Source organism: Onishia taeanensis (assembly GCF_003268885.1).
Lineage (GTDB): Bacteria > Pseudomonadota > Gammaproteobacteria > Pseudomonadales > Halomonadaceae > Onishia > Onishia taeanensis_A.
Map to the genome: position 1 here is coordinate 469,841 of NZ_QLSX01000001.1, position 55,221 is coordinate 525,061.

The window sequence follows — 55,221 nt, forward strand, 5'->3', positions numbered from 1 at the left end:
TGGCTCCCCGAACAGGACTCGAACCTGTGACCCAATGATTAACAGTCATTTGCTCTACCAACTGAGCTATCGGGGAATGACCGGAACACGCGACGTAGTATAAGGATTGGCAGCGCAAGGTCAAGGCCGGTCTGTAAATTCGCACCATAACCTATGGCGAATCAATTACCTGACGCCACAAACAAGCCGGAATCAGTGATGAACCTGATTGAGACCCCACAAACAAAACAGGCCCACACCATGGGTGTGGGCCTGCTGTCTTGATTCTTGGTGGCTACGCCCTGATTCGAACAGGGGACCCCATCATTATGAGTGATGTGCTCTAACCAGCTGAGCTACGTAGCCACACCGCTACCGAAGGCTTAGCGCTCGGCAACGGGGGCGTATTATGCATACCCCCGTTACGCTTGGCAAGCCTAAAGATGAGAGCGGGCCGGTTTAAATATCCAGCGCCTGCTTCACCGCGGCCAGACCGGGCTCACCGTCGACGGTGGTAACGCCCTCGAGCCAGCCATCAAGGACTGCCGGATTGGCCTGCAGGTAGGCGCGTGCAGCCTCGCGCGGCTTTTCCCCGTCATCCATGATGGTGCCCATCAGCTGGTTTTCCATCTCAAGGGTAAAGGTCAGGTTGTTGAGAAGCGTCCCGACATTGCCGCATTCCTGCGCATAGTTGGCGCGGGTATTGGTATAAACGGTTGCACCACCCAGGTTGGGGCCGAAGTAGTCATCGGCGCCTTCAAGGTAGGCAATATCGAAGTTGGTGTTCATCGGGTGCGGTTCCCAGCCCAGGAACACCATCCAGTCTTCGCGGCTGGAGCGCGACTTCAGCTCAGCCAGCATGCCCGCTTCACTGGAATCGATCAGCTCCCAGTCACCCAGGCCAAAGGCTTCGTCATCGATCATGTCCTGGATCAACATGTTGCCGTCGTTGCCGGCTTCGATGCCGTAGATCTCGCTATCGAACTGTTCGGCATGATCGGCCAGATCCGCCACACTGGTAACGCCAGCGTCGTAGACATACTGCGGCACCGCCAGGGTGTACTTGGCACCCTCGAGGTTGGCGTTCAGACGATCCACCGAGCCCTGCTCGACGTAGGGGTCACTGATCGACGCCATTGACGGCATCCAATTGCCCAGGAACACATCAAAGTCGCCGTTTTTCATGCCGGAGTAGGCGATCGGCACTGAGACCGTATCAACCCGGGTATCGTATCCCAGTGCATCGAGCACCTCGGAGGTCAGGGCGGTCGTCGCGGTGATGTCGGTCCAGCCAACCTCAGCGAAACGCACGTTCTGGCAGGATTCCGGTGCAGCCGCCTGGCTCTGTGTCGCCGCCAGGGTCAGCGCGCCGGCGCTCAGGGCCATCAGGGACATCTTGAGAGTCGGGATCGTCTTGGACATAGGGATCGAACCTCTTATTGGTCTAAAAAAAAGGAATGACTGAGCGACGAAGCAGGGACGTGCGCGACATCGCCTGCTACATGGCCAGACACCCCCGGATCATAGGCCGAGTTGGCCGACATCTTTTTATTGATTGAACGTTCAATAAAAAAGATGCATACTTAACACCATAGAGCATTTGCCCTCCCCTGCCCACCCGGTATGCGGCGGGGCCAAACAGAAGAGGAGTCACCACGGTGCCGAAAGTTGGAATGGAACCCATCCGCCGCCGTCAGCTGATTCAGGCCACCATGGAGGCCATTGACGAAGCCGGCCTGGCCGATGCCACAGTGGTACGCATCGCCCGCCTGGCAGGTGTCTCGGCAGGCATCATCAGCCACTATTTCGGCGGCAAGGATGGGCTGCTGGAAGCCACCATGCGCCAGATCCTGAAAGACCTGGGGGATGCGGTTCATCAGCGCCGCCAGGGGCTTCCCAAACATGCCCCGCGAGCGCACATGCGCGCCATCATTGACGGCAACTTCGACCGCAGCCAGGTCAGCCAGTCGGTGATGAAGACCTGGCTGGCCTTTTGGGCCAGTAGCATGCACCGCACCTCTCTGCATCGACTGCAGCATGTCAACGATAGACGGCTATATTCCAATCTCTGCCATCAGTTCAGGCAGTGCCTGCCAAAGCAGCAGGCCCGTGAGGCCGCTGGCGGGCTGGCCGCCATGATCGATGGCCTCTGGCTGCGCGGCGCTCTGGCGCCCGAAGGCCTCGATGTAGATCGTGCCCGCAAGCTTGCCTACGACTACCTGGACGAGAAACTTGCCCACGGCGCAGAGCACAGTTCGCTGCGCAGGGCCTAACGCACATTCTAAGGAGGTTCTCATGACGACACTTCCCACTCAGCAACTCTATATCAACGGAAAGCTGACCGACGCCACCTCCGGCGAGACCTTCACCGTCACCAACCCGGTCGATGGCTCGCTGCTCGCCACTATCCAGCAAGCCTCTCAGGCCGACGTGGATGCTGCCGTGGCCGCCGCCCGCGAAGGGCAGAAGATCTGGGGTGCCATGAGCGGCATGGAGCGCTCGCGCATCATGCTCAAGGCCGTGGCGCTCTTGAGAGAGCGTAACGACGAGCTGGCCGAACTCGAGACACGCAACACCGGCAAGCCGATCAGCGAAACCGCAGCGGTCGATATCGTCACCGGTGCCGACGCCCTCGAGTACTTTGCCGGCCTGGCACCCGCCATCGAAGGCACGCAGATCCCGCTGCGCGAAGATTCTTTCGTCTACACCCGTCGCGAACCGCTGGGCGTGATCGGCTCGATCGGCGCCTGGAACTACCCGATCCAGATCGCTTGCTGGAAGGCCGCTCCGGCGCTGGCCGCCGGCAACGCCGTGGTCTTCAAGCCCAGCGAAGTGACGCCGCTGACCACCATGAAACTTGCCGAGATCTTTACCGAAGCCGGCCTACCCGCTGGTGTCTTCAACGTGGTGCAGGGCGATGGCCGCGTCGGCCAGATGCTGACCGCCCACCAGGGCATCGACAAGGTGTCCTTTACCGGTGAAGTCGCTACCGGCAAGAAAGTCATGTCCGCCTCGGCAAGCTCGAGCCTCAAGGACGTGACCATGGAACTCGGCGGCAAGTCCCCGCTGATCGTCTTCGAAGACGCCGACCTTGATCGCGCTGCCGATGCGGCGATGATGGCCAACTTCTATTCCAGCGGCCAGATCTGCACCAACGGCACTCGGGTGTTCGTGCATGCAAGCATCAAGGAAGCGTTCGAAGCCAAGCTCATCGAGCGCGTTGCCCGCATCAAGGCTGGCGACCCGATGGACCCGGCGGTCAACTTCGGCCCGCTGGTCAGCTTCGAACATCAGGAGAAAGTCCTGTCCTACATCGCACTGGGCAAGGAAGAAGGCGCTCGCGTGCTGATCGGCGGCGAAGCCTGGGACCAGGGCGACGCCAATGGAGTCGAGTGGGCGAAAGGCGCCTGGGCGGCCCCGACCGTGTTCACCGATTGCACCGACGAGATGCGCATCGTGCGTGAGGAAATCTTCGGCCCGGTGATGTCCGTGCTGGCCTTCGACGATGAGGACGAAGTGATCCGCCGCGCCAACGATACCGAGTACGGCTTGGCCGCAGGCGTCTTCACCGAGAACCTGAACCGTGCGCACCGCAGCATCCATCGCCTTGAGGCTGGCATCTGCTGGATCAACACCTGGGGTGACTCCCCCGCCGAGATGCCGGTGGGCGGCTACAAGCAGTCCGGCGTAGGCCGTGAGAACGGCATTTCGACCCTGGATCACTACACCCAGATCAAGTCCGTGCAGATCGAGATGGCTCCCTTCGAATCGGTGTTCTGATACGCCTCTGACGTAATCCCGGAAACGGCACCACTACCGCCTGCCATGCCCCGATGGGGCATGGCACGGCATCTTGCGTCTCATCACCGTGACGCCTCCGTTTGCGCACATCACCCAAGCGTTACGTTCACCACCCCCATTCACTGAATCAGGAGGGCTTGTCGATGACACAGCCTCAAGAGTTCGATTACATCATCGTTGGCGCTGGCTCAGCCGGCAATGTGCTCGCCACCCGACTGACCGAGGACGCTGACGTCTCGGTGCTGCTGCTCGAAGCCGGTGGCAAGGATCATCGCTTCGACTTCCGCACTCAGATGCCGGCGGCTCTCGCTTACCCGCTTCAGGGTAAGCGCTACAACTGGGCCTTTGAGACCGACCCCGAGCCGCACATGGACAACCGTCGCATGGAATGCGGTCGTGGCAAGGGCCTCGGCGGCTCCTCACTGATCAACGGCATGTGCTACATCCGCGGCAACGCCCTTGACTATGATAACTGGGCCAAGGGTGCCGGCCTCCAGGACTGGACCTACGCCGACTGCCTGCCTTACTTCCGCAAGGCCGAGACCCGTGATATCGGCCCCAACGACTACCACGGCGGTGACGGCCCGGTCGCAGTGGCCACCCCGAAGAAAGGCAATAATCCGCTCTATCACGCCTTCATCGATGCCGGTGTCGAGGCCGGCTATCCGCGTACCGAGGACGTCAACGGCTACCAGCAGGAAGGCTTCGGCCCGATGGACCGTTTCGTAACCCCCAAGGGGCGTCGAGCTTCCACCGCCCGCGGTTACCTGGACACCGCCAAACAGCGTTCCAACCTGACCATCGTCACCCGGGCCACCACCGATCGTATTCTCTTCGAGGGCAAGCGTGCGGTGGGCGTCAGCTACCAGCACAAGGACCAGACCATTGAGGTTCGCGCCCACCGCGAGGTTCTGGTGTGCTCCGGTGCCATCGCATCGCCGCAGCTGCTGCAGCGCTCCGGCGTCGGCAATGCCGAACTGCTCAAGCAGTTCGATATCCCCGTGGTTCATGACCTCAAGGGCGTGGGCGAAAACCTCCAGGACCATCTGGAGATGTACATCCAGTACGAGTGCAAGAAGCCGATCTCCCTGTACCCGGCGCTGAAGTGGTACAACCAGCCGAAGATCGGCCTGGAGTGGATGCTCAACGGCACCGGCATTGGCGCCAGCAACCAGTTCGAGGCGGCCGGCTTCATCCGTTCAAGCGATGACGAGAAGTGGCCGAACCTGCAGTACCACTTCCTGCCTATTGCCATCAACTATAACGGCACCAGCGCCATTCAGGCCCACGGTTTCCAGGCGCATGTCGGCTCAATGCGTTCGGAAAGCCGCGGTCGCGTGCAGTTGACCTCTCGCGACCCCAAAGCCGCGCCGAGCATCCTGTTCAACTACATGTCCACCGACAAGGACTGGCAGGAGTTCCGTGACGCCATCCGCCTGACTCGCGAGATCATCGCCCAGCCTGCCATGGACGAGTTCCGTGGTCGCGAGCTAGCCCCGGGCCCGGACGTGCAGTCTGATACCGAGCTTGACGCCTTCGTGCGCGAACATGCCGAGACCGCCTACCACCCCTGCGGCACCTGCCGCATGGGCGAGGGCGAGGACGCCGTGGTCGATGGCGCCGGCCGCGTGCATGGCCTCAAGGGTCTGCGAGTGGTAGACGCTTCGCTGTTCCCGCTGATCCCCACCGGCAACCTCAACGCGCCGACGATCATGCTGGCCGAGAAGATGGCCGACAAGATCCGTGGTCGTGCGCCCCTGGCTCGCTCAGAAGCACCCTACTACGTCGCTGAAGATACACCGGCCCAGGCAGCGCCCAAATATCGCCTGAAATAACGCAAAAGCGCTACCCCTCAAGCTGATCGTCTTGCATACGACTACGAGCCCCGGAAGGTAACACCTGACGGGGCTTTGACATTTTCTCCATTTTAACCAGTTTCCACCTCACTTCCCGCCACAAAGCATGCTGCCAAGGGCATCATATCTTCGCAGCACCCTAGATCTAGACCTGATTAGTTTACTAATACTTTCCGCATTATATTTATCGCATTTTCTTGGATTAGAAAAACCACATCACCTGGAAATTGACGCTTCAATAAGCGAGTGCCAGTATGAGTCCGAGCGTAAACAAAAGTAACAGATCGTAAGCGCTTACCACATCGTCGACCCAATGGATGGAATTACGACGATATCTCATCGATTTACAGCAAGGGTGATAATAATGAAGAAACTTCTCCTCTCCGCAAGCATTATGGCCATCATGTCCACTCCAGTCCTGGCGGATAGCAACGAAGTCTATATGGACCAACTGGGCAGTTATAACCAGTTCAGCTCCGACCAAAGCGGAGACGGAAATACCATCGGCTCTTCCAGTAATGCGGCTACTCAGAAAGGCCATAGCAACTACGCAGATCTGGATCAAGATGGAACTCGTAACGGTATCGACCGCTTCCTTCAGAAGGGTAATTATAACCGGGCAGACATCGATCAAGTTGGCTATGGCAACGACTCAAACACTTACCAATATGGCGACGGCAACGAAACAAATGTCGCCCAATATATTTATGACAACGAATCCGACACCGTCCAAGTTGGTGATGGAAACATGATCGATGCCATTCAGTTCGGCATTCAAAACGATATTGATGCAGAACAACGCGGCAACGGCAATACGATCAGTGCCAGTCAGATTGGCGCTAAAAATGATCTTGATGCAGAACAACGTGGCAGCGGAAACATGCTGACTTCATCACAGTTTGGTACCTACAACCGTATCACCTCACACCAGCACGGTAATAACAACCTGGCCCAGCTGAGCCAGCAAGGCCACGCAAACCACGCAAATGTGGTTCAGCACTAATCAAGCGAAGCAACGTTTAAGCGCTTCCGGGCATCCAGTGGGATGCCCGGGTTTGTCTCAAGGGGCAATAAATGATGAATCCCGGCAAAGAATGGAACATCAAGAGCGCGGGGATAATACCAACGGCGCTTATCGCTGGCCTCATCACTCTCGGCATGGTTCCCACCGTCATGGCTCAGCAAGTCTTTACACAGCTCAATTGTAGAGTCGTCATCGAGCGTGACGGCGAAACCGTAAGGGCAACAAGCGTCATCGAGGCTAACAAGCCAACCCGTGCCGACTATGTCCTTAGGGCACTAAAAATTGATGCCGCCGGCTCCGGAACAAGTGAACAATCCGGTTCCATTTCACTGCTACCCGGTGAGTCCGCTACTACTGCACAGACAATTCACCGACTGGCTAAAACAGGTTGGCTCGAATTTCATTTACGCGTCACTGAGCGGTTGACAGGGACCTCATGTGAGGCCAAGGAAATCGTTAGCCCAATGTAGCATCAGGCAATAGAGCCACCTGCTAACGTATCAACTAAAAAGGTAAATGCCATGCAATCAATACTCTCCTATTATCTCACTGCACTGGTATTTACCTTTTTACCAGCACTTGCATCAGCAAGCGACAGCAGCGCTTTCATTACCCAAGTGACAACAAGTGATGCACCGGCACAGGACAATGATCGTCAAGTCGCTAATTTTTCAACACCTGGAACTGGCCAGCTCGACTCCTTGAACATTGACCGTTTAGCGTTATCGAAAGTATCAGAACAAAACACGCATGGTACTCTTTCTATCGCTAATCAGCAGGGAAGAGATAATCGTCTTTCAGTCGTCGCCATGGGAAGGGCAAATATCACCCTTCAGCAGCAGCAAGGAGTAGGCAACACCTCGGACATAGCGCTTGCAGGGCAACGCAATGCCATTTCCGTTGATCAACGTGGCAATTACCTAGATTCAGATATTCAGGTGGTAGGAAGTAATAAAGTCATCTTCCACTTTCAGCGAGGCACCGGTCAGAGTGGCCAGCAACAGCCGCTACTTTATACGGGTAACCAGCGAGAAGCACAGGTCATCCTCGACACCCCAAAAGGGCGCCTGACAAAGTCACTAGCCAACTGACAATCATCCTGAGAGGGATATACATAAATGAAGAATACCACACCATTCGCGATCTCAGTCCTTACTATGATAGCGGCCACCACTCTGTTTTCTCCCATTAGTGCTTCCGCAGGTGATCTTACTTATCGTCCCATCAATCCTTCGTTTGGCGGCGACCCCTTCAATAGCTCTCATCTACTTCAAATGGCTGACATACAAAATCAGTACAAGGATGATGGCAGTAATCTTGACTCACTTTTCGCGGAGGAAACGGCTGCGGATCAGTTTGTGTCTTCAATGCAAAACACCATGATTTCCGGCGCATCTTCACAGCTAAAAGCAGCAATCTTTGACGATGGTGCTCCACCTTCCGGCACCTTCAGATTGAATGGCGCCACGGTGACATATGAAACAGTCAATAATCGTGTTTATGTAAAAGTGTCGGATGGCATCACCACCAATTCCTTTGACATTCCTAAGCCCAATACTAACTAATCATCATTCTCGCGCAGGGAATATCATGAAAACGCTAACTCAAGCCCTATGCATACTGGCAAGCATTATACTGTCCGGGTGTGTATCGACCCCTGGCCCGATGTCAGAGCCCGCATCCTACGTCAGTGAAACCAGCACCTCTTCACTGCTCAAGAACCTGCCAGCGGCGGCCAGGCCAGTCGACATTGCGGTGTATGAATTTTCTGACCTTACGGGACAATACAAACCTAATGAAGGCTTTGCGGAATACTCCCGTGCAGTGACGCAAGGCGCCGATGCCATCCTTGTCGATGTGCTCGCCGATGCCGGGCAGGGCCAGTGGTTTAATGTTGTCGAACGACGGGGACTCCCCAACCTGCTACGCGAGCGCCAGGTCATACAAGCCACTCGCCAGCAGTTCAATGGCCAGGCGGCTGCTCCCTTGCCTCCTCTGACCTTCGCTGGCGTTATTATCGAGGGTGGCATTATTGCCTATGAAACCAATTTATCGACTGGCGGTGCGGGCGCACGATACCTGGGCATAGGGGTCAACTCCGAATACCGCACCGACCTGGTCACCATCAACCTACGCTTGGTGAGCGTGCAGACGGGGCGCATCCTCAACAGCATTACCACCACCAAGAAGATTTACTCTGTTCTGGTTCAGGGGTCGGTCTTCAAGTACATCGCGGCCGATGAAATCCTCGAACTCGAAGCCGGATATACCCGAAACGATCCACCGCAACTTGCCGTACGTGAGGCCATCGAACTGGCGGTCTATACCGCCATCATTGAGGGAGCAGAGCGTGACACCTGGGGGTTCGCGGATACTCAGCAGGGACGAGATGCCATCGACACCTTCCAACAGCGTGTGGCCGGGTTGCCGCCCTCCTCCCATGATCAGGCTTCACAGGATATCTAGGCGCTGCTACTCACTTGATCTCGCCACCCATGAACGTACAAAGCAGGTGGTTCTGTCTGACTTCAAACAAAAAGCCCCGCATCTGCGGGGCTTTTTGGTACTTCGGCACGAACACCTCACCAGATATCGCCTGTCGCCTCAGGGGCTGGTCGCCGGCCGACCAATGGGCTAGGCTACAAGAATTCAAACGCTCGTTAGAATGCTGTCACTTATCGTAACGGAGCTTCCCCCATGATCCACCTCCTACTGATCGTTCTGGCCCTGGCGGGCCTCATCGCAGTAATGCGGCGCGAAGCCGGGGCCTTCGCGGCCCTTGGCGTACTCGCCGTGCTTGGCGTCGCTGGGCTCGTTCTCGGCTCACCTCTGCTTGGCCTGGTGCTTCTCATCTCAGCCGCTGGCGTGGCGGTATGCGGCCTGCCGGTGCTGCGCCGCCGCTGGCTGTCGCCGCGACTCTTCGCCATGTTCAAGCGGGTCGCCCCCAAAGTATCGGCCACCGAGCGTACGGCCCTTGAGGCTGGCAGCGTCGGCTGGGACGGCGAGCTGTTTTCCGGCAAGCCGGACTGGCAGACCCTGCTGGATACCACCGACGACGGCCTGACAGACAAGGAGCAGGCCTTCCTCGATCATCAGTGCTCGGTGGCGGCCGGCATGTGCAACGCCTGGGACATCGCGCGAGAACGCGCCGACCTGCCTCCGGAGCTTTGGGCCTATCTGAAGCAGGAAGGCTTCTTCGGCATGATCATCCCAGAGGCTTACGGCGGCCTGGGCTTCTCAGCCAAGGCACAGTCGCTCGTGTTACAGAAGCTTGCGGTCAACGAGACCCTGATGGTCACCGTGGGCGTGCCCAACTCACTGGGACCGGGCGAGCTGCTGCTCAAATACGGCACAGACGCCCAGAAGGATCACTACCTGCCGCGCCTCGCCGACGGCCGCGAGATTCCCTGCTTTGGGCTCACCGGCCCGCGGGCCGGCTCAGATGCCACCGCGTTGCCGGACACCGGCGTAGTCTGCAAACAGGTCGTCGACGGCAAGGAAGTGCTGGGCCTCAGGCTCAACTTCGAGAAGCGCTGGATCACGCTTGCACCCATTGCCACTGTGGTCGGACTGGCGTTTCGCATGTTCGACCCGGATCACCTGCTGGGTGATGACGAGGACCTGGGCATCACCTGCGCGCTGATTCCCCGCGACACCGACGGCATGGAGATCGGCCGCCGCCATCACCCCATCGGCAGCCCCTTCATGAATGGCCCGATCAAGGGCAAGGATGTGTTCGTGCCGCTGGACACCATCATCGGGGGCTCGGAAATGGCCGGCCAAGGCTGGCGGATGCTGGTCGAGTGCCTGTCGGTGGGGCGCTGCATCACCCTGCCCTCCGGCGCCACCGGCACCGCGCGCTACGCGCTGGGCTGGAGCGGCGGCTTTGCCCGCATTCGTCGCCAGTTCAACGTCCCAGTGGCGGAAATGGAAGGCATTCAGGAACCGCTGGCCCGCATCGCTTCGATGGCCTATATCGCTCAGGCCACGGTGCGCCAGACCGCCAACATGATCGACCACGGCCACAAGCCGGCGGTACCCTCGGCGATCCTCAAGAGCCAGCTCACCGAGTTCCAGCGCAGCCTGCTCGGCGACGCCATGGACATCCACGGCGGCAAGGCGGTCACGCTTGGACCGAGCAACTATATTGGCATCGGCTACTCTGCCAACCCGGTGGCGATCACCGTGGAAGGCGCCAACATCATGACCCGCAACCTGATGATTTTCGGCCAGGGGGCGATTCGCTGTCATCCCTATGTGCTCGAGGAACTGGCCGCCAAGGACGCCGACGACCTCAAGGCCTTCGACCAGGCCTTCTTCGCCCATACCGGCCTGATCCTGGGTAACGCCGCTCGTGCCCTGACCCAGGGGCTTGGCATCGGCCGCCCGGCGGAGCCCTTCGATGCCGTCGCCGCGCCTTATGCTCAGGATATTGCCAGGCTCTCGGCGGGCTTCGGCCTCGCCGCAGATGCGGCAATGGCGAGCCTCGGCGCCAGCCTCAAGCTGCGCGAGATGCTCTCGGCAAGGCTTGGCGATGTCCTGTCGAACCTCTATCTGGCCTCGATGGTGCTCAAGTCCTGGCACGAAGGCGATAAGGTCGAAGGCGAGGACGAACTCTTGCACTACAGCTGTCGCTTCCTGCTGCAGCGCGCCGAACAGGCCTTCGTCGAGTTGTTCGACAACCTGCCGAACCGCGCTCTGGCCCGGGTACTTAAGCCCATCGTGATGCCGCTGGGGCGGCGTTGGGCACGCCCGGCCGATACGCTGACTCGCGGTATCGCCAAGAACGTCTCACAAGACTCGGCGCTGCGCACCATGCTGCTCGCCCATACCTGGGATACTCAGGAAAAAGGCCAGCAGGACAACCCCCTGGCCCGCTACAACGCCTTGCTTGTTGAGCAGGAGCGTGCTGAGCCGATTTATCGCACCCTCAACAAGGCCTACGCCAAGGGCGAGTTGCCTTCTGACGCGCTACACCCCGAACAGCGCATCGAAGCGGCCCTGGCCGCCGGCCTGATCAGCGACGATGACGCCCACTTTATGCGTCTGCATGAAGCCGAGGTGCTTGCGATGCTCAGCGTCGACGACTTCGCCTTCGACGCTTTTGCCAGCGCCAAGGAAAACGTCACCTGGCATAACGCGGCCTAAGGCCGCTCCATCCACCCTGACCACCTGACGGTCAGACCCCATCGCCCCGCTCAGGATTTCCTCTGAGCGGGGCGATTTCATTGGCTGTCATACCATCATCATCATTCGCACATGAAACTGTCAGACGACTGTCATGGAGCCAGGATATGTTGTCGCCTATGTTCGAATGATCATCAAAAACGCCGGAGCGTATTTCATTCGAGCATCGCCTCGCCATCGCCGACCGCGGTCTGCGCCATGGCGCTACCGACTTCCAAGGAGCTCGACATGCGTTATCTGCCCGCCTGCCTCTCGCATCGTTCCCCCTCTAGCCCCTCTCCCCGCCGGCTGCTCGGCCTGGTCGTAGCTACCGCGCTGACCACCACCTCCGCCAGTGCCATGGCTGCCACCGAAATCGAATGGTGGCATGCCATGGGCGGCACCCTTGGCAACAAGGTCAATGAGATCGCCGACGACTTCAATCAAAGCCAGAGTGATTACGTGATCAAGCCGGTGTTCAAGGGCAACTACACCGAGACCATGACCTCCGCCATCGCCGCCTTCCGCGCCGGTAAGGGCCCGGATATCGTACAAATCTTCGAAGTCGGCACCGCGACCATGATGGGTGCCAAGGGTGCGATCGTGCCGGTGCATCAGCTGATGGCCGACTACGCCCCCGAGCAAGGTGCCGCCTTCGATCCCGACGCCTACCTGTCGGCGGTCACCGGCTACTACACCGACCGCGATGGCCAGATGCTGTCACTGCCCTTCAACTCCTCCACGCCGGTCACCTATTTCAACAAGGACGTACTGGCCAAGGCCGGCGTCGATAGCGTGCCGACCACCTGGCAGGAAATGGATGACGCCCTCAAGAAGGTCGTCGACTCAGGCGCCGCCGAGTGCGGCCTTACCACCACCTGGCCGTCCTGGGTAATGCTTGAGAACTATTCGGCGCGCAACGACATCCCCTTCGCCAGCAAAGCCAATGGCTTCGCGGGCGTGGATGCTCGCCTTGAGTTCAACCAGACCGCCGTGGTCGACCAGATACAGCGCCTTGATGACTGGCAGGCCGACAACCGCTTCGTCTATGGCGGCCGTTACGATGACGCCGCGCCCAAGTTCTACTCCGGCGAGTGCGCCATGATGATGGGCTCCTCGGCGAGCTACGCCGGCGTCAAGGAAAGCGCCAAGGGCTTCGAATTCGGCGTCGCCCCGCTGCCCTACGATGCCGATGTCATCGACACCCCGCAGAACTCCATTATCGGTGGCGCCTCACTGTGGGTGCTGACCGGCCAGGAGGACGATGAATACCGCGGCGTGGCCAAGTTCTTCCAGTACCTGTCGAGCCCCGAGGTCCAGGCCGACTGGCACCAGTTCACCGGCTACCTGCCGATCACCACGGCAGCCGCCGAACTGACCCGCGAGCAGGGCTTCTACGCCGAGCACCCGGGCACCGACGTTGCCATCACCCAGATGACCTCCGCCACCCCCACCGAGAACTCGAAGGGGCTGAGACTGGGCAACATGGTGCAGATCCGTGACGTGATCAACGAGGAACTCGAGCAGATCTTCTCGGGTGACAAGAGCGCCCAGCAGGGGCTCGATGAGGCCGTCGAGCGCGGCAACGCCCTGCTAGAAAAGTTCGCCCGCCGTCAGGGCTGAACTAAGCCTAGCCGTCCTGCCGCCGGATGACGTCCGGCGGCAGTGCCTGGTCCAACCAGGCAGATGTCATCAAGCCCTTTTACGTTTGGCCATGCCGATCAAGGTCCATGGCCTCAGCACCGTCAGACATCCCGCAAGGGAGTTGCCCGCCTATTATCGGCATGCTCCACAGAGGCGACTGCCGGTGTGTCACGCACTACCGAGAGATCCCGCATGGCACATTTCCAACGTCACCCCGTGACGCCCTGGCTGCTGATGTCGCCACAGCTCGCCATCATCGCCGTGTTCTTCTTCTGGCCGGCCTTCCAGGCCGTCAGCCAGGCTTTCTATATCGAGGATGCCTTCGGGCTTTCCCGTGAATTCGCCGGCCTCAGCAATTTCCTCGCCGTGTTCGGCGACCCCGAATATCTCTCCACTCTCGGGACGACACTGGTGTTCTCGAGCGCAGTGGCCATCGGCGCCATGGCCATCGCCCTGGGGCTTGCCGTGCTCGCCGACCGGGTGATCAAGGGCGCCAGTGCCTACAAGACGCTGCTGATCTGGCCCTATGCGGTCGCCCCGGCCGTCGCCGGTGTGCTGTGGCTTTTCCTGTTCGATCCCACCCTGGGGCTGATGCCGGCCGTGCTCAAGACGCTGGGCATCGACTGGAACCATCAACTCAACGGCGGCCAGGCCATGGCACTGGTGGTGATGGCCTCGATATGGAAGCAGATGAGCTACAACTTCGTGTTCTTCCTCGCCGGCCTGCAGGCGATTCCCAAGAGCCTCCTCGAGGCCGCGGCCATGGACCGCGCCGGGCCGGTGCGACGCTTCTGGACCATCACATTTCCGCTGCTGTCACCGACCAGCTTTTTCCTGATGGTGATGAACGTGGTCTACGCCTTCTTCGAGACCTTCGGCACCATCGATGCCACCACCTCCGGCGGCCCTGGGGGCTCCACCCGGACCCTGGTCTACAAGGTCTACCAGGATGGCTTCATCGGCCAGGACCTCGGGTCGAGCGCTGCCCAGTCGGTGGTACTGATGGTAATCGTCGGCGTCCTGACGCTGATCCAGTTCAAGTATGTCGAGAAGAAGGTGCAGTACTGATGCGTTACAACCGTCCCGGACTGAACATCGCCAGCCATGCGTTGCTGATCGTCGGCTGCGCCCTGTTCTTCCTGCCCGTATGGATGGCCTTCACCGCCAGCACGCACGAGATGGGGGACCTCTATTCGAGCGTCGCCCCGTTATGGGTCGGTGATGCCGGGCTCTCCAACTATGCGCATCTGCTCGACAATCCGGTGTCGAGCCTTGGCGCCAACGTGACCACGCTGCTGTTCAATTCGATGGTGATGGCGCTCGGCATCGCCCTTGGCAAGATCGCCATCTCAGTACTGGCCGCCTATGCCATCGTGTTCTTCGAGTTCCGCTTCCGGAAACTCTGCTTCTGGATGATCTTCATCACCCTGATGCTGCCGGTGGAGGTGCGCATCCTGCCCACCTTCAAAGTAGTGGCCGACCTGAACCTGCTGGACAGCTATGCAGGCCTGATTCTGCCGCTGATCGCCAGCGCCACCGCCACCTTCCTGCTGCGCCAGTTCTACCTGACGATTCCCGCCGAGCTGGTGGAGGCCGCCCGCATCGACGGCGCCGGACCGTGGCGCTTTTTGCGTGACATTCTGCTGCCGCTGTCAAAGACCAATCTCGTCGCGTTGTTCGTGATCATGTTCATCTACGGCTGGAACCAGTACCTGTGGCCGCTGCTGATCACCACCGACGCCGACTACCTGACCATCGTGGTCAGCCTCAAGCGCATGCTGACCACCGGCGACGGCCTGGTGCCCTGGCAGGACGTCACCGCCGCGACCCTGCTGGCGATGGGGCCACCGATCCTGGTGATCCTGGTCATGCAGCGCTTCTTCATCAAGGGCCTGGTCGACACCGAGAAATAGTCGCCCCGATGCCCTGGCCGCCCGCTCCAGCGCGGCACCCACGAACCCCGTCATCTGGAAAAATCTTCGTCATGGCAACCCTCACCCTGACCCAGCTGAAAAAGCACTATCCCAACGGCTTTCAGGCGCTACACGGCATCGATCTCGCCTTCAACGACGGCGAGCTGGTGGTGATCGTCGGCCCGTCGGGCTGCGGCAAGTCGACCCTGCTGCGCACCCTGGCCGGGTTGGAAGACATCTCCAGCGGCGATCTCGAGATCAATGGACGGCGCGTCAACGATCTGGAGCCGGCAGAACGCGACATCGCCATGGTGTTCCAGAACTACGCTCTCTATCCGCACATGAGCGTGTTCAACAACATGGCCTACGGACTCAAGAACCGTGGCACCCCCAAGGACGAGATCCGCCGCCGGGTGGCAGAGACCGCCGAGCTGCTCGACCTCAGCACCCTGCTCGACCGCCGCCCAAAGCAGCTCTCCGGTGGCCAGCGCCAGCGGGTCGCCATGGGCCGGGCCATCGTCCGAGAACCACAGGTCTTCCTGTTCGACGAGCCGCTCTCTAACCTCGACGCCAAACTGCGCGTGCAGATGCGTCTGGAGATCCGCCGCCTCCAGAAGCGCCTCAAGGTCACCTCGGTCTATGTGACCCACGACCAGACAGAGGCCATGACCCTGGCCGACCGGCTGGTGGTCATGAACGGCGGTCGCGTCGAGCAGTGCGGGACGCCGATGGAACTCTACGACCGCCCGGCCACCACCTTCGTGGCCGGCTTCATCGGCTCTCCGGCGATGAACTTTCTGACCGCCCAGCCCAAGGACGGCGATCTGATGCTGCCCTCTGGCGCCCGCCTCTCCCATGAGAAAGCGCGCTCGCTGGCAAGCGACGCTCCCCTGACCCTGGGCATCCGCCCCGAGCACCTGGTCCCGCTGGAAGCCGGACAACGCATGCCCGCCGGCACCGCCGAGCTCGAGGCCCGCGTCGAGCTGGTCGAACCGCTGGGGGCCGACACCCTCGCCTATTGCCGTCTCGAGGGTCAGGAGGCCCCGCTGGTGGTGCGTCTGGATGGCGAGCATGCCGTTGCCGATGACGACCGCCTGCGCCTGGCCATCACCGCCGACCGGGCGCACCTCTTCGACGGCGACGGTCAGCGTCTGTCCTGAACCGGAACTTGAACGAAACCTAAGTCAGAGCTTGAGCCACCACATGAACATGACCTCGCCACCTGTCGCCTCCAAGAGCCCTCTCGACCTGCCGCAAGCCATCGCCCATCGCGGCCTGTCGAATGCCGCTCCCGAAAACACTCTGGCGGCGATCCGCGCCGCCCATGCCGCCGGCATCACCTGGGTCGAGGTGGATGTGCAGTTGCTAGGCGATGGCACGCCGGTGCTGTGGCACGACGCCACCGTCGAACGCTGCTCCGACGGCCTGGGGCCCCTCACCGCCCTGACACTTGATGAGGCCCGCCGCCTGGACGTCGGCCGCTGGTTCGAATATCGATTCAGCGGCGAGCGCATGGCGACACTGGAAGAAGCCCTGGTACTGCTTGACGAGTTCGAGATGGGTCTCAACCTCGAGCTCAAGCTAAGTCCCGGCCAGGCGGCAGGCCCTCTCATCGAGGCGGCGCTGCCGCCCGCCATCGCCACCCTGCACCCCGAACGCCTGCTGGTATCCTCCTTCAGCCCAGAGGCACTCAGACTGGCCCGGGAGCGCCATCCCGCGCTTGCCCTGGGCATCCTATATGACGCCATTCCCCCAGAGTGGCAGGCGCTGGCCAACGAGCTCTCGGCCGCCAGCCTGCATGCCGACTGGCGCAAGCTGACCCCAGAGCGCGCCGCCGAGGTAATCGCCAGCCGCCGTCATCTGCTCTGCTATACCCCCAACGATGCCACGAGTTTCGCCTCGCGCTGGGCCTGGGGCATCAGTGCCGTAATCAGCGATACGCCGACATCGTTCTATGCAGCGCTCAATGATGCGCCGACGATGGACGAGCCCGGGCAAGACAGCGACCATCATGCTGTCAATCATTCCCATGAAGAGGCACAGCCATGACGGCGACAGCCGCCGAGAACCTGACCGAGCGCCAGGCGCGCATCCTCGAGCGCTTGAGCCAGGCGCAGCGGCTTGATGTGGAGCCCCTGGCGGAGGACTTCGGTGTCACGCCCCAGACCATCCGCCGCGATCTCAGCGTGCTTTGCGAACGTGGCCTGGCACGGCGTCGCCATGGCGGCATCGAGCGCCCGGCGGGCGGCCATAACCTGGGCCTCGACGAACGCTTCGGCCTGGCCCCCGGCGCCAAGCGCGCCATCGCCGCACGAGTGGTCGAGGAGATTCCCGACGGCGTCTCTCTTGCGCTGGGCATCGGCAGCAGCGTGGTGGCGGTCGCCGAATCGCTGATCGTGCGGCGCGATCTTCGTGTTATCACCAACAACCTGCAGGTGGCCCAGGTACTGGCCAACCATCCGAGCGCCGACGTTCAGCTCGCCGAAGGGCATCTTCGGCCACGCGACCTGGACGTGGTGGGCAGCGCCACCGTGGCCTTCTTCGCCCGCCACCATGTGGATATCGCCGTGCTCGGCTGCGGTGGCCTGGATGCCATGGGCCTGCTCGATTTCGACCCCGAAGAAGCCGCCGTCAGCCGGGCCCTGCTCGCCCATGCCCGCCAGCGGGTACTGGCCGCGGATGCCAGCAAGTGGGGGCGCGCCGCCATGTGTCGTATCGCCCCCCTGGCTGACATCGACCGCCTGGTCACCGATCACCTGCCGGCGTCTGCCGAATATCGGGACGCCCTGGCCGCTGCCCCGCTAACCTGTGATACCGCCCTTTGAGGATGCACCCGACCGCCATGCAAGCCTTCACCGACTGCCCCGCCGACACCCTTGCCGGTATCCGTTACCTGCTCACCGACATCGACGACACCCTGACCGAAGACGGCCGCCTGGCCGCCAGCACCCTGGCAGCGCTGGAGCACCTGACAGATGCCGGCATCCAGGTGATTCCGGTCACCGGCGGCTGTGCCGGCTGGTGCGATCATATTGCCCGCAGCTGGCCCGTGGCCGCGGTGATCGGCGAGAACGGCGCCTTCGCCTTCCGCCGCGACGGCAAGCGCCTGTTGACCACCTGGTGGGACGACGCCGAGCGGCTGCGCGCCCAGCAGCGGGAGGTGCTGGCCGTCACAGAGCGCCTGCTCGCCGCCCACCCGCAGGCCGCCCTGGCTCAGGACCAGCCCTACCGCCTGGCCGATGTCGCCGTCGATCATGCTCAGGCCGTGGGTCCCCTGGCGCCGGAAACCATCGACGCCCTGTTGCATGGTTTCCAGGCCGCCGACATTCAGGCACGCGCCAGCTCGATCCATATCAATGCCTGGCAGAGCGACTTCGACAAGGCCCGCATGGCGAACCGGTTACTGGCCGAGACTTTCGGGCTCAGCGAGGCAGACCAACAGCGCGAGGTCATGTACATCGGCGATGCCCCCAATGATGCCCCCATGTTCGCCACCTTCGCCCATACGGTGGGGGTCGCCAACCTGCTGCCCCACCGCGAGCGGCTCAATCACGAACCGGCCTGGCTGACCGAGCGCTCCCATGGCCGAGGGGTCGCGGATATCGTCAGCACCCTGCTAGCGTCACGCGAGCCGACAACCCGCCCTATAGCGGCCAGACCCATAGAATCAGGGGAATCGCAGTGACGATCACCACCAGCGACAGCGGCAGGCCAAGCTTCCAGTAGTCGCTGAACCGATAACCGCCAGGCCCCATCACCAGGGTGTTGGACTGGTGGCCGATGGGGGTCAGGAAGGCGCAGGAGGCACTCACCGCCACCACCATCAGGAAGGGATCCAGCGACACACCGAAGCCCTTGGCGAGGCTGGCGGCAATGGGCGCCATCAGCAGGGCCGCTGCGGCGTTGTTGATGACATTGGAGAGCAGCATGCTCAGGGCGAAGAGGCCCGTCAGGGTCGCCACCACTGGCCAGTCGCGACCCATCGCCAACATCTGGTCGGCGATCAGCGCGGCGCCGCCGCTGGTGTCCAGGGCCTGCCCCACCGGCAGCATCGCCCCCAGCAGCACGATCACCGGCCCATCGATGGCCTGGTAGGCCTCGCGTAATGGCAGCACCCCTGCGAGCAAGGAAGCCAGCGCCGCCGTCGACAGCGCCACCGCTGCGGGCATCCAGTCGAGCAGCATGGCGACGATGGCCAGTGCGAAGATCGCCAGCGACAGCACCAGCAGTCGCGGCTGGCCGAGGGTCAGATTGCGACTGGCCAGAGGCAGGCAACCGAGAATCGCCAGGCTCTCGCCAAGCCCGCCCTCATCGCCCTGCAACAGCAGCACGTCGCCGGCGCGAAAGCGGATATCGCGCAGGCGCTGCTTGAGGCGCGCGCCGTCCCGGGCCACCGCCACCAGGTGCAAGCCATGCTGGTTGAGCAGTCGCAGCTGCACCACGGTGCGATGGATCATCATCGAGTCGTTGCGCACCACCGCCTCGACCAGCTGCAGGCCCTCGGGGTCCAGTCGACGTGGCGGTTTTTGCTCTCCATCGGCATCGGCATCGGCTACACCGGCCTCCGCCCCGTCGCCGGCATCCTCACTAGCGGCGACGTTTGCCGATACCTCTTTACCCGATACCTCTTTACTCGAAGCGTCACTACCATCATCGCCAGCCTCATCGGCAGTTCCATCGGGCTCGGCACCAAGCCGCAGGCCGGCCTTATCCTCGAGCAGCTTCATCTCGTCGGGGCCAGCCTCGATCAAAAGGATATCACCCACCTCGAGCTTTCCCATGAAGGCATGGCCGGCGCGACGTGTCTCGTCGCGAACCACCGCCAACACCGGCACCGGCTCTTCAAGCGCTGCCTGCAGCTCACGCAGGCTCCAACCCAAGGCCTTGCTGTCTTCATCAACCCGCATCTCGATCAGGTAGTGGGCGGTATCGAAGAGTTCGTCCGCGGAGGCTTGGCCCTCTCGGCGCGGGGTTAGCCGCCACCCCAGCAACACGATGAAGAAAAGCCCCGCCAACGCCACGCCCACACCGACCGGAGAGAAGGCGAACATACCGAAGGCCTCGCCGGTCTGGGCGGCGCGGTAGCTGGAGATGATGATGTTGGGTGGGGTACCAATCAGGGTGGTGAGGCCTCCGAGCAGCGAGCCGAAGGCCAGCGGCATCAGTAGCAGCGACGGCGAGCGAGCATGCTCACGGGCCATGCGCATCGCCACCGGCAGCATCAGGGCCAGGGCACCAACATTATTCATCAACGCTGAGAGCACCAGCACCGTGCCGGTGAGCACCAGCACCTGCCATACCAGCTGCTCGCCGACTTTCAGCGTCTGCTCGGCGATCACATCAACAAGCCCAGACCGCTCGAAGCCTCGGCTCAGCACCAGCACCGCCGCCACGGTGATCACCGCCGGATGACCAAAGCCCAGGAAGGCCTCACTGGCCGGCACCAGGCCAGTCAGGGTCGTCGCCAGCAGGGCCGACAACGCCACCAGATCATAGCGGAAGCGCCCCCAGGCGAAGGCCGCCAGGGTCAGGCCAAGAATCAGGAATATCTGGGTGCTGTCGGTCATGCATCTCACCTCCCTGTGGCAGCACCCCGAGCGCAGGTACCCCGTTAAGCACACCAGCAAGCGGCCGAAAACGCCAGCTCAAACGACGACGCCCGCCATATCGATGGCGGGCGTCGTCGTGTCAGCCGGTCCGTTTTCCTGTCAGCGGGTCATCAGCAAGTCAGGGCACCAGAATGGTCGAGCCGGTGGTATGACGGCCGGCCAGGGCCTGCTGTGCCTTGGCCGCGTCGGCCAGCGCGAATCGCTGGGCGATATCGACCTTGATCTTGCCGCTTTCCAGCATCGCGAACAGCTCCTCGCTCATGGCCTCCAGCCGCTCGCGGGTATCGGCATAGCCGTTGAGGCTCGGGCGGGTGACGAACAGCGACCCCTTCTGATTGAGGATGCCGATGTTGACGCCTTCCACCGGACCCGAGGCGTTGCCGAAGCTGACCATCAAGCCGCGCTTCTTGAGGCAATCAAGCGACATCTCCCAGGTGTCCTTGCCCACCGAGTCGTAGACCACATCGCACATCGCACCATTGGTAAGTTCGCGGACGCGTTCGACCACATTCTCTTGGGTATAATCGATAGTGGCCCAGGCGCCGTTTTTCTCGGCAAGCGCGGCCTTCTCCGGGGAGCTGACGGTACCGATCAACCGAACGCCCAGGGCCTTGGCCCACTGGCAGGCGATCGAGCCGACGCCGCCGGCGGCGGCATGGAAGAGGATGGTCTCGCCGCCCTGGAGCGGATAGGTCTGGCGCAGCAGGTACTGGACCGTGAGGCCCTTGAGCATCGAAGCCGCGGCGGTCTCGACGTCTACGCCCCCAGGCAGGCTGACGACCTTTTCGGCGGGCAGCGTATGAAGCTCACCATAGGCGCCCAGGGGCCCTTGGGCATAAGCCACCCGGTCACCAACCTTGAGGTGTGTCACTCCTTCGCCGACGGCATCGACCACGCCAGCCCCCTCGGTACCCAGGCCCGAGGGCAGCCCCGGCACCGGGTAAAGCCCGGTGCGCACATAGATATCGATGAAGTTGAGACCTACCGCCTGATTGCGAACCCGGACCTCTCCCGGCGCGGGATCTGCGGGGGTGAAGTCGACGAATTCGAGAACCTCGGGGCCGCCGGTGCTGGCGAGCTGAATGCGCTTGGCCATGAAAAACCTTCCTTGTGCTGGAGTATGCATGAACAGAGTAAGGGAACTGCGTCTATCCAAGCGCCCTCAGCCGAGGGGGTCAAGCCCGCCATTGGCAGCAACCGCCGGCACTGGGGCGGCTGCCACCTTGCCTGTCATAACAAGAGGGCATGACAAGAAGGCGTAACAGATGGCGGCTTACAGCGTGGCCGGAAAGGACTCCAGCCCGCGTACGAAACGTGACTTGTAGCCCTCGAAGACCTCCTTGTCCTGCTTGAAGGAGGCCACCACCGAGCCTTCATCGAAGGCGAGCGTGCGCGTCATGTCATCAAGCCCCTCGGCCGGATGCTGGGCGCCGAGCCCGATGCGCCGCCCCTGCTCGCCGTCAAACCAGCGCGTGATGCCGGCTTCGCGGAACATGGCTTCCTGCTTGGGATCGGTCGCCACCACTTTCAGCGGCGCCTTGAGAGCGAGTTCCTGCACCAGGCGCTGGACGGGGTTCGCCACGCTGCCCTCCTCGAGGGCGGTGAGCAGCGACACTTCCATGCCCTGGCCCGCCTCATCCAGCACCAACAGCGCCAAGGCCGCCGGCCGCGACTGATTGTCGACCAGCGCAAAAATGCGCGCGGCCTCCTGTTTGACCAGCACGCCCAGAGTGCCGGCAAAGGTCGCAAGCGGCGCCAATCCTGCCTGGTGACCGTAGACCTCGGCACACAACCGAGCGAGGCAGGCCTCGCGCTGCTGGACGTTCTTGACGTGCACGACTCTCATCGACTTACCTCTATCGCAGCGCCCGCGGACGCGGGCCTTCGTGTAAAAAAGCCGCAGCCTAGCACAGTCAGACGTCGCTGGCCCCGTCCCGCACTTTTGCACCTGGATGAAGGGCTAACCGAATCATCGGCACTGCGCCGCGCGACCCATATCGTTTAGTCTGAAAGCCGCCCCTTCACGCTCAGGAGCCACCGTCATGTCGGCCTCTTCCATCGACGCGTCAGAGACTTCGCCACTCTCTTCTCCAGTCTCTTCGCCACGTTCCTCGGCGGTCTCGTCATCCCCGACACAGGCGCCACCGCGGCTGATCGCCCATCGCGGCCTTTCAGCGAGCGCACCAGAAAACACCCTTGCCGCGGTGCGCGCCGCTCATGAGGCAGGCAGTGCCTGGGTAGAGCTCGACGTCCAGCTGCTCGCCGATGGGACTCCGGTCATCTGGCATGACGCGTCTGTCAACCGCTGCTCGAATGGCCGCGGCCGGCTGGCGAAACTCTGCCTTGCCGAGGCTCGGCGGCTAGACGTAGGCGCATGGTTTGACGCGGCCTTTGCCGGCGAGCGCATGGCGACCCTCGACGAGATGCTCGCGCTGATCAAAACGCTTGGCATGGGCCTCAATCTGGAACTCAAGCTCGCCCGTGGCCACGACCCGGCGGCGCTGGCCGAGGCGGTGGTGCCCAAGGCGATGGCGATGCTGCCCGCCGCGCGACTGATCGTATCGTCCTTCTCGGGCCCGTCCCTCAACGCCGCCCGGGCCCTCGAGCCAGACCCCGCGCGACTCAGACTCGGCCGGCTCTACGACAAGATACCCAAGGGCTGGGAGGCAGATGCCATCAGGCTCGAGGCGTTCAGCGTGCACAGCGACTGGACACGCCTCACCGAGTCTCGAGCTCGAGCGATCAAGGCCGCCGGCTATCGGCTGATCTGCTATACCGCCAACGACCCGCTGACCTTCGCCCCGCTTTGGCAGTGGGGCGTCGATGCGGCGATCAGTGACGATCCGCGGCGCTTCGCCGGCCGGCTGCCCGATGATGTCTAGCTGTCTAGCTGCCTAATTGAAGCGCGACCTGGCTGGATTTGGCTCAACCATCGTCAAGAATTGATCTGAATCAAGCCACGGCGACATCGGCATCAAGACCGCTGGCCAGGCGCCGATGAAGGTTCATGACTTCCCCCGAATCGGAGATGTGCATGAACCCGTCGACGCTGATCGGCATACTGGCAAGCATCGGCCTGCTCGGCACCGTATTGCTGTTTACCGCCGAATCGCCCCAGAGTTTCATCAACCTGCCGGGGCTCGCCATCGTCGTCACCGGCACACTGGCCGCCACCTTCATCAGCTATCCGCTCAGGGAAGTGTTGCGCGTGGTGCGCCTGGTAGGCCTGGTCTTTCGTCGCGAGAACACCTACGTTCACGGCGACATTCAGGAGCTCGTGGCGATCTCGCGGCTGTGGTTCAAGGGCGATGTGCGTGCCGTGGAGCAGTCCCTGGACAAGGCCAGTAATCCCTTCCTGCGCACCGGCGTACAGCTGGTGATCGCCAATACCAAGGAAGAGGAGATTCTCGAGCTGCTGCGCTGGCGCATCGCCCGCCTCAAGGCCAGAGAGTTCGCCGAGGCACAGATATTTCGCACCATGGCCACCTATGCTCCCGCCTTCGGCATGATCGGTACCCTGGTCGGCCTGGTGAACATGCTCGAGGTCATGGAGGCCGGCGATATCGGAGTGATCGGGCCACGCATGGCGATTGCCCTGCTGACCACCTTCTACGGCATTCTGCTGGCCAACCTGGTCTTCAAGCCCATCGCCGTGAAACTCGAAAGGCGCACCGAGGAACGGCTGATCGCGATGAACATGGTGCTCGAAGGCATCTCGCTGATCTGCCGGCGCCGGCTGCCTTCCTTCATCGAGGAGACCCTCAACTCCTTCATGGCCAACTACCGCGACGAAATCCGTGATGTGCCGCCAGGGATCGACGTCACGAGCACGAGCCCGGACACTCGGGGCCCCGAAGGCCAAGAGGCTCGACAGGATGGCTGATTCCGATGACGCCCTACTACCAGGCGCCGGCCAGGCCAGCAGAGACAGCGACGGCGAGAACTGGCTGACCAGCTACCTGGACGTGCTGACCCTGCTGATCACGCTTTTCGTGCTGCTGATCTCGATGAGCGGCGGCGAAGTAGGCGATTCCACGTCGTCCCAGGCAACGGCCACCCCCAGCTTTACCCCATTGGCCAAGGTAGGCGAGCGCCAGGCGGGGATACTGCCGCGCCAGGGCGATGGCGTGAACGCCGCCTTCGACGACCTGGCCGTAGACGGCGTGGTGGTAGCCCGCCACGCCCAGGGCACGATGCTGCGCATCGCCGATCATCTACTATTCGACAGCGCCAGCGCCGCGCTCACGCCCGGCGGCGAGGCCACGCTGGCCCAATTGACCGACAAGCTGGACGCCTTTCCAGGACGCATCTCTGTCGAGGGGCACTCCGATAACCGGCCCATTACCACGTCGCGCTATCCCTCCAACTGGGAGCTATCCAGTGCGCGGGCCAGCGCCGTGCTGCGATTCCTGACCGAGCAAGGTATCGACGCCACACGCCTGCGTGCCATCGGCTATGCCGACACCAAGCCGCTGTCTTCCAACGACGACGCCCAAGGCCGGGCTAGTAACCGCAGAGTGGAACTGGTGCTGCACAACGACTGACGCCTCAGGCATCGGCCGGCATCAGTGCTGGCATCCGTGCTGGCCAAGCAGCTCGAGCACCTGCGCCATATCGAGCTGTTCCTCCAGCGCATCGGCGAGGCGGTCAAGCTCGCGCTCGCGATGGGCCGCATAGTCCACCGCCGCGGCCCCTTTATCCTCGAGACCCAGCCGGCTAAGCAGCGCGGTGCAAGCGCTCGCTTCGTCGAAGAGGCCGTGCAGGTAGGTGCCGAGCACCTGGCCGTCCGCGCTGACCGCCCCGTCCGGGCGACCCTCGAGGTGCATCAACGGCCTCTCCAGCGCCAGCCCCTCGCTGACGCCGTTATGGATTTCGTACCCACTCACCGCTACGCCTTCGCCAGCCGGGGTGTCTAAGACAGTGGCTGAGACAGTGCCGGTGAGAGTGCTAGCGTGAGTGCCAACCAGAGGCCCGACAAGCGTGCCCCGCACGTTGCGCAGCTGCTTGCCCGCCACCATACGGGTGCGCATGGGTAGTAGCCCGAGCCCTGGCGTAACGCCGGGCGGGCCTTCCTGGCCCTCGGGATCGTCGATGGCGTCCCCCAGCATCTGGAAACCCCCACAGATGCCGAGCACCTTGCCGCCATAGCGAAGGTGGCGATGAATCGCCGCCTCCCAGCCCTGAGCGCGCAGCCAGGCAAGATCGCATGCCGTCGCCTTGCTGCCCGGCAGCAGGATTACATCGGCCGGCGGAATCGGCTGGCCCTCGCTGACCAGGCTCAAGGACACCCGTGGATGCAGGCGCAGCGGATCGAGGTCGGTGTGATTGCTGATGCGCGGCAGCATCGGCACCACGATATGCAGCTCGGGTTGATCCGACTCCCGGCCGGTGAGACCAACGCCATCTTCGGCGTCGAGCAGCAGGCCATCGAGGTGGCGCAGGACGCCGAGCACCGGCTTGCTGGCATACGTCGTCAGCCAGTCGAGGCCGGATTCGAGCAGGGCGATATCGCCGCGAAAGCGATTGATGATGAAGCCTTTGGTGCGGGCCCGCTCGGTCTCGGAGAGAAGCGCCAGGGTTCCTACCAGTTGGGCGAAGACGCCACCCCGATCGATGTCACCGACCAGCAGCACCGGGCAGTCGATGGCCTCGGCGAAGCCCATGTTGGCGATATCGCCCTCGCGCAGGTTGACCTCGGCGGGGCTGCCCGCCCCCTCGGCGATAATCACCTCGAAGCGGCTCGACAGTCGCTCCCAGGCCGCCAACACCGAAGCGCGGGCCTGGCGCTTGAAGGCGTGGTAATCGAGCGCGCCCATGTGACCATAGACCTGACCGTCGAGAATCACCTGGGCGCCCTGATCGGTCTCGGGCTTGAGCAGTACCGGGTTCATGTCGCAGTGAGGGGCAATGCCAGCGGCACAGGCCTGCAGGGCCGTGGAGCGGCCGATCTCGCCACCCTCCGGCGTCACGGCGCTGTTCAGCGCCATGTTCTGAGGCTTGAAGGGCGCCACCGACACGCCGCGGCGAGCAAGCGCTCGGCACAGTCCCGCCACCACCGTGCTCTTGCCGGCGTCCGAGGTGGTGCCCTGGATCATCAGGGTCGGCATGGCAGTATCCTCATGAGTGGGGTGGCAAGGCGTCGATAGCAGCGACCAGCGCCTCATCCGCCGGCGGCGTTTGCCAGCCGTTACCGTGCACCCGCTCGGCCAGCGGCAGGCGCTGACGCCAGCCGGCGCGGGCCAGTTCGGGGCTGTCCAGAAACTCATCGACATAGCCCAGGCACAGGTAGGCGAGAGGATAGACATGCTCCGGCAGGCCCAGCACCTCGGCAAGCTCCTCTTGGTCGAGGATGCTGACCCAGCCTACGCCGATGCCCTCGGCCCGGGCCGCCAGCCACAGGTTCTGGACCGCCAGGCAGGTGCTGAACAGGTCCATCTCGACGATGCTCTGGCGCCCCAGTACGTGCTCGCCGCCACGGCTGCGGTTGCAGGTGATGCACAGGTTCATCGGGCTCTCGAGAATGCCTTCCAGCTTGAGGCGACGATACAGCGCGCCGCGCTCGCCGGTGTGGGCCTCGGCCGCCTTGGCGTTCTCGCGCTCGAAGATGGCGTGTACGCCGCTTCGCACCGCGCGGTCGTCGATCATCAGGAAGTCCCAGGGCTGCATGAAGCCCACCGAGGGCGCATGATGAGCGGCCTCGAGCAGCCGCGCCAACACCTCGGGCGGAATCGGGTCCGGGCGGAACTGGGCGCGCACGTCGCGGCGCTCGAAGATGGCGCGGTAAAGGCCGGCTCGCTCAGCCTCACTGAAGGCATGTCTGTCGCCGCTCATTAGAGTTCTATACCTTTCTGAGCCTTGATGCCCTGATCCTTGAAGGCGTGCTTGATCACTTTCATCTCGGTCACGGTGTCGGCCAGCTCGATCAATGGCTCCGGTGCATGACGCCCGGTGACCACGACGTGTTGCATGGCCGGGCGCGCCTGCAGATCGTCGAGCACGCTATCGAGGTCCAGGTAGCCATGGCGCAGGGCGATATTGAGTTCGTCGAGCAGCACCAGTCCGTAGCGTTCGTCGACAAGCATGCGTCGAGCCTGATCCCAGGCGGCTTCGGCGGCGCGAATGTCGCGCTCGCGGCTCTGGGTATCCCAGGTATAGCCTTCGCCCATGACGTGATAATCCACACCGGGCAGGTCACGAAAGAAGGCCTCCTCGCCGGTGCTGAAGCCCCCCTTGATGAACTGCACCACGCCAACCTTCATGCCGTGGCCGAGTGCGCGGGCGGCCATGCCGAAGCCTGAACTGCTCTTGCCCTTGCCGGGGCCGGTGAGCACCAGCAGTACGCCCTGCTCCTTGTCGGCGGCGGCGATGCGCTCATCCATGATGCGCTGCTTGGCAGCCATTCGCTGAGCATGACGCTCGGGGTTGATATGCTTCATCGGAGTCTCCATCGAGAAAAATTCGAGAACGCCCTTCAGCTAGGCGTTCGTGACAATAACGGCGTCCGTGCCAGTCAATAGGTGTCCGTGATCCAGCCGTGACGTACGCGCAGCTCGGCGCGACGCTTGACGATGGCCGACATCGACCCGGCGCCCCTGGCGAACCGCTTCTGGCATACTCTTTCCGGCGGCGAGTGTCAGCGGGTGCATATCGACCGCACCCTGGCTCAGCAGCCTATAGCCCTGCTGGTCGCCACGGGCCGGCCCCGTAAGCTGCTGACAACCGACCGGCCGCGGCATACCTTCGGCAGGTACGCCGGAGCCCTCGCGGCGCCATGTGCCCCGGCCGGCTGATTCACACAGGGCGTCACCACGACATCTTCATCAGGAGCCCCGTCATGCTCGACAAGAAAGCCAGCCGGCAGATGGAGCGCCGGTTGACCCAGGCACTGACCAAAGCCTGCGAGACCGCCAAGCCACTGCTGCCGGGCTTCGCCTGGCTGACCCACCTGGTGGACTACCACCGCTTCCCCGAGAGCCTCAGGGTCGTCTGGGTGTTCGAGACCCAGACCGACATGACCCACGCCCTCAAGGGCCACGGCCGCCGCCAGATGGCTGAGCTCACCGAGGCCGCCCTCTTCGAGGTGGGGGCCGACATCGCCGACATCGATGCCCACCTGGATGTCGACTGCGAGGAAGAATGCCGGCGCGTGCACGGCGGCGACTGGGAGCGCCGGTTGGCGACCCGGGGGCGTCACTGACATGGCCAAGGGCATCGAAAGTCCCTGCGTCGCGATCTGCCAGCTGAAGAGCGGGCTGTGTGTCGGCTGCGGGCGCACCATGGAGGAGATCACCCACTGGCGCGCGATGAAGCGGCAGGAGCGGATGAAGACCAACCAGCGGGCAGCGCAACGTCTCAAGAAACTCGATAAGCACTGAGCGCTCTCGCCTCAACGCCTGGGCACGAAGACGGGCGCGCCGTCCACCATGGCGGTGGTCAACGCCTGACCGTAGAGCCCTTCAAGCGCTGCCGGCACCAACATGCTGCTCGCCTCGCCCCAGCAGGCCTCACCGTCGGGGTAGAGCAGCAGCAGGTGGCTGCACCAGCGAGCCGCCAGGTTGAGGTCATGCAGACACATCACCACGCCGCAGCCACGATCGGCCTGTTCGGCCAGCAGTTCCATGACCGCCACCTGGTGGTGCAGATCGAGGTGGTTGGTCGGCTCGTCGGCAAGCCAGAAACGCGGCGCCTGGGTCAGTAGTGTGGCGAGGCTGACGCGCTGACGCTCACCGCCGGAGAGGGTGGAGAGCTCTCGCTCGGCCAGGTGCGTCAAATCCAGCCGCTCGAGTGCCGCCTCGGCACGAGCGATATCCTCCGCCCCTTCCTGCTGCCATGGGGCGATGAAGGGATGGCGGCCAATCAACGCCGTCTCGCGGACGGTGGCCGGAAAATCGTCGTGGTGTGCCTGGAAGACGATGCCCAACCGGCGCGCCAGTGCCCGTCGCTTGAGGCGTGACAAGGGCGTTCCGCCAAGACGCACCTCGCCTGAGCGTGGTGCCCGCAGCCCGGCCAGGGTGTGCATCAGCGTCGTCTTGCCGGCGCCATTGGGGCCCAGCACGCCCCAGCGCTCGCCGGGAGCGATCCTCAGATACAGCGGCCTTCCCCCGGTACGTCCAGGGACATCGATGACCAGATCACGGGCTTCGAGTGTCTCTATCAGCGGTGCCGAGTTAGCCATAAGCGGTTCCGAGATAGCCATCAGCGGCTCCGAGAGAGCAGGTAGAGAAAGCTCGGCACCCCGAGCAGCGCCGTGATCACGCCTACCGGTAGCTGCTGGGGGGCGATCAGGGTCCGCGCCAGGGTGTCGGCCAGAGTCAAGAGCGTGCCTCCGGCCAGCAGGCTTGCCGGCAGAATCAGCCGCTGATCGTTGCCGAGCCTCAACCGCAGCATATGGGGCACCATCAGGCCAACGAAGCCCACGCTGCCGGCGGTGGTGACCGCCACCGCAGTGAGCAGGCTGGCTAACAGGTAAAGGGTCCACTCCAACGGACGGACCGCCACGCCCAGGGCCCCAGCCTGAAGGCTGCCGCGAGCCAGTACGTTGAGGGTTCTCCCCAGGGGCGTCACCACCAGAAGGCTGATCACGGCCACGCTCAACACCGGCCAGGGGCTGCCGGCATAGGCCATGTCGCCCATCAGCCAGTAGAGCATGCCGGGAAGCTGCTCCACGGGGCTCACTGCCAGCAGAAAACTGATCAAGGCGCCCCAGCCCGCCGCCATTACCACCCCGGTGAGCAGCAGGCGGGTCGGCGTCCAACTGCCGGTGCCATGAGCCAGGCCGAAGACGATCAGGGTCGAGGCCAGGGCACCGATAAAGGCCGCACCGGAGACCAGCACCAGGCTCCATCCGGCGAGCATTGCCAGCAGTGCCGCCACCGAGGCCCCGCCGGAAAGCCCCAGCACATAGGGGTCGGCCAGCGGGTTGCGCAGCAGTATCTGCATCAGGGCGCCGGCCAGGGCCAGCAAGGCACCGGTGCCGAAGGCCGCGAGCGCCCGAGGCAGCCTAAGCTCCAGCACCAGCGTCTGATGCAGAGCATCGCCGCCGCCCAACAGCACCGCCACCAGTTCATCGGGGGCAATACCGACACTGCCCAGTGCCAGGGCTATCGCCAGCGCCAGCAGCGCGGCCAGCGCCAGCCAGGCCAAGGGCCGCAGCCGCCGCGCGCGGCGCACCACATGAGCACTAGCGTCGGCCACGAGCGATCTCCAGACGTTGACAGAGCGCCCGAGTGCCGTCTAGCAACCGCGGCGTAGCGCGCTGAACCAGGTCCGGGTCGACGAAGAAGAGGTTGTCCCGCTGCACCGCCGTCAGCCGGGGAAAATCACGCCAGGCCTCGAGCCAGGTGGAGTCGGGGTTGCCCATGCCGCCGGTGATAATCGCTTCCGGATCACGAGCCAGCACCGACTCGACGCCGATCCGCGGCGCCAGGGCGGAGGCATCGGCAAAGAGGTTGACACCACCACACAGCTCAAGCGAGCGGCTGATCCAGTGCTCGCCATTGATGGTCATCAGCGGCTGCTCCCAGACCTGATAGAAAACCGGCACCGGGGCAACGTCGGCATAACGCTCACGCAGCGTCGACACCTCTGCGCGCAGTGACGCCGCCGCGGATGCGGCGACCCCTGAGGTACCTGCCAAGGTGCCGAAGCGCTCGAGGGTCTGGGCGATGCCGGCAAAGTCTTCCACGTCGGAAAAGTAGACCGGCAGGCCGAGTCGCGACAGCCGGTCGACCTGCTCACGGGGATTGCCGCCCTGCCATGCCACCACCAGGTCGGGGTCGAGGGCCAGCAGGGCCTCGAGGTCAAGACGGTCGTAACCGCCCACTTGAGGAAGCGTTCTGGCAGCGGCCGGGTAGTCACTGAAATTGACCACGCCGACCACCCGCTCACCGGCGCCAGCGGCAAAGAGCAGTTCGGTGACGCTGGGTGAAAGCGCGACGATACGCTGAGCCGGCGCCTCCAGACAGATGTCATGCCCGGCGTCGTCGCGGGCGCAGACCTTTGCCCAGGCAATGCCGGGCAGGCAAGCCCCCAGCCCTATGGCCAGAATCAGGGGCAGGCTCAGAGTCAGGGGCAGGGCCGCCATCGGGGCCGCGCGGGCGCTCTTGCGCATCACTCGCCGAACCGCACGCTAAGGAAGGCCGCACGGCCGGGATTCAGGTAATCCCAGCCACCCTGGAACGCCGAGGCACGCGCCGTTGCGTACTCCTTGTCGAGCACGTTCTCAAGCGTCATCTGGGCCGACCAGAGGGGTGCAAACTGCCAGCCGGCGCGCAGATTGACCAGGCCGAAGCCCGGCAGGCGCTCTTCATTGTCGACATCGTTGTAGCGATGATTCTGGGCGATGAAGGAGCCGCCAAGCGTCCAGTCGCCGAGGGCACGGTCGGCATCCAGGCGCAGACTGCGTGACGCCCGACGCACCAGCCTGTTACCGGTGTCCTGGTCCTCGGGGTCGGTGTAGGTCAGGGCGGCGCGCAGCGTCCAGTCACGCACGTCGGCGCCGGTGGCCAGTTCCACACCGCGAATGCGGGCATGATTGACGTTGAAGGGCGCAAAGCGGCCATTGCGCGAGGTATTCGCGATCATGTCATCGATCTCGGTCCGATAGACCGACAGATCCCAGAAGCCTTTGCCAAACTGGCCACGCAGGCCAAGTTCGGCTGTCCTGGAACGCTCGGGATCCAGGTCGTCATTGCCAAAGCCCGGGAAGTAGAGCTCATTGAAGGTCGGCGCACGAAAGGCCGTGCCATAGCTGGCCCGCAGGGTATGCACGCGATCCAGGGCGTAGCTCATGCCCAGATGGCCGGTAACTTCTTCACCGAAGGCTTCGTTGTCATCAAACCTAACCCCGGCCTGCAGGCTCAGGGGAGAAAAGTCCAGCAGGGCCTGAGCAAAAAGGGCCGCGTTGTCGCGGCTGTCCTCGCTGTAGTCTGAACTGCTATCTATCTTGTCCTGACTGTATTCGGCGCCGGCGATCAGATCATGGGGCCCAAGCATCAGGGTGTTTTCCCAGCGAGCGCTGTGGGTCACGGTATCGAAGTGGGTAAGACTACCGTTGGCATCGTCATCGCTCTCGTCGCGGGCCTCGCTGAGGGTGACGCGGCTCGTCCAGCGTTCGGTCACCGGAAGCTCGCCGTAGAGGCCGGCCACCTGCTGCACATAATCGGTGTTACCACCGACGTATTCGCTGTTGCCCCGGGCACGCAGCCCCAGCAGGCCAACCTCACCGCCATTATCGAAGCCCTGAGACAGCCGCACGAAGCCGGTGGTGTTGTCGTAGCCCTTGTCGCCATCTCCTCGCTTTATCTCGGTGCCATCGGTGCTTAGATGGCTGGCAGAGAAGGCATAGCGGGTGTCATCGGCACGCCCTGTCAGACTGGCCCCATAGCGCTCGGTGCCAAACGAACCGCCGCCAGCGGTGATGCTGGGATGCGGCCCTTCGTCCTTTCCCTCGCGGGTGAACAGCTGGACCACGCCGCCCACGGCATCAGCGCCATAGAGGCTGCCGCGCGGTCCGCGGACCACCTCGACCCGCTCGAACATCCGTGGCTCGAGGAGCTGCCAGGCCGGGCTACCCGCGGTGGCCGAGCGCAGCCGAATGCCGTCGATCAGTAGCAGCGTGGATTCGCCGCCGGCGCCGCGAATATTGACGTTGCTGGTCTTGCCATAGCCACCGTTGGAGGTGACATCCACCCCGGGCTGGGCGCGCAGAATATCGGTAATGTCCTTGGGGTCCTGGCGGCGCAGCTCGGCTTCGTCGATCACCGTGACCGAGGCAAGGCTCTGGTCGGCGGTGCGCGGCGCGAGGGTCGCGGTCACTACCATGGGATTGAGCATCTGCTCGCTAGCGGCAGTGTCGGACGCGACGGGAGCAGCCGTGGAAGAAACGGCCTCGGAGGACGTCGTATCGGAAGCGGCGCTGGCAAACGGCGCCACGCCAAGACACAGGGCGGCCAGGCCCCGACGGCGGGAGAGTTGTGTCATCATAATGGTATATCCCAGGGCCGCACGCACCCGTGCGGCAAGAACCCTTGAAGGGCCGGGAAACGAAGGGGAAGACAGGTCAGTCAGCGATGAGGACAACGCGAGCCCTGCCCATGGTTCGCCCTCCGCGTCCTGGCATGCGCTCACAGGCCGGTATCCGGACTGACGAACGAAGGGCCTGGCACTACTAAAAGACAGGCACCTTCCGGACCGCCGCCTTCCCATGCCGCAAGGGCACAGTGGCTTACCATTGAAGGTAGTGGCGGACCTCGATTCGATCACCGTTGCGGGGGCAGCGTCGGAATGGCTGATTGCATCACCGACTTCCCGTTTAAACCCGGCCCGTCTGCGCGGTCCTGGGTCACCTGAGAGTAAACGTAAGCTAGCAACCGCGGATAGGCGAGTCAACGCGCTCCCCCGGCGAGCGCCGTTTAAGGCATCGAGCCAGCCCGTGGCGCACGTACCAGACGGCGTCGGCACGGGAGGCCGCATCCTGACTCAACCAACCGGCCAGATCACGCAGTCGGCGGTCCTCGGGCGCCAATGGCACGATGCCACGCCCCATCTCCGGCAGAATCAACACCATCTGCCCGCCGGTGTGCCCCTCGGCCTCGATCATTGCCTGAAGGGTATCGACCAAACGCTGGCGCAGCCGGTCATCATCGCGCTCGTCAGCCAACGCCCGTGCAAGCCAGTCTGCCCAGCCGGTAATCACGAGCACTCGCCCTGAGACGAGCCGGTCACGCCAGTCGGAGAGCGCATCGTCCGCCTTCAGCCACAAGGCGCCAGGAAAGCGCGCGGTTACGATGTCGCCTTTGCCGGCGCAGGCACCACCGATGAAGAGCTGCATGACCAGCCGTCCTCCTTGGTCGTAAAGGTGAAACAGCGCCCCTGGGCCTGGCCGACCACCCCGTCCCAGAAATCGGCCGCCTCGAGGCGGCGACGCAGTTCGCGGATAGTGCCGCCATGGCTTACCGCCAGCACGCGACGGTGCTGGCACTGGCGTGCCTCGGCGAGCACATCATCCAGCCAGGCCGATAGCCGCGCCCAGAGATCATCCGCCGATTCGCCACCGGGCGTGGCCAACAGGCCCTGGCTGTCGACCCAGGCCCGATAGTCGGGATCGTCCTTGAGCGCGGCCCAGGTTTGCCCTTCGTAGTCGCCGAAATTCAGCTCGCGCAGCCGGGCATCAAAACGCGGCGTATCAGGATGGCCTTCACGCACATGCGCAAGCGTTTGACGACAGCGCGTCAGATCACTGCAGTAGACGGCATCGAAATCGACACCTGCCAGGTGATCGCGCAGCCGATCCAGATCTGGCTCAGCGTCAGGCAGCAACAGCGGAATATCGCGGTGGCCCTGGTAGCGGCGCTCTTGGTTCCAACTGGTCAGACCGTGACGAACGACCACCAGCTCCAGGCGATCATCAGCAACCATAATTCTCCTCCCTCGATGGCGGCGCCAACGATGTCGCCGTTGATGCCGCCGAAAGCCCGGCGTACCGCCAGGCCGTAGATGATGATGAATATCGCAAGGCCCATCAGCAGCCAGACCATGCTTGGCATGATGACCACTACGGCCAGCGGCAGCAGCGCCGCCAGGGCGAGATCCCAAAAGCCGAGACTCTGCTGCCAGGCGTGTGCCAGGCCCTCGGGCCTTGCCGCCGTCACCCAGACCAGCAGGCCGACGCCGCCCAGCCGGCCAAGAGCAGCGACGGGCACCAGCCACCAGGGGCTGGCTCCCGCCTCGAGCAGGGCCCATAGCAGCACGGCCTTCCAGGCCAAGTGAAACACCAGCGCCAGCACGGCGAAGCTGCCCACCTGGGAATCCTTCATGATCGCCCAGCGCCGCTCCAGCGGCGCATTGCTGCCCAGGGCATCGGCCAGGTCCATCAGGCCATCCAGATGCAGGCCACCAGAGAGCGCCACCCAGAGACTCAGCAGCATGAGGGCCAGCATCGGGGTGGGCAGCAGCGGCTGCAGTAGCACACCGATTCCACCTACCAGGGCGCCGAGTAGCGCCCCCACCAGCGGATAGGCCCTCGCCGCCCAGCGCCGGGTGCCCGGCGTCCACGGGCAGGCCACGGGCACCGGGACTCGGGTCAGAAACTGGATCGCCAGCAGTGCGCCGAAGATAGCGTCCTTCATGATGTTTCTCCCTTGCCGTCATCGGGGTGTTGGCCATCGACCGCGTCATTGCCATCGATCGAGCCCTTCCAGTCGACCGGGCAACCGGCCACCACTTCGATCACCCGGTCAGCCTGATGGGCCAGGTCTCGGTGCAGGCGCTGCAGGAATACCAGGTAGCGCCAGACCAGCTCATCTCGCGGCGGCAGATCTTCGTTGAGGTCGTTGGAGACCACCACCAGCGTGATCTCGCGGCGGCGGGCCGTCTCGACCCACTGGCGAAGCATCCTGCACCCAGCCTCCTCCTCGAGGCCGGCCTCGAACATGACCTGGCTGGCCCAGAGCGTCAGGCAGTCGAGCAGGACGCTAGCCCCAACCGGCACGCGATCGAGTGCACCGGCTATGTCCAGTGGCGCTTCCCGGGTCAGCCAGCCCTCGCCGCGCTCGCGACGATGCCGCGCAACTCTTGTCGCCATCTCGTCGTCGCTGACCCGGGCCGTGGCCAGGTAAACCAGGCCGCCGGGCGCAGGCGAGCGCCAAGCTCGGGCCAGTGCCTCGGCCACTGCACTCTTGCCGGAACGCGCGCCACCCGAGACGAAGGCGATCATGCGCGCCTCCAGGCGGCCAGCGCCTCGAGCAAAACGGCGTTGTCCGCGCTGTCGCGCAGCGCCAGGCGCAGCCAGCGGCCATCGAGGCCGGGGAAGTTATGGGTATGCCGGGAAAGCAGGCCCCGGCGCAGCAGGAAGGCGAACAGCGCCTCTGCCTCGGCGGCGTCTCCGCAGTCCAGCAGCATGAAGTTGGCCTGAGTGGCCGGCACCGCATAGCCCAGCGCGCGCACCGCCTCGGGCATGCCAGGGCGTACATCGGCAAGCCAGGTACGGGTGCGGGAAAGATAGTCGGCGTCGGCCAACAGCGGTGCCACCAGCCCCAGCGCCAGGGCGTTGACGCTCCAGGGCATCTGCAGGTCACGGGCACGTCGCACCAGCGATGGCGACGCGAGCAGGTAGCCCAGCCGCAGGCCCGGCAGATCATAGAGTTTGGTCAGCGAGCGCAGCAGCACGAGGTTTGGCGCAGAGGCCAGCAATGGCGTGAGCGCGCCCTCATCACTGAAGTCGATAAAGGCCTCATCGACCACCACGGTGGTGCCCGTCTCAAAGCCCCGGGCCAGCAGGCGCTCAATGGTCTCAAACGGCAACAGAGTGCCGGTGGGGTTGTTGGGGCGACACAGAAAGAGCACCGAGGCAGGTGCTCTCGCCCCCTCTCCGGTTCTCTCTTCAGTTCTCTCTTCAGTTCTCTCTTCAGTTCTCTCTTCGGTTCTCTCAACAGCACTTTCAACAGCGCCCTCCATGGCCCGCTCGGCCGCATCGACGTCGAGCTCGAACGCCTCGCCTCGCAGCGCAAGCGACTCGACCGAAAGGCCATAGTGGGCGCAGGCGAGGCGGTACTCGCTGAAGGTGGGCTCGACCACCAGTGCCCGGCCACCGGCGTGCAGGGCCGCCGCCAGATAGATGGCTTCGGCGCCGCCGTTGGTCACCAGCACCTGCTCGGGCGTCAGCCCTTGCTGGGCGGCAATGGCCTGGGCAGGCGCATCGTCATCCGGGTTTGGGTAGACCGCCAACCGATCGGCGGCGCCTGTCAGCCAGTCGCTCAGCCAGGCCGGGGGCCCCAACGGGTTGAGGTTGGCGCTGAAGTCGATCAGCGGATAGTCAGACGGCAGGCCGAAACGCGCCAGCAAGGCCGCCCGGCGACCACCGTGAGCGGGCCAGTTGGCGATCCATGACGTCATATCAGCCACTCCCGCATCAGCACCAGGGGCGCCGCCAGCAGCAGGAAGACCAGCCACCCGCCGTGCATGTAGCCAATCGCCCGCTCGACATGGCCTGCGGTAAGGGCCTCATGGGGCGTGCCCAGGGTGGCCCGCGGCGAGGGACGCCCGGCGTAGTGATTGAGGCCGCCAAGCCGCACCCCCATGAGGTTGGCGACCATGGCCTCCGGCCAGCCCGCATTGGGACTGGGGTGGCTCGGTGCCTCGCGGCGAGTGCTGGCGATGGCCCCGCGCCAACGGCTGCCGGGTATGACCAAGGCGGCTAACCAGAGAGTCAGCGCCGTGAGCCTTGCCGGCAGCCAGTTCGCCACATCATCTAGCCGCGCCGAGGCGTTACCGAAATCTGTAAAGCGCGGACTGCGGTAGCCGACCATGGAATCCAGGGTGTTGGTGGCCTTGTAGGCCAGCGCCAGCGGCGCACCGCCCAGCAACGCCCAGAACAGCGGCGCGGTGATGCCATCCACGGTGTTCTCGGCCACGGTTTCAACCGTACCCCGGGCCAGTTCGCTCTCGTCGAGGTCGGCCGTGTCACGGCCAACGATCATGGAAAGGGCTTTTCGGGCTGCCGCCATATCACCCTGTGCCAGCGGCACGGCCACCGCCCGGGCGGCCTCGGCGAGCCCTCGAGCCGCCAGCGTCGTGGCCAGAAGAACAAGCTCCATGGCCGCTGACAGCCAGGGGCTGATCCAGGCGAGAACGGCGAGGACGCTCCAGGCGAGCGCCCAGGTGCCTCCCACCACCAGCGCCGCCAGCCACTGGCCACGCCGCCGGCGATCGGCAGAAGGTCCGTGATTCCAGGCCCGCTCGAGCCAAGCGATTACCCGACCGATGCCCACCACCGGATGCGGCAACCAGCGCGGGTCACCCAGCAACAAGTCGAGCATCACTGCGGCAGCGATCATGGCCAGCAGCGACAGGGACAGGGGCTCGAACGCCGGAAGTGCCAGACTCATCGCCTGCCCTCCTCCGCCATGGCCAAGGAGGCCTGGATGGCCTGGAACGCGGCTGCTCCGATGGCCCGCCCGAGCAGCGTGCCCGAGCCTGCATAAGGCGTCGCCACCCCGCACTGGGTGGCGGCGATGGCCAGGCAATCGGTGGAGGTGCCGGTGGCCGGCGTGCCTGCGACCGGATCCCGGACGCCCCACACGGCCAGGGCCCGCACCTTGGCCTCACTGGCCGACTGAACGGCATTGACCAGGGCACCATCGTCGAGATGGCCGTCGATGAACACCAGCGTATTGATGGTGCCGGCAACCAGGCGCGGGTCGTCCCGCACCGGAGCGGTGATATCCACGGCATTACCGACCCCCGCGGTGACCGCGACCAGCACCCGGCGCTCGCCGGCGTGGACCTCCTCGAGCGCCAAATGGGCCAGGGGCACCGCGGTCATCATCGCCACGCAGTTCTCGGCCTCAAGGCCACGTGCGGACAGCCAGCCCAACAGGTCGGCACGGGGCGCCTGGCCGGCATAGTCCTTGTCGACGTGAAAGTTGCAGAAGTCCCGCGACCAGCCGAGTCCCGGCCCGACCAGAGCACTGCTCAGGGTGCGCAGGGGCGTCTCATGACGGAAGTGCACGCAGCCGGCATCGACAGCAAGCGCGAGGCCGCCTCCCACATCCAGCCACGACCCGGGCGAGCGGCACGAGGCCGCCATCGGCTCAGCGGGCCTCACGGTTATCGACGCCGGCATCGGCAAAGGTCGCCATCTCCGAGAGCATCGCGGTCGCCGCCTCGAGCAACGGGAAGGCCAGGGCAGCGCCGCTGCCCTCCCCCAGTCGCAGGGAAAAATCCAGCAGGGGGGCGGCGTCCAGCGCCGCCAGGGCCCGATCATGGCCGGGCTCATGGGAGCGATGGCCAAATATCAGATAGGGGCGCAGTGATGGCTCGAGGCGGCAGGCGGTAAGCGCGGCGACGGTGGCAATAAAGCCATCGACGAGAATCGGCAGGCGGCTTGCGGCGGCGCCGAGGTAGGCCCCCACCATGGCGGCGACCTCGAGCCCGCCCAGGCGGGCCAGTACGTCCATGGGATCGTCGGGATCGGCCGCCCGAGCGACCAGAGCCGCCTCGATGACGGCCTGCTTCCTGGCCAGGGCATCGCCGGCCACACCAGTGCCCGGCCCCACCAGCTCGGCTACCGGCACACCGGTCAGGGCGGCCAGCATGGCCGTGCTGGCGGTGGTATTGGCGATGCCCATTTCGCCGACGATCAGGCAGCGACAGCCGGCCTTCGCGGCGCGCTCGGCGGCACGCCGGCCAACCGCAATGGCCGTCCGGGCCTCGTGCTGGGTCATGGCGTTCTCACGCGCCATGTTGCGCGTCCCCGGACGCACCTTGTCATGCACGATCCCCGGGCCCGACACGTCACTCGCCACCCCGACATCGACCACCTCGAGCCGAGCGTCGATGCGTCGCGCAAAGACGTTGATGGCCGCCCCACCGGTGACGAAATTAGCCACCATCTGGGCAGTCACGGCCTGGGGAAAGGCCGAAACGCCTTCCTCTGCCACGCCGTGATCAGCGGCGAAGACCACTACGCCGGGCGGCGTGACGCTGGGGAAGTCCTCGCCGGTAATGGCGGCCAGGGTCACCGCCAGGGACTCGAGGCGCCCCAGGCTGCCGGGTGGCTTGGTGAGGGTATCGAGGTAGCGACCGACCCGTTCGGCACAGGCTGTGTCGAGACCGGGAATCAGTGGCGAAGGATCATTCACGGTGCGTCTCCGGAGATTCTTTTTCAGCCAGGCATCTTACCAGAGGCCTGCCGGCTCAGCCCGTAGGGTCAGCCTGCTCGCGAGTCGTCACCCAAGTGCTACGCTGATTAAGGCCAACATGATCAGAAAAAACCCGGCCGGCGACTCGCTACCCCTTATAGCTAGATAAGTTGCTTGTGGGCTAGATAAGTTGCTTGAGCCAGGTGAGCCAGGAGTCAGCGCCATGACCAAGACAACACCACGCTCACGTGGCCTGCATGAACTCTATGCCGAAGACCCGGTGGCGGCGGATCGGCGACTCTGGGGCCGGGAGGTCGATCCCCTCACCCGTCGCGGGTTTCTCCAGCGCTCTAGCCTGCTGGCCATGGCGGCCGCCCTGGGTGCCTCGATCCCCTTCGCCGATAAGATGCCGGGTGGCCTTATTCCCGCGGCCCTGGCCCAGAGCGATGCGCCCTTCACTCTCGCTGGCAAGGAAGGGCTGACGGTACTCAACGACCGGCCGATCAACGCCGAGACGCCGCCGCACCTGCTGGACGATGACATCACCCCGGCTCAGCACATGTTCGTGCGCAACAACGGCATTCCCCCCGAGGCTCAGGCGATCGACGTCGCTAACTGGACCCTGAGCATCGAGGGCGAATCCTGCCTGACGCCTACCGTCTTCACCCTGGCCGAGCTCAAGGAGCGCTTCACCCAGCACACCTACCAGCTGCAGGTCGAATGCGGCGGCAACGGGCGCAGCGAGTTCGTGCCCTCGGCCAGCGGCAATCAGTGGACGACCGGGGCCGTGGCCTGCCCAAGCTTCAGCGGCGCCCGACTGAGCGACGTGCTCGAGGCCTGCGGCATCGCCGACGACGCCGTCTACATCGGCTACTACGGCGCCGACACCCACCCAAGCGGCGACCCAAGCAAGGAACCGATCTCCCGCGGCGTGCCCATCGACAAGGCCATGGAAGAGGAGTCGCTGATCGCCTGGGCCATGAACGGCGAGGACATTCCCTACCTCAACGGCCACCCGCTGCGTCTGGTCTGCGGCGGCTGGCCGGGCTCGGTCTCCGGCAAGTGGCTGACCCGGATCGTGATACGCAATCAGAAACACGACGGCGCCAAGATGGCCGCGCCCTCCTACAGCGTGCCCCGCTACCCGGTGGCACCGGGCACCGACGTGCCGCTTGCCGACTTCGAGACCATCCAGTCAATGCCGGTCAAGTCGCTGATCACCTTCCCCCGCTCGGGCATCACTCACCCGCTGGGCGAATCGCTCGAAGTGCGAGGCCATGCCTGGGCCGGCGATCTGGCGGTGCGCGAGGTACATGTCTCTCATGACTTCGGCGCCACCTGGCAGCCCGCCGAGCTCCGCGAGGCCCCCAACCGGCTAGCCTGGCAGCGCTTCACCACCCGCCTCACCTTCCCCGAACCCGGCTATTACGAAGTCTGGGCGATGGCGGTGGACAGCGAGGGCCTCGCCCAACCGATGGTGGTACCCGGCTGGAACCCCAAGGGCTATCTCAACAACGCCTGCCACCGCATCGCGGTGCAAGTGGTTTAGGAGGTCGCCATGCGTATTTACCATCCAGGCTCCCTGCGCGTCACCGGGCTGCTGCTGGCAACGTTGCTGCTCGCCCCACCCGCCCTAAGCCAGGATACCGACCCAGCAACCGGCCTGGTTATCGCTGAGGGCTGGCAGGTGGTCAGTGCCAACTGCACCGTCTGCCATTCGGCGAAGCTAGTAACCCAGAACAGCGGCTCGCGTAACCACTGGCAAGGACTGATCCGCTGGATGCAGGACACCCAGGGCCTGTGGGCCTTCACCCCGGAGATGGAAACCACCATCCTCGACTACCTCAGCGCCCACTACGGTCCCAAGGAAGGCGCGCGACGCCCGCCACTGGCGCCGTCGCTACTGCCGACCAATCCCTACAAGCAGGGCGACACCGCACCCGGAACCTCCTAGGGCGACCCAAAGGCAGGCCCTGACCTGGATCAATCTGCGTCGCGGTAATTCAGCTAGCCTAAACAGGAAGGGCCCGAAAGAGGGCACAAGGGCGGTGACTTACTGGGGCATGATGAGCAGAGGGCATGACAATGCGCTTTCATCAGGTAAAAGAGCTGGTGCACTGGGCGGCGGATTATCACCAGCGATTGGCGGAGCACTACACCAAGCACGCCGGCGACGATGTCAAAGAGCGGGTGCGCATGGCCCTTGAGTATCTGGCCAATCATGAACGCACCCTGCAGGCAAACCTCGAGGATTACTTCACCGACGGCAGCGATCACCGCGGCGTGCTGGACACCTGGTTCGACGACCCGGCCGACTTTCCCCATCTACCGGTGCTCGACCGGCTACCTGGGTGCATGGACTGCGACAGCGTGCAGGACGTGCTGGCCACCGCCCTGACCACCCACAAGACGCTGCAGGATCTCTACCGGCACCGGGCTGATAGGGCCAGCATCGAGGAAGAACGCGAATTTTTCGCTGCCCTCGTCGCCGGGCACGATGGCGAAGTGCGCCGGCTGGCCCGGGATATTCAGCGTCTCGAGGATTATTGAAGGACGGCTAACAGATCAGGACTGCAGAAGGTTGGAAAAAGAGCGAGGCTGCAAAAGGTGGCAAATACAGTTGGGCCATATAACGCGTCAGGCTTTACGCGGAACCTGCCTCACGTAGGATGAGCAGGCCATTCGCTGCCAGGAACATCGATGTCTCCAAGCCAGATCAGCAAGACCAAGACCAGCTTCTATCGCCGCCTCTATGTGGCCTACCTGATCGAGCAGGGAATCGCCAGCGTGCCCGCCCTGACCGAGGCCACCGGCATGCCAAGGCGCACCGCCCAGGACACCCTCAACGCCCTGGCCGAGCTGGACATCGACTGCCGGTTCGAGCCCGAGCCGGGCGAGCGCCACAACATTGGCCGCTACGTGATTCATGACTGGGGCGCCATCAACCCCGAGTGGATCGCCCGCCACCAGGCCGCCATCAAGACGGCGCTGGGCTATCCATGAGCGCCAGATCGACCCGGTCGTGACCTAACAGCGGTCGCCAGCCGACCCGCGCACTCTCCCGTGCACTCTCTAGAAGCGATCCGCTCGGAAAGGCGCCATATCGATGGCGGGTGTCTCGCCATCCATCAGCTCGCCGAGCAGACGCCCGGTCGCCGGCCCAAGCGTGAAGCCCTGATGGCCATGGCCAAAGGCAAACCACAGCCCCTTGTGTGACGGCGCCGGGCCGATCACCGGCTTCATGTCCGAGGTGCAGGGGCGAGCGCCCTTCCAGGGCGTGTCGTCGCGCCTTGCCCCCAGCGGCACCAGCTTGCGAGCCACCGCCTCGGCCGCGTCCAACTGATCCAGAGCCGGCGCGGCATCCCGGTTCGCCAGTTCGGCACCGGTGGTCAGGCGCACGCCGGCGCGCATCGGCGCCAGCAGATAGCCGACCTCAGCATCCATGACCCAGTGATTGAGCGCACGCCCTTCCTGCAGGGCGTAATGCATGTGATAGCCGCGCTTGACGAACAGCGGCAACTGGTAGCCCAGACGACTCAGCCAGTCGCCGGACCAGGGGCCCATGGCCATCACCAGCTCACCGGCCTCCAGAGAACCAGCGTCGGTTTCCACCTGCCAGCCATCAGCGCTCTGGGCAACCGACTCGACGCTTGCCTTGACCACCTTGCCGCCCAGCGCCTTGAAGGCCTCGGCATAAGCGGCCACCAGGCCACCGGGATCGGCGACGGTCCAGCTGTCGCGCCACAGAATCGCACCGATGATCTCGTCTGACAGGTCGGGTTCCTGTTCGGCGAGCGCTGCCCGATCGAGCCGGTCATAGGTGAGGCCAAACCGCTTGGCCAGGGGGGCCACCTTGGCCAGACGCGCCTCGAAGGCCTCGGGGGTGCGATAGAGCTCCAGCCAGCCGTCGCGGCTGACCAGGGCATCTGCCCCGGCCGCCTCGATCATCGGTGCATGTTCCTGAGTCGACAGCGCGATCAGCGAAGCGTATTCGGGCAGAATTCGCGCATAGGGGCCCGGCGCTGAATTCTGCCAATAGCGAAACAGCGAACTGGCCGATTCCAGCATGCCGCTGGGCCGGTAGCGGATATCCACGCGGCGGTTGGGCACCACCTGCATGAGGGTCTTGGCATCCCGCGGGAAGGGATAGGGCGCCACCGCTTCGCGCTGGATGATGCCGGCATTGCCAAACGACGTCTCGTGGCCCGGCTCCCGGCGATCGACCAGCACCACCGAACGCCCCCGCTTGGCCAAGTGGTAAGCGATCGACACGCCGACCATGCCGGCCCCCAGGACGATGGTATCGCTGACATCACGTTCCTTGGACATGCAAACTCCTGACCTTGAGGGAAGACAACCGGCACTAACCGGACCTCCATTCTAGAGCATATGCCGACGCCTGCCATGCCGACCGCTTCCCGAGGGACAGCTGACGCCATGGCATGGCTCGCGTAAGCTTGAGGACTTCCTATTTCCCGCCGGAGATCCCATGACCGATCGCGATACACGCCACCAGCAATCGATGCAGAAACTCAAGGCCCACGTCGACGACAAGGTGGCCAACGCCACCGAAGAACGCGGCCTGCTGATGGTCTTCACCGGTAACGGCAAGGGCAAGACCACTGCCGCCTGGGGCACCGTGACCCGCGCGCTGGGCTACGGCTATAAGGTCGGCGTGATCCAGTTCATCAAGGGACTATGGGAATGCGGCGAGCGCGAGCGGCTTAACGACGACGCCAACCTCGAGGTCGCGATCATGGCCACCGGTTTTACCTGGGACACCCAGAACCGGGAGAGCGATACCAAGGCCTGCCAGGAAGTCTGGCAGGAAGCCAAGCGCATGCTCGAGGACCCCGAGGTCTACCTGGTGGTGCTCGACGAGATCACCTACATGATGAAGTACGGCTACCTGGACAGCGCCGAGGTTATTGCCGCACTCGAGAACCGCCCGGCGGAGCAGACGGTGATCATTACCGGCCGCAACGCCAACCGCGAGGTGGTGGCCATGGCCGATACGGTGACCGAAATGCAGGAGACTCGCCACGCCTTCAACGCGGGGCTCAAGGCACGCCGCGGCATCGATTTCTGAGCCACGACTTTCTCTCCGCCGAGATAAGCGCCGAGCTAGCGCGTCAGGCCCTCGGCGCTACACAGGGCTGAACGACCAGAAGCTTACCGACCAGAGACTTACCGCCGACGATGGCCGAGCCGGTCCAGAAAAGCCGCACCATCAGCCACAGGTTCGGTCATCTCGGGCAGCACCCCAGCCGGCAGCTCAATGATGCCGGCTTTCTCATGGACAGCGAGCACCCACTCCTTGCAGCGCCGGCAGCGTAGCTGATCGCCGCCATGCCTCGCACGATGATGCTCTAGCTCATCGAGGCCGCCGGCGAACTGCACCGACACCTCTGGCCAGAACAGCAACCCGGTGGCACTGCCATCCGCCCCGCGGCAATCGACACAATCGCAGTGTGCCGCGCCCAGCGGCACCCCGGTGGCCATCAGCGTCACCGCCCCGCAACCACAACCGCCCTGGTAAAAGGGTCCGTTGCTCATGATGAGCTCCATTGGTTAACAATGATGTTGCCAGTGTGACAGCGACCGGCAGCGCCCTACCAGCCAACACCGTGCTTGCCGACCGCGACCATCTCCGACCGTCCCCCCTCGCCAGGCGGCAACAATAAGTGGAAATGCGCCCAAAGAGGGCTGGAAGTCGAGAGCAAAGCGGGCCGCTTCACGATCGAAGCGCCCCGGCGTTTAGGTGAGTTTGGCGGCTACCGGCCAAGAGCGGTCGTTGATACTTCGCTGATATTAACGCTTGCAGCATGCGCGCCTATGGAATGGAGCCAAAGGCGCAATGTAATGGGCGTCGCCGTGCCTGCATTGGTTATGCATGTTCCAGGCGTTGCCTTCGATCCTGAACATTGAGGAAATGGACATTGACTCCATCCAAGTTGTTGCGGGTCTTTGAGAAATCATGAAGCCCACAGTTAAATTCACAATGTAGTGAAATCGAAGAGCGGTTCTGATCATGCAAGCGAGCGATTTGGTCTGCTTTCGGGGAAGAAATCTCACCTTCAATAAAAAAGGAAGCCACTTGCCCGGCTTTAAACCTTTCTTTCTTTATGTATTGCTTGGTGATTTTTGCTCCAGCGCACATAAAATCAAACTCTGCTCGATCAAGCTCAATTTCAAAAGGAGTCATATTGATGATCTGGAACCAGATGGTGTAGGTCGACACCTCTCCAAGATCTACACGAACAGACTCGTGCCTTGCTTGCACATCGATGAGGACGAGGTCGGCCAAGCGCTGCTTGCTGAAAAGCCGCCTGAGGATAAATTTTGGAAGCCATTTTAGATACTTCCAAATTTCAGTTATTGATAAATAGTCCATTGATACTCCAAATGGATGCATAACGCTTGCCAGCATGCGCGGCTACAGAATGGTGGCGAAGCCGCGATGTAGTAGACGTCGCCGTGACTGGCCTTGCTATGCGCTTAGAAACTAGCATAGGCTTTCAAAACACTTTGACCAAGCACGTTTGCAGTTGCCAAATACAAGAATTGCTTCGGTTGAGTGCTTAGAAACTCACTCATTAGCCACTGCTCTTTGTCAGAGAAGATCTTGTCAAACATATATGGATGATAACGAGTAATAGAACCTAAGTAAAACATCATCATGTAAATGATGGACTCTTGGCTGTATCTGTTGTCCGGGCAGGTAGATAGATACATCGTATAGCCGCCACTTCCTATGAAGTACCAGACCCCCTTATCTTTTATCTGTCTAGACAAGGCAGCATAATCAGCCCTTTTAGGTTGATAGCTAGTCATGATTATAAACTCTGTGTATATGGTGCTTCCATCTTCATCTGTAGAAATATTGTATCCCCTAGAAGACAATTCTGTTGATTGCGATGAGCTACATTGAAGGGTTGCTCTAAAAATTAGTTCCTTGCCATGCTTATACAGACCATGTTCTCTTACGCGAACGAAAATTTCGGGCTGATTATAGATTTCACTATATGCTCGATGAACACCAACACAATGATTAAGTATATTTTGGTGTTTAGTGTTAATTCACCCGTCGCCATTCCTGGGTCGAACAACGAAACCAACTCATGTGCTACTTGTACTATTTGTTGCTTCTGTCTCTGCTTTACTATTTCTGATTTTATGAACTTATGTTTATGATCTTCTTTCATTCCATGCATATACATTTTAGAAGGTCCAAATGTACCGCGAATGTTGATCATAATTTTAGAAAGATTAAGACATGAATAATAATAGAGAAGCGGCTGACTTTTTACTGGACTCCCCTCTGCGCTTTGGTAAAAATGTTTTGCCTGATCAAGCAAAGACCGAAGAAATGCTTCTCCCTTTCTATCTGTTGAAGCTTTCTTAATGACATAGTCCCAAAAAGACCATATATCTGAAATTACTAACTTTTCGTTTTTACCTAGATTTACTACGGATGACGGTCTAGCAAATAGAGGAAATCCATATTTCTCTTCTACTTCTACCATGAATACCTCTCAATGAAAAACTTGCTTTACGATGCTCACAGTGCATAACGCTTGCATTTGCGGCTTGGGTGAAATGGCGGCTGTTTTGCGTGTTTTTGCAAAACAGGTGACAGCTTACCCAAATCCGGCAAGATGCACTTGTTAGGAGTTTTGTTTGGTATGTTGCTCATTTGCAATATCAAATATCTCTGAATCCAATGCAAATGTCTCCCTCATTCCGTCTGCGCTCATTGACGCCCATAACACTTCTCTTTGAATCAATGACTCTACAGCCGCAGACGATACAGCCTCGTTATTCATTTGCCCCCAGGTTAAAACACTACCACCGGATTTTACATATGATGCGATGACTTCTTTCTCTTCAGTGCTGAACTTCTTGTATGTATTAAGAGATTTTTCTTTGCTAATATTTCGTTGTTTATTGCGCTCGATTTTCTCATTTATACCGGTTGAAACAAGCCGAATAATTGGGAAAGAAATTATTGTAGAAAAAGCTGCAATAACCCAATCATTCGTTAAAAGATAGACGACTAAACCGATTAATCCTGAAAGTGACGTGGCAAGACTTCTGCCGAAATCATTCTCGGCATAAACACGATCAGCCCATTTCTCAATCGATTTCATATGACTCCTAACGCCAAAATTAGCAGCGAGTTTACGAGTCTGCTGCATTTTCTTGTTCAATGTATTTCATGTGACGAGCCAGCTCATGCTCAAGCTTCATTGTTCGCTGCTGCATCTCTTGATACCTGTCTTTTGATTCTTCCAGCCGGCTTCTTACCAAATGATATTTCTCGTTTATATCTGAATGATGATGCATGAATGTCTCCATATCTAATTCACGTTCATCCTCTGAATAGCTTTCTCTATACTTCCTCAACTCCATCCTTTCAGCGTCTAACATATGACGCTTTTCCTGAAGAGAAGCCATCTCACTTTCATGCTTCATCATTTGATGACGAGTGTGCTCAAGTTCTTGCATCATATGACTAATCTTGGATTTTTGTCGATTAAGTAACTCATACTCTTGCATTTTCCTAATCGCCATTCTATCTCGGCGCCTAACTTCACGTATCTCTTCAACAATCTCTGGGCTAACCTGCTCACCCAAATTCTCTCTGGCTAGCTCAAGGAATCGATCCGCTTGATACATATGAAAAGTATTATTAGCGTTATCCTTAAATTCCTTTACCAACTCAGGGCGAGGACCAACCGTTTTTCCTTTAAACTTTTCCCACCAATCTTCTTTTTTATCATCTGTAACAAGCACGATACCTTTGTCGACTTCAATGGAATGCTCTAGAACTTGTTTCCAAACTATTAGGTCGCCAAATTCTCGACATTTTTCAGTAAAAACTTCAGTATCTTTAGACTTTGAACCATCTTTAAATCCCGGTGGAATTTTCTGTCTATAGCGTTCCTCACCTTCAATAATAAGCTTCTCTAGCTTTTCTTTATCAAAAGGCCGCCCCACTCTGTTTTCAAATACTTTTGATATTGAATCTTTTATTTCATCATTCGATATTCGCCTTGTATGAACTTCTTTGTTACGCAACAATTCCTCACAAAGGCTATTAAATACAGAATCAACTTTTCGCATTGTCTGTGCATTTACAAAAGGGTGCTGTCTAGCATTGTCTAAATCACTTTTAAGGCTGTTAATAGACTTAACCGTCGAATCATAAGATTGCTCCTGTTGACCTATTACAGATAATCGGTTATTTAAGTATTCTTCAGCAGCTCGATGTGGCAACCATACCCTATCCTTTATTTTTTCCAGCAAACTGAGAAACTCACTCCTCGTAGCATCTGAGTATCGATACAAATTGAGCAGTATGTTTGCATCAAACACAAAAATAGCTGAATCCCATACTCCCCTTAGGCCTTCTTGAGATTCTCTAAAGTGTCCTGGGAACAAATCTTTCATCGATACTCCTACATTGAACAGGTATTAGACAGCGCGCTCGTTTATTGACTTGAACGAGCGCGCGCGTTCAACATTATTATGCCGCCACATCAACCCATTGATTTTTCAGTGTATTTTGTTGACGTGGCTATATAACACCAATAAACGTGCATGCTGCCTTTGCCAGCAGGGCCGCTTTGGGTCGTAAGAAGCCATTCATGGGGTGATGTCTCCATCATACGCCGACGCTGCTTACCCTCGGTCCGACCATAGCCTTTCGCTTATAAAGGCACAACGCCGACGATGGTCACGCTCGGCTGTCTTGCAGCGCCCGTTCCGCTTGCTTGAGTTCGAACTGGCTGAAGACCCGCACGCCGTGGCGTTCGAGTAATGCGGCTGTCACGCCTTGGCCGGGCACGCGGTGGCCGGTGAAGCTGCCGTCGGAGAGAGTGCGGCTGCCGCATGAGGGACTGGCTTCGGTGAGAATGGCGACGCGGATATCATGCTGCTGACACAGCGCCAGGGCCTGTTCGGCGCCGCTTAGGAAGGCTTGGCTGACATCTTCGCCATCCCGGGCGGTGCCGTCCAGCACCGCGGCGCCTGTGCCGCCCTGAATCTCGGCTGGAGGCCGCGGAGTGCTCATGCCGGCCTGTACTTCGGGGCAGGCGGCTATCAGGCACCCTTCCCGGCGCCAGCGCTCCAAGGTGGGATCATGCAGCGCCTTGGCGCCGCCGTCGTAGCGCACCGGCTGGCCGAGCAGGCAGGCACTGATCAGTAGCTTTTCCATAAGCGCTAGCCTGCCATGCCACACCGGCGCATGGGAATCTCATTTACCGCCTCAGGCCCCCTGAGCCATGGCCTGCTGGAGGAAGGCCTCGCAGCGTTGGCGCGCTGGGCGCTGGTTAAGGCCAGCACAGTAAGCCTCGAACTCGGGCCGCCAGGGGATGGAGCCAAACTGCAGGCCCCAGCTCAGGTGAGCCCCCACATAGATATCCGCGGCACTGAAGGTGTCGCCGGCAATATAGCGCTTGCCCGCAACAGCGCCTGCCAGGGTATCGAGCACCGCCTGAAGGCTGCCGCAGCCAAGCTGCATCTGCTGACGCTCGTCCGGATGGACTCCCAGCAGGCCATTGAGCGAGACGGCGGTTTCCAGCGGCCCAGCCGCGAAGAACAGCCAGCGGTAGTAGTCGCCCCGCAACGCCAATGGCGGCGCTAGCCCGGCTTGGGGGAAGGCATCGGCCAAGTAGGCACAAATGGCGGCGGTCTCGGTAACCACTACATCGCCGTGGCGAATCGCCGGCACCTTGCCCATCGGGTTGATGGCCAGGTAGTCCGCGGCTTTCATCGAGGTGCCGTAATCCAGCACTACCATGCGATAGGCTACGCCAAGCTCCTCCAGCATCCAGTGGACGATGCTTCCCCGCGACAAGGGATGGGTATAGAAGACCAGCTCGTCTGTCGCCGCCCCTTCCCCGCGATCACTGCCCCAGGGCCCCTCGCTGATCTGGCTGGCCGCGTCCTGTCCGACGGCGCCTTGATCGTTGCCCGCCAGTTTGAGGCCTGTCAGGCGCTGCGCTTGATCATCGGGTAGAGCATCCGACACCTTGTCACGCAGCTGTGCGGCCGGAGCGGCCAGCGGGCCCGCCGCATCCTCGACCTTAACCAGCCCCAGCGCCAACGCATCGAGCTGTTCGTCGGTCAGCATCAGCGCCGGAAGCAGCACCCCGGGGGCCAACGTATAGCCGGTGCCGGGGACATGCTCGATGTCGGCACCTACCGCTTTCAGCACGGCGATATCCTGATACAGGGTGCGCAGCGAGATGCCCTGCGTCTCGGCCAGTGTCGTGCCGCTCACCGGACCCTCGTGGCGGCGCATTACACGGACAATATCCTGCAAGCGAGTCTTACGGGACATGTAGTTGGTCTCCTCGGGTTGCTGGCACTGGCGCCATCTTCTGGGCAGGTTGCTCAACGATGGATGGCTCAAGGCCTGATGCAAGGACTGTCTGGCAGCACGACTTGGCAGCACAGCCTGTCAGCACGGCGCGGCCAGCAATATCGACACGGGTGTCGGTTCTTGGGTCATGCAGTAAGCCCCAGACATGGCGTCCTTGATACGCGCTCTCACAGGCCTCCTAGCCTTCCGGGAGCGCGAACGCTTACAGACTAGCAGCAAGTGTCAAAAAACGAAGGGATGGCCGTAAAAAAAAATCAACAACACCCGCCTGACGCCATACTGTCAGCGAAGGGGCCTAGGCTGTGGCTGCCCGTCAATCGGCGCAGGTTGCCTGTGGGTTGTAAATCCAGGGCTTGTAAAACCAGGGCTTGTAAAACCAGAGCTCGAAGAATCAGGGCTTATAGAAGATGAAATCGCCAATGCTGGCCGTTTCGGTGAAATCCGCCGCCCAATAGGGAAGGATAGTGCGTTGATGGAAAAACATCGCCCCGCCGGTGTGATCCGAAAGCTGCCCATTGAGTGCCTGGCGCGCGACCTCCTTGACGATCGCATAGCGCTGCGGCTCCTGGACATCATCCCCGCGACCATCGCACCACCACGAAAACTGACAGTAGCCCTGCTCGCCGCCCTGCTTGACCACGCCACAGATGGTGTCCGGAAAACCGGCATCAGCGAGTCGGTTCATCACCACATTGGCAACGGCGGCCATGTCATCGGTGCCTTCTCCCTTGGCCTCCCAATAGACAGCACGCGCAAGGCAGGTGATCGCATCATCCAGGGGCGAAGCCCCCAACGGGTCCACCGCCTTGATGCCGGGACGAGTGATGGCCACGGCTGGGTCGGGGCGAGACTCGCTGCCACCGTCGACGATGCTCTGCTCGATCAATTCCGCCTTATCCTGGGCGATCGTGGACTTCTGCTCGCGGGTTAGCTGCTCGCTATCCGCCGCCATGACGGGCTTTGCGGTCATCAGCACCACCAGGCAGAGCACCAGAACTGACTGGTACATGGGTGAACCTCCTCAATGCAGCACCGCGGCGCCATGCCGACAGGGCTCCTCGACCGATAATACTCCACGGTATCGGTGCGGATAATCCACAAAAACGGCTAGCTTACACAAAATGCCTCGCCCACAAAAAACGGCGAACCGAGGTTCGCCGTGGAAGGTGGTCAGAGCGCCTGACCGAGAGAGACCGTTGTCGTGTAGATCAGATCTCGAAACCGAGGCCGAAGTCTTCGGCGGAAATCGCCATCAGCGAGGCGCCGCCGGCCTTGATCATTTCCGCATGGGCACGGGTGCGCGGCAGCAGGCGCTGATAGAAGAAGCGCGCGGTATCGAGCTTGGCCCGATAGAAGGCGTCCTCCTCGCCGCCAATCGCCTGCTGGGCCTGCTTGGCGGCGCGGGCGAACAGGTAAGCAAGGGTCACGTAACCCGAGTACATCAGGTAATCGACGCTGGCGGCACCGACCTCCTCGCGATCATTCATCGCCTTCATGCCCACGCCCATGGTCAGCTCGCCCCATTCGGCGTTGAGCTTGGCAAGGGGCGCCACGAATTCCTGAAGGGACGGATTATCGGCTTCGGCCTTGCAGAACTGGTGAATTTCCTTGGTGAAGACCTTGAGGGTCTCGCCCTGGCTCATCAGCACCTTGCGACCCAACAGATCGAGGGCCTGGATACCGGTGGTGCCCTCGTAGAGCCGAGTGATACGCGCATCGCGCACCAGCTGCTCCATGCCCCATTCCTTTATGAAGCCGTGGCCGCCGAACACCTGCACGCCCTCGTTGGTGGCTTCGAACCCGACCTCGGTGAGGAACGCCTTGACGATCGGTGTCAAAAGGCCAAGCAGGGTCTCGGCCCGCTCTCGCTCCGCCGGGTCCTGGCCGTGCTCGACCAGGTCAACCAGCTGCGCGGTGTACATCACCAGCATCCGCCCACCCTCGGCGAAGGCCTTCTGGGTCAGCAGCATGCGCCGCACATCCGGGTGCACGATGATCGGGTCGGCGGGTTTGGCCGGCGCCTTCGCGCCGGACAGCGCACGCATCTGCAGGCGGTCGCGGGCATAGCCAAGCGAATTCTGGAAGCTCGCTTCCATTAGGCCAAGACCCTGAATACCCACGCCGATGCGGGCCACGTTCATCATCGTGAACATGCAGGAAAGCCCCTTGTGGGGACGGCCCACCAGATAACCTCGGGCGCCATCGAAGTTCATCACGCAGGTAGCGTTGCCGTGGATGCCCATCTTGTGCTCAAGCGATCCGCAGGAGACGCCGTTGCGCGCGCCCGGGTTGCCGTTTTCATCCGGCATGTCCTCTGGCAAGTACTTCGGCACCACGAACAGCGAGATGCCCTTTGAGCCTTCCGGGGCGTCGGGCAGCTTGGCCAGCACCAGATGCACGATGTTCTCGGCCAGGTCATGCTCGCCCGCCGAGATGAAGATCTTGGTGCCGCTGATGTCATAGCCGCCGTCATCGGCCGGCACCGCCCGGGTCTTGATCAGGCCCAGATCGGTGCCACAGTGAGGCTCCGTCAGGCACATGGTACCGGTCCAGACACCCTCGACCAGCTTGGTCAGGTAGGTGGCCTTCTGCTCGTCACTGCCGTGGTGGCGCAAGGCATCGGCGGCGCCATGGGAGAGCCCCGGGTACATGCCCCAGGCCAGGTTGGTGGCGCAGGTCATCTCGGAGAGCGCCATGCCCAGCGAATGCGGCAGGCCCTGACCGCCGAATTCCGGCTCGGCGGCAAGGCTCGGCCAGCCCCCCTCGACGTACTGGCGGTAGGCCTCTTTGAAGCCCTTGGGCGCCTTGACCTCGCCGCCTTCCAGCAGGCAGCCCTCGCGATCGCCGCTCTGGTTGAGCGGCAGCAGCACCTCGCGGGAGAAGCGCGCGCCCTCTTCGAGAATCGCGCCGACGACATCCGGCGTGGCGTCTTCGCCGCCCGGCAGCCGCGCGTAGTGGCCGGGGAAGTCCAGCAGCTCGTCCATCACGAAGCGCAAGTCGCGCAGGGGGGCCTGGTAGTCGGGCATCTCGCACACTCCTGAAAACATCATCCACACGGCCGCTGCCGAAGGATTAAAACATGTGTTTGAAACTATCCAACTACCCGCCTGTAGTCAAGCGATCGTTTGAATAATGATCTGCCACCATGGTCGAGCCCCAGCGGCTGCGCCGACGGGATGAGCGTCGGATACATGACCATC

56 protein-coding genes, 2 tRNA genes and 1 riboswitch are annotated in these 55,221 nt (G+C 62.1%); of the genes, 26 read left to right on the forward strand and 32 right to left on the reverse strand.

The window, feature by feature from the left end; translation table 11 throughout:
• The 3 genes from BCL93_RS02250 to BCL93_RS02260 form a co-directional block, all read right to left on the reverse strand.
• Positions 1-76, reverse strand: a tRNA-Asn gene (locus BCL93_RS02250).
• A 192-nt stretch (positions 77-268) separates the two neighbouring features.
• Positions 269-345, reverse strand: a tRNA-Met gene (locus BCL93_RS02255).
• A gap of 93 nt (positions 346-438) precedes the next feature.
• Positions 439-1,401 carry a choline ABC transporter substrate-binding protein gene (locus BCL93_RS02260; RefSeq protein ID WP_112053470.1) on the reverse strand — a complete coding sequence of 321 codons (963 nt, stop codon included), beginning with the start codon at positions 1,399-1,401 and terminating at the stop codon, positions 439-441.
• Between the two features lie 236 nt (positions 1,402-1,637).
• Here BCL93_RS02260 and betI point away from each other — a divergent pair, with 236 nt between their 5' ends.
• From betI to BCL93_RS02335, 16 genes are all read left to right on the forward strand, one after another.
• The gene (betI, locus tag BCL93_RS02265; RefSeq protein ID WP_181463009.1) at positions 1,638-2,252 is read left to right on the forward strand and encodes a transcriptional regulator BetI; all 615 of its coding nucleotides are present in this window, start codon (positions 1,638-1,640) and stop codon (positions 2,250-2,252) included.
• A gap of 22 nt (positions 2,253-2,274) precedes the next feature.
• Positions 2,275-3,759 carry a betaine-aldehyde dehydrogenase gene (gene betB, locus BCL93_RS02270; RefSeq protein WP_112053472.1) on the forward strand — a complete coding sequence of 495 codons (1,485 nt, stop codon included), beginning with the start codon at positions 2,275-2,277 and terminating at the stop codon, positions 3,757-3,759.
• Positions 3,760-3,923: 164 nt separating this feature from the next.
• Positions 3,924-5,615 (forward strand): choline dehydrogenase, encoded by a 1,692-nt coding sequence (gene betA / locus BCL93_RS02275; protein ID WP_112053473.1) that lies wholly within the window; start codon positions 3,924-3,926, stop codon positions 5,613-5,615.
• A gap of 385 nt (positions 5,616-6,000) precedes the next feature.
• On the forward strand, positions 6,001-6,639 hold the full coding sequence (locus BCL93_RS02280) for a hypothetical protein (protein ID WP_181463010.1): 639 nt from the start codon (positions 6,001-6,003) through the stop codon (positions 6,637-6,639).
• Positions 6,640-6,710: 71 nt separating this feature from the next.
• Entirely contained in the window at positions 6,711-7,130 is a 420-nt protein-coding gene (csgH, locus tag BCL93_RS02285; protein ID WP_112053475.1) for a curli-like amyloid fiber formation chaperone CsgH, read from the forward strand.
• A 51-nt stretch (positions 7,131-7,181) separates the two neighbouring features.
• Positions 7,182-7,751, forward strand: a complete 570-nt coding sequence (locus BCL93_RS17085; RefSeq protein ID WP_146742462.1) for a hypothetical protein — start codon at positions 7,182-7,184, stop codon at positions 7,749-7,751.
• A 27-nt stretch (positions 7,752-7,778) separates the two neighbouring features.
• Complete coding sequence (locus BCL93_RS02290; protein WP_112053476.1) at positions 7,779-8,225, forward strand: curli assembly protein CsgF; 447 nt, start codon at positions 7,779-7,781, stop codon at positions 8,223-8,225.
• A gap of 100 nt (positions 8,226-8,325) precedes the next feature.
• Positions 8,326-9,126, forward strand: coding sequence for a CsgG/HfaB family protein (locus tag BCL93_RS02295; RefSeq protein WP_220086219.1), 801 nt, complete (start codon positions 8,326-8,328; stop codon positions 9,124-9,126).
• A 231-nt stretch (positions 9,127-9,357) separates the two neighbouring features.
• Positions 9,358-11,808: an acyl-CoA dehydrogenase gene (locus BCL93_RS02300; RefSeq protein WP_112053478.1), complete on the forward strand. Its 2,451-nt coding sequence runs from the start codon at positions 9,358-9,360 to the stop codon at positions 11,806-11,808.
• Between the two features lie 267 nt (positions 11,809-12,075).
• Complete coding sequence (gene ugpB / locus BCL93_RS02305) at positions 12,076-13,449, forward strand: sn-glycerol-3-phosphate ABC transporter substrate-binding protein UgpB (RefSeq protein WP_112053479.1); 1,374 nt, start codon at positions 12,076-12,078, stop codon at positions 13,447-13,449.
• 213 nt (positions 13,450-13,662) lie between these two features.
• On the forward strand, positions 13,663-14,538 hold the full coding sequence (gene ugpA, locus BCL93_RS02310; protein ID WP_112053480.1) for a sn-glycerol-3-phosphate ABC transporter permease UgpA: 876 nt from the start codon (positions 13,663-13,665) through the stop codon (positions 14,536-14,538).
• Positions 14,538-15,383 carry a sn-glycerol-3-phosphate ABC transporter permease UgpE gene (gene ugpE / locus BCL93_RS02315; protein WP_112053481.1) on the forward strand — a complete coding sequence of 282 codons (846 nt, stop codon included), beginning with the start codon at positions 14,538-14,540 and terminating at the stop codon, positions 15,381-15,383. The genes ugpA and ugpE overlap by 1 nt, the downstream gene beginning before the upstream one ends.
• A gap of 71 nt (positions 15,384-15,454) precedes the next feature.
• Positions 15,455-16,543, forward strand: coding sequence for a sn-glycerol-3-phosphate import ATP-binding protein UgpC (locus BCL93_RS02320; RefSeq protein ID WP_112053482.1), 1,089 nt, complete (start codon positions 15,455-15,457; stop codon positions 16,541-16,543).
• A gap of 43 nt (positions 16,544-16,586) precedes the next feature.
• Positions 16,587-17,432 carry a glycerophosphodiester phosphodiesterase family protein gene (locus tag BCL93_RS02325; protein ID WP_309251209.1) on the forward strand — a complete coding sequence of 282 codons (846 nt, stop codon included), beginning with the start codon at positions 16,587-16,589 and terminating at the stop codon, positions 17,430-17,432.
• Positions 17,429-18,208 (forward strand): DeoR/GlpR family DNA-binding transcription regulator, encoded by a 780-nt coding sequence (locus BCL93_RS02330; protein ID WP_112053483.1) that lies wholly within the window; start codon positions 17,429-17,431, stop codon positions 18,206-18,208. Before BCL93_RS02325 ends, BCL93_RS02330 begins: the two co-directional genes overlap by 4 nt.
• Before the next feature lie 17 nt (positions 18,209-18,225).
• Entirely contained in the window at positions 18,226-19,068 is an 843-nt protein-coding gene (locus tag BCL93_RS02335; protein ID WP_181463011.1) for an HAD-IIB family hydrolase, read from the forward strand.
• On the opposite strand, the gene BCL93_RS02340 is transcribed toward BCL93_RS02335, so the two are convergent.
• The 3 genes from BCL93_RS02340 to BCL93_RS02350 all read right to left on the reverse strand — a co-directional run bounded on the left by BCL93_RS02340 (position 19,028) and on the right by BCL93_RS02350 (position 22,838).
• Positions 19,028-20,950 carry an SLC13 family permease gene (locus BCL93_RS02340; protein ID WP_112053485.1) on the reverse strand — a complete coding sequence of 641 codons (1,923 nt, stop codon included), beginning with the start codon at positions 20,948-20,950 and terminating at the stop codon, positions 19,028-19,030. The two genes, BCL93_RS02335 and BCL93_RS02340, sit on opposite strands and share 41 nt — an antisense overlap.
• Before the next feature lie 160 nt (positions 20,951-21,110).
• On the reverse strand, positions 21,111-22,088 hold the full coding sequence (locus BCL93_RS02345) for an NADPH:quinone reductase (RefSeq protein WP_112053486.1): 978 nt from the start codon (positions 22,086-22,088) through the stop codon (positions 21,111-21,113).
• A 177-nt stretch (positions 22,089-22,265) separates the two neighbouring features.
• Positions 22,266-22,838, reverse strand: a complete 573-nt coding sequence (locus tag BCL93_RS02350) for a hypothetical protein (RefSeq protein WP_112053487.1) — start codon at positions 22,836-22,838, stop codon at positions 22,266-22,268.
• A gap of 196 nt (positions 22,839-23,034) precedes the next feature.
• Between BCL93_RS02350 and BCL93_RS02355 the strand changes: the two genes are divergently transcribed.
• The 3 genes from BCL93_RS02355 to BCL93_RS02365 all read left to right on the forward strand — a co-directional run bounded on the left by BCL93_RS02355 (position 23,035) and on the right by BCL93_RS02365 (position 25,536).
• Positions 23,035-23,874, forward strand: a complete 840-nt coding sequence (locus tag BCL93_RS02355) for a glycerophosphoryl diester phosphodiesterase (RefSeq protein WP_112053488.1) — start codon at positions 23,035-23,037, stop codon at positions 23,872-23,874.
• 152 nt (positions 23,875-24,026) lie between these two features.
• Complete coding sequence (locus BCL93_RS02360; protein ID WP_112053489.1) at positions 24,027-24,875, forward strand: motility protein A; 849 nt, start codon at positions 24,027-24,029, stop codon at positions 24,873-24,875.
• A complete protein-coding gene (locus tag BCL93_RS02365) occupies positions 24,868-25,536 on the forward strand; it encodes an OmpA/MotB family protein (protein ID WP_112053490.1) in 669 nt (222 codons plus the stop codon). Before BCL93_RS02360 ends, BCL93_RS02365 begins: the two co-directional genes overlap by 8 nt.
• Before the next feature lie 21 nt (positions 25,537-25,557).
• Here BCL93_RS02365 and BCL93_RS02370 read toward each other — a convergent pair whose 3' ends face one another.
• From BCL93_RS02370 to cobO (BCL93_RS02380), 3 genes are read right to left on the reverse strand one after another with little or no spacing between them, the layout of a single operon-like run.
• Complete coding sequence (locus BCL93_RS02370) at positions 25,558-27,099, reverse strand: cobyric acid synthase (protein WP_112053491.1); 1,542 nt, start codon at positions 27,097-27,099, stop codon at positions 25,558-25,560.
• Between the two features lie 10 nt (positions 27,100-27,109).
• Positions 27,110-27,823 carry a 5,6-dimethylbenzimidazole synthase gene (gene bluB, locus BCL93_RS02375; RefSeq protein WP_112053492.1) on the reverse strand — a complete coding sequence of 238 codons (714 nt, stop codon included), beginning with the start codon at positions 27,821-27,823 and terminating at the stop codon, positions 27,110-27,112.
• Positions 27,823-28,428, reverse strand: coding sequence for a cob(I)yrinic acid a,c-diamide adenosyltransferase (cobO, locus tag BCL93_RS02380; RefSeq protein ID WP_112053493.1), 606 nt, complete (start codon positions 28,426-28,428; stop codon positions 27,823-27,825). The genes bluB and cobO (BCL93_RS02380) overlap by 1 nt, the downstream gene beginning before the upstream one ends.
• A gap of 398 nt (positions 28,429-28,826) precedes the next feature.
• Here cobO (BCL93_RS02380) and BCL93_RS02390 point away from each other — a divergent pair, with 398 nt between their 5' ends.
• Both BCL93_RS02390 and BCL93_RS02395 read left to right on the forward strand, forming a co-directional pair.
• Entirely contained in the window at positions 28,827-29,189 is a 363-nt protein-coding gene (locus tag BCL93_RS02390; RefSeq protein ID WP_112053494.1) for a hypothetical protein, read from the forward strand.
• Position 29,190: 1 nt separating this feature from the next.
• The gene (locus BCL93_RS02395; protein WP_112053495.1) at positions 29,191-29,367 is read left to right on the forward strand and encodes a DUF1289 domain-containing protein; all 177 of its coding nucleotides are present in this window, start codon (positions 29,191-29,193) and stop codon (positions 29,365-29,367) included.
• An 11-nt stretch (positions 29,368-29,378) separates the two neighbouring features.
• Here the strand turns inward: BCL93_RS02395 and BCL93_RS02400 are convergent, their stop codons facing one another.
• From BCL93_RS02400 to cobT, 12 genes are all read right to left on the reverse strand, one after another.
• The gene (locus BCL93_RS02400; protein ID WP_258395903.1) at positions 29,379-30,188 is read right to left on the reverse strand and encodes an ABC transporter ATP-binding protein; all 810 of its coding nucleotides are present in this window, start codon (positions 30,186-30,188) and stop codon (positions 29,379-29,381) included.
• A complete protein-coding gene (locus tag BCL93_RS02405) occupies positions 30,188-31,186 on the reverse strand; it encodes a FecCD family ABC transporter permease (RefSeq protein ID WP_220086220.1) in 999 nt (332 codons plus the stop codon). The genes BCL93_RS02400 and BCL93_RS02405 overlap by 1 nt, the downstream gene beginning before the upstream one ends.
• Positions 31,173-32,102: a cobalamin-binding protein gene (locus BCL93_RS02410; protein ID WP_258395904.1), complete on the reverse strand. Its 930-nt coding sequence runs from the start codon at positions 32,100-32,102 to the stop codon at positions 31,173-31,175. The genes BCL93_RS02405 and BCL93_RS02410 overlap by 14 nt, the downstream gene beginning before the upstream one ends.
• A complete protein-coding gene (locus BCL93_RS02415; protein WP_425339108.1) occupies positions 32,102-33,973 on the reverse strand; it encodes a TonB-dependent receptor domain-containing protein in 1,872 nt (623 codons plus the stop codon). Before BCL93_RS02415 ends, BCL93_RS02410 begins: the two co-directional genes overlap by 1 nt.
• Before the next feature lie 131 nt (positions 33,974-34,104).
• Positions 34,105-34,357: riboswitch (cobalamin riboswitch) on the reverse strand.
• On the reverse strand, positions 34,356-34,823 hold the full coding sequence (locus BCL93_RS02420) for a bifunctional adenosylcobinamide kinase/adenosylcobinamide-phosphate guanylyltransferase (RefSeq protein WP_112053497.1): 468 nt from the start codon (positions 34,821-34,823) through the stop codon (positions 34,356-34,358). It overlaps the preceding riboswitch by 2 nt.
• Positions 34,775-35,410 carry a histidine phosphatase family protein gene (locus BCL93_RS02425; protein ID WP_112053498.1) on the reverse strand — a complete coding sequence of 212 codons (636 nt, stop codon included), beginning with the start codon at positions 35,408-35,410 and terminating at the stop codon, positions 34,775-34,777. The genes BCL93_RS02420 and BCL93_RS02425 overlap by 49 nt, the downstream gene beginning before the upstream one ends.
• Positions 35,362-36,120: an adenosylcobinamide-GDP ribazoletransferase gene (gene cobS / locus BCL93_RS02430; protein ID WP_112053499.1), complete on the reverse strand. Its 759-nt coding sequence runs from the start codon at positions 36,118-36,120 to the stop codon at positions 35,362-35,364. The genes BCL93_RS02425 and cobS overlap by 49 nt, the downstream gene beginning before the upstream one ends.
• Positions 36,117-36,707 (reverse strand): bifunctional adenosylcobinamide kinase/adenosylcobinamide-phosphate guanylyltransferase, encoded by a 591-nt coding sequence (locus BCL93_RS02435; RefSeq protein WP_112053500.1) that lies wholly within the window; start codon positions 36,705-36,707, stop codon positions 36,117-36,119. The genes cobS and BCL93_RS02435 overlap by 4 nt, the downstream gene beginning before the upstream one ends.
• Positions 36,704-37,885 carry a threonine-phosphate decarboxylase CobD gene (cobD, locus tag BCL93_RS02440; protein WP_112053501.1) on the reverse strand — a complete coding sequence of 394 codons (1,182 nt, stop codon included), beginning with the start codon at positions 37,883-37,885 and terminating at the stop codon, positions 36,704-36,706. The genes BCL93_RS02435 and cobD overlap by 4 nt, the downstream gene beginning before the upstream one ends.
• Complete coding sequence (cbiB, locus tag BCL93_RS02445; protein WP_112053502.1) at positions 37,882-38,877, reverse strand: adenosylcobinamide-phosphate synthase CbiB; 996 nt, start codon at positions 38,875-38,877, stop codon at positions 37,882-37,884. The genes cobD and cbiB overlap by 4 nt, the downstream gene beginning before the upstream one ends.
• A complete protein-coding gene (locus BCL93_RS02450; RefSeq protein WP_112053503.1) occupies positions 38,874-39,578 on the reverse strand; it encodes an adenosylcobinamide amidohydrolase in 705 nt (234 codons plus the stop codon). Before BCL93_RS02450 ends, cbiB begins: the two co-directional genes overlap by 4 nt.
• 4 nt (positions 39,579-39,582) lie before the next feature.
• Positions 39,583-40,632 (reverse strand): nicotinate-nucleotide--dimethylbenzimidazole phosphoribosyltransferase, encoded by a 1,050-nt coding sequence (gene cobT, locus BCL93_RS02455; protein WP_112053504.1) that lies wholly within the window; start codon positions 40,630-40,632, stop codon positions 39,583-39,585.
• 223 nt (positions 40,633-40,855) lie between these two features.
• Here cobT and BCL93_RS02460 point away from each other — a divergent pair, with 223 nt between their 5' ends.
• From BCL93_RS02460 to BCL93_RS02475, 4 genes are all read left to right on the forward strand, one after another.
• Complete coding sequence (locus BCL93_RS02460) at positions 40,856-42,181, forward strand: sulfite oxidase (RefSeq protein ID WP_112053505.1); 1,326 nt, start codon at positions 40,856-40,858, stop codon at positions 42,179-42,181.
• A gap of 9 nt (positions 42,182-42,190) precedes the next feature.
• Positions 42,191-42,586 carry a hypothetical protein gene (locus BCL93_RS02465; protein WP_220086221.1) on the forward strand — a complete coding sequence of 132 codons (396 nt, stop codon included), beginning with the start codon at positions 42,191-42,193 and terminating at the stop codon, positions 42,584-42,586.
• Positions 42,587-42,711: 125 nt separating this feature from the next.
• On the forward strand, positions 42,712-43,182 hold the full coding sequence (locus BCL93_RS02470; protein ID WP_258395905.1) for a 2-hydroxyacyl-CoA dehydratase: 471 nt from the start codon (positions 42,712-42,714) through the stop codon (positions 43,180-43,182).
• A 150-nt stretch (positions 43,183-43,332) separates the two neighbouring features.
• Positions 43,333-43,635: a winged helix-turn-helix domain-containing protein gene (locus BCL93_RS02475; RefSeq protein WP_112053506.1), complete on the forward strand. Its 303-nt coding sequence runs from the start codon at positions 43,333-43,335 to the stop codon at positions 43,633-43,635.
• A gap of 69 nt (positions 43,636-43,704) precedes the next feature.
• Here the strand turns inward: BCL93_RS02475 and BCL93_RS02480 are convergent, their stop codons facing one another.
• A complete protein-coding gene (locus BCL93_RS02480; protein WP_112053507.1) occupies positions 43,705-44,961 on the reverse strand; it encodes an NAD(P)/FAD-dependent oxidoreductase in 1,257 nt (418 codons plus the stop codon).
• A gap of 160 nt (positions 44,962-45,121) precedes the next feature.
• On the opposite strand from BCL93_RS02480, the gene cobO (BCL93_RS02485) reads away from it, so the two are divergent.
• On the forward strand, positions 45,122-45,721 hold the full coding sequence (gene cobO, locus BCL93_RS02485) for a cob(I)yrinic acid a,c-diamide adenosyltransferase (RefSeq protein ID WP_112053508.1): 600 nt from the start codon (positions 45,122-45,124) through the stop codon (positions 45,719-45,721).
• Between the two features lie 98 nt (positions 45,722-45,819).
• Here the strand turns inward: cobO (BCL93_RS02485) and BCL93_RS02490 are convergent, their stop codons facing one another.
• The 10 genes from BCL93_RS02490 to BCL93_RS02535 all read right to left on the reverse strand — a co-directional run bounded on the left by BCL93_RS02490 (position 45,820) and on the right by BCL93_RS02535 (position 55,047).
• The gene (locus tag BCL93_RS02490; protein WP_181463012.1) at positions 45,820-46,188 is read right to left on the reverse strand and encodes a GFA family protein; all 369 of its coding nucleotides are present in this window, start codon (positions 46,186-46,188) and stop codon (positions 45,820-45,822) included.
• 331 nt (positions 46,189-46,519) lie between these two features.
• Positions 46,520-47,026, reverse strand: coding sequence for a hypothetical protein (locus BCL93_RS02495; protein ID WP_112053510.1), 507 nt, complete (start codon positions 47,024-47,026; stop codon positions 46,520-46,522).
• A gap of 104 nt (positions 47,027-47,130) precedes the next feature.
• On the reverse strand, positions 47,131-47,712 hold the full coding sequence (locus BCL93_RS02500; RefSeq protein WP_112053511.1) for a YaaC family protein: 582 nt from the start codon (positions 47,710-47,712) through the stop codon (positions 47,131-47,133).
• Positions 47,616-48,158, reverse strand: coding sequence for a YaaC family protein (locus BCL93_RS02505; RefSeq protein ID WP_112053512.1), 543 nt, complete (start codon positions 48,156-48,158; stop codon positions 47,616-47,618). Before BCL93_RS02505 ends, BCL93_RS02500 begins: the two co-directional genes overlap by 97 nt.
• Positions 48,159-48,299: 141 nt before the next feature.
• Positions 48,300-48,782, reverse strand: a complete 483-nt coding sequence (locus BCL93_RS02510; protein WP_112053513.1) for a hypothetical protein — start codon at positions 48,780-48,782, stop codon at positions 48,300-48,302.
• A gap of 31 nt (positions 48,783-48,813) precedes the next feature.
• A complete protein-coding gene (locus BCL93_RS02515) occupies positions 48,814-50,085 on the reverse strand; it encodes a PIN-like domain-containing protein (RefSeq protein ID WP_112053514.1) in 1,272 nt (423 codons plus the stop codon).
• A gap of 286 nt (positions 50,086-50,371) precedes the next feature.
• Positions 50,372-50,851, reverse strand: a complete 480-nt coding sequence (locus BCL93_RS02520) for a DUF523 domain-containing protein (protein WP_112053515.1) — start codon at positions 50,849-50,851, stop codon at positions 50,372-50,374.
• 51 nt (positions 50,852-50,902) lie between these two features.
• A complete protein-coding gene (locus BCL93_RS02525; protein ID WP_112053516.1) occupies positions 50,903-51,979 on the reverse strand; it encodes an HTH domain-containing protein in 1,077 nt (358 codons plus the stop codon).
• Positions 51,980-52,412: 433 nt separating this feature from the next.
• Positions 52,413-53,030, reverse strand: coding sequence for a cell wall hydrolase (locus BCL93_RS02530; protein ID WP_112053517.1), 618 nt, complete (start codon positions 53,028-53,030; stop codon positions 52,413-52,415).
• A gap of 199 nt (positions 53,031-53,229) precedes the next feature.
• Complete coding sequence (locus tag BCL93_RS02535; RefSeq protein ID WP_112053518.1) at positions 53,230-55,047, reverse strand: acyl-CoA dehydrogenase C-terminal domain-containing protein; 1,818 nt, start codon at positions 55,045-55,047, stop codon at positions 53,230-53,232.
• Positions 55,048-55,221 lie beyond the last annotated feature (174 nt).

Excerpts from the sequence above, each read along its gene's own strand:
- BCL93_RS02260 (WP_112053470.1), bottom strand. The coding sequence starts at position 1,401 with ATGTCCAAGACGATCCCGACTCTCAAGATGTCCCTGATGGCCCTGAGC.
- betB (WP_112053472.1), top strand. The coding sequence starts at position 2,275 with ATGACGACACTTCCCACTCAGCAACTCTATATCAACGGAAAGCTGACC.
- betA (WP_112053473.1), top strand. The coding sequence starts at position 3,924 with ATGACACAGCCTCAAGAGTTCGATTACATCATCGTTGGCGCTGGCTCA.
- BCL93_RS02280 (WP_181463010.1), top strand. The coding sequence starts at position 6,001 with ATGAAGAAACTTCTCCTCTCCGCAAGCATTATGGCCATCATGTCCACT.
- csgH (WP_112053475.1), top strand. The coding sequence starts at position 6,711 with ATGATGAATCCCGGCAAAGAATGGAACATCAAGAGCGCGGGGATAATA.
- BCL93_RS17085 (WP_146742462.1), top strand. The coding sequence starts at position 7,182 with ATGCAATCAATACTCTCCTATTATCTCACTGCACTGGTATTTACCTTT.
- BCL93_RS02290 (WP_112053476.1), top strand. The coding sequence starts at position 7,779 with ATGAAGAATACCACACCATTCGCGATCTCAGTCCTTACTATGATAGCG.
- BCL93_RS02295 (WP_220086219.1), top strand. The coding sequence starts at position 8,326 with ATGTCAGAGCCCGCATCCTACGTCAGTGAAACCAGCACCTCTTCACTG.
- BCL93_RS02300 (WP_112053478.1), top strand. The coding sequence starts at position 9,358 with ATGATCCACCTCCTACTGATCGTTCTGGCCCTGGCGGGCCTCATCGCA.
- ugpB (WP_112053479.1), top strand. The coding sequence starts at position 12,076 with ATGCGTTATCTGCCCGCCTGCCTCTCGCATCGTTCCCCCTCTAGCCCC.
- ugpA (WP_112053480.1), top strand. The coding sequence starts at position 13,663 with ATGGCACATTTCCAACGTCACCCCGTGACGCCCTGGCTGCTGATGTCG.
- ugpE (WP_112053481.1), top strand. The coding sequence starts at position 14,538 with ATGCGTTACAACCGTCCCGGACTGAACATCGCCAGCCATGCGTTGCTG.
- BCL93_RS02320 (WP_112053482.1), top strand. The coding sequence starts at position 15,455 with ATGGCAACCCTCACCCTGACCCAGCTGAAAAAGCACTATCCCAACGGC.
- BCL93_RS02325 (WP_309251209.1), top strand. The coding sequence starts at position 16,587 with ATGAACATGACCTCGCCACCTGTCGCCTCCAAGAGCCCTCTCGACCTG.
- BCL93_RS02330 (WP_112053483.1), top strand. The coding sequence starts at position 17,429 with ATGACGGCGACAGCCGCCGAGAACCTGACCGAGCGCCAGGCGCGCATC.
- BCL93_RS02335 (WP_181463011.1), top strand. The coding sequence starts at position 18,226 with ATGCAAGCCTTCACCGACTGCCCCGCCGACACCCTTGCCGGTATCCGT.
- BCL93_RS02340 (WP_112053485.1), bottom strand. The coding sequence starts at position 20,950 with ATGACCGACAGCACCCAGATATTCCTGATTCTTGGCCTGACCCTGGCG.
- BCL93_RS02345 (WP_112053486.1), bottom strand. The coding sequence starts at position 22,088 with ATGGCCAAGCGCATTCAGCTCGCCAGCACCGGCGGCCCCGAGGTTCTC.
- BCL93_RS02350 (WP_112053487.1), bottom strand. The coding sequence starts at position 22,838 with ATGAGAGTCGTGCACGTCAAGAACGTCCAGCAGCGCGAGGCCTGCCTC.
- BCL93_RS02355 (WP_112053488.1), top strand. The coding sequence starts at position 23,035 with ATGTCGGCCTCTTCCATCGACGCGTCAGAGACTTCGCCACTCTCTTCT.
- BCL93_RS02360 (WP_112053489.1), top strand. The coding sequence starts at position 24,027 with ATGAACCCGTCGACGCTGATCGGCATACTGGCAAGCATCGGCCTGCTC.
- BCL93_RS02365 (WP_112053490.1), top strand. The coding sequence starts at position 24,868 with ATGGCTGATTCCGATGACGCCCTACTACCAGGCGCCGGCCAGGCCAGC.
- BCL93_RS02370 (WP_112053491.1), bottom strand. The coding sequence starts at position 27,099 with ATGCCGACCCTGATGATCCAGGGCACCACCTCGGACGCCGGCAAGAGC.
- bluB (WP_112053492.1), bottom strand. The coding sequence starts at position 27,823 with ATGAGCGGCGACAGACATGCCTTCAGTGAGGCTGAGCGAGCCGGCCTT.
- cobO (WP_112053493.1), bottom strand. The coding sequence starts at position 28,428 with ATGAAGCATATCAACCCCGAGCGTCATGCTCAGCGAATGGCTGCCAAG.
- BCL93_RS02390 (WP_112053494.1), top strand. The coding sequence starts at position 28,827 with ATGCTCGACAAGAAAGCCAGCCGGCAGATGGAGCGCCGGTTGACCCAG.
- BCL93_RS02395 (WP_112053495.1), top strand. The coding sequence starts at position 29,191 with ATGGCCAAGGGCATCGAAAGTCCCTGCGTCGCGATCTGCCAGCTGAAG.
- BCL93_RS02400 (WP_258395903.1), bottom strand. The coding sequence starts at position 30,188 with ATGGCTATCTCGGAACCGCTTATGGCTAACTCGGCACCGCTGATAGAG.
- BCL93_RS02410 (WP_258395904.1), bottom strand. The coding sequence starts at position 32,102 with ATGCGCAAGAGCGCCCGCGCGGCCCCGATGGCGGCCCTGCCCCTGACT.
- BCL93_RS02415 (WP_425339108.1), bottom strand. The coding sequence starts at position 33,973 with ATGACACAACTCTCCCGCCGTCGGGGCCTGGCCGCCCTGTGTCTTGGC.
- BCL93_RS02420 (WP_112053497.1), bottom strand. The coding sequence starts at position 34,823 with ATGCAGCTCTTCATCGGTGGTGCCTGCGCCGGCAAAGGCGACATCGTA.
- BCL93_RS02425 (WP_112053498.1), bottom strand. The coding sequence starts at position 35,410 with ATGGTTGCTGATGATCGCCTGGAGCTGGTGGTCGTTCGTCACGGTCTG.
- cobS (WP_112053499.1), bottom strand. The coding sequence starts at position 36,120 with ATGAAGGACGCTATCTTCGGCGCACTGCTGGCGATCCAGTTTCTGACC.
- BCL93_RS02435 (WP_112053500.1), bottom strand. The coding sequence starts at position 36,707 with ATGATCGCCTTCGTCTCGGGTGGCGCGCGTTCCGGCAAGAGTGCAGTG.
- cobD (WP_112053501.1), bottom strand. The coding sequence starts at position 37,885 with ATGACGTCATGGATCGCCAACTGGCCCGCTCACGGTGGTCGCCGGGCG.
- cbiB (WP_112053502.1), bottom strand. The coding sequence starts at position 38,877 with ATGAGTCTGGCACTTCCGGCGTTCGAGCCCCTGTCCCTGTCGCTGCTG.
- BCL93_RS02450 (WP_112053503.1), bottom strand. The coding sequence starts at position 39,578 with ATGGCGGCCTCGTGCCGCTCGCCCGGGTCGTGGCTGGATGTGGGAGGC.
- BCL93_RS02460 (WP_112053505.1), top strand. The coding sequence starts at position 40,856 with ATGACCAAGACAACACCACGCTCACGTGGCCTGCATGAACTCTATGCC.
- BCL93_RS02465 (WP_220086221.1), top strand. The coding sequence starts at position 42,191 with ATGCGTATTTACCATCCAGGCTCCCTGCGCGTCACCGGGCTGCTGCTG.
- BCL93_RS02470 (WP_258395905.1), top strand. The coding sequence starts at position 42,712 with ATGACAATGCGCTTTCATCAGGTAAAAGAGCTGGTGCACTGGGCGGCG.
- BCL93_RS02475 (WP_112053506.1), top strand. The coding sequence starts at position 43,333 with ATGTCTCCAAGCCAGATCAGCAAGACCAAGACCAGCTTCTATCGCCGC.
- BCL93_RS02480 (WP_112053507.1), bottom strand. The coding sequence starts at position 44,961 with ATGTCCAAGGAACGTGATGTCAGCGATACCATCGTCCTGGGGGCCGGC.
- cobO (WP_112053508.1), top strand. The coding sequence starts at position 45,122 with ATGACCGATCGCGATACACGCCACCAGCAATCGATGCAGAAACTCAAG.
- BCL93_RS02490 (WP_181463012.1), bottom strand. The coding sequence starts at position 46,188 with ATGAGCAACGGACCCTTTTACCAGGGCGGTTGTGGTTGCGGGGCGGTG.
- BCL93_RS02495 (WP_112053510.1), bottom strand. The coding sequence starts at position 47,026 with ATGGACTATTTATCAATAACTGAAATTTGGAAGTATCTAAAATGGCTT.
- BCL93_RS02505 (WP_112053512.1), bottom strand. The coding sequence starts at position 48,158 with ATGGTAGAAGTAGAAGAGAAATATGGATTTCCTCTATTTGCTAGACCG.
- BCL93_RS02510 (WP_112053513.1), bottom strand. The coding sequence starts at position 48,782 with ATGAAATCGATTGAGAAATGGGCTGATCGTGTTTATGCCGAGAATGAT.
- BCL93_RS02515 (WP_112053514.1), bottom strand. The coding sequence starts at position 50,085 with ATGAAAGATTTGTTCCCAGGACACTTTAGAGAATCTCAAGAAGGCCTA.
- BCL93_RS02520 (WP_112053515.1), bottom strand. The coding sequence starts at position 50,851 with ATGGAAAAGCTACTGATCAGTGCCTGCCTGCTCGGCCAGCCGGTGCGC.
- BCL93_RS02525 (WP_112053516.1), bottom strand. The coding sequence starts at position 51,979 with ATGTCCCGTAAGACTCGCTTGCAGGATATTGTCCGTGTAATGCGCCGC.
- BCL93_RS02530 (WP_112053517.1), bottom strand. The coding sequence starts at position 53,030 with ATGTACCAGTCAGTTCTGGTGCTCTGCCTGGTGGTGCTGATGACCGCA.
- BCL93_RS02535 (WP_112053518.1), bottom strand. The coding sequence starts at position 55,047 with ATGCCCGACTACCAGGCCCCCCTGCGCGACTTGCGCTTCGTGATGGAC.